This window comes from Streptomyces phaeofaciens (assembly GCF_014648915.1).
Lineage (GTDB): Bacteria > Actinomycetota > Actinomycetes > Streptomycetales > Streptomycetaceae > Streptomyces > Streptomyces phaeofaciens.
This window is the reverse complement of record NZ_BMSA01000009.1, coordinates 115344-171382: the sequence shown is the minus strand read 5'-3', so window position 1 is coordinate 171382 and position 56039 is coordinate 115344. Positions and strand designations below refer to the sequence as shown.

Genomic DNA, 56039 nt, shown 5'->3' with positions numbered 1-56039 from the left:
GCTGTGGCGGGGGGACATCACCACCCTCGCCGCGGACGCCGTCGTCAACGCCGCCAACAGCGCCCTGCTCGGCTGCTTCCGGCCGCTGCACGCCTGCATCGACAACGCCCTGCACACCGCCGCCGGGCCCCGTCTGCGGGACGACTGCCACACCGTCGTCACCCTCCAGGGTGCCGCCGAGCCGACCGGGACCGCCAAGATCACCCGGGGCTACCACCTCCCGGCCCGCCATGTCCTGCACACCGTCGGCCCCGTCGTCGACGGCCGGCCCGGCGACGGCGACGCGCGGGCGCTGGCCGCCTCCTACCGGGCCTGCCTCGATCTCGCCGCCGAGGTGGCGGCGATCCGCACCCTGGCCCTCTGCGCCGTGAGCACCGGTGTCTTCGGGTACCCGAAGGAGGCGGCCGCCCCCGTCGCCCTGCGCACCGTGGCCGACTGGCTCGACGCGCACCCCGGCCGGTTCGACCGGATCGTGTTCACCGTGTTCGGGGCCGAGGACGAGGCCGCGTACGCGCGCGCCCTCGGCGCGTGAACGGCTCCCGCCGCCCCCTGCCGCTCCCCGCGCCCTACTCCCCGCGCCCGCGGACCGCGTCGCGGAACCCGATCGGGGACTGCCCGGTCCGGTGCGTGAAGTACTTGCCGAACTGGGAGGGACGGGCGAAGCCGAGCTGCTCGGCGATCCCGGCGGCGGTCCGGTCGCTGTGCGCCAGCAGCCGCTTGGCCTCCAGGACGACCCGGCGGTCCACGAACTCCTTGGCGCCGACCCCGGCGCGGGCCAGCGTGGCCCGGGCGAGCGTGCGCGGGGAGTAGCCGAGCATCCGGGCGTAGTCCTCCACCCGGTGGGTGCGGGTGAAGTGCCGTTCGACGGCGTCACGGAACCGCGTGTACGTCTCGTCGTGCTCCGGCGCGCCGGCGCCCGCCGGAGCGGTGAGGTGCGCCAGCCGCAGCACGAGCACCGCCAGCAGATGGCGGACGGCGGCGAGGTGCACCTCCAGCGGCAGCCGGCCGGGGGCACCGGACTCCCGGCTCAGGTGCTCGGCGGCCAGGTCCAGGGCGGCGGCCTCGTCGGCGGCGGGGGTGCTGACGGCCGGGGCGTGCGGGTCGTCCAGTCGGGCGGTCGTCGCGGTGGCCGCGTCCAGGACGTCCTGCCGGAAAAGGATCAGCGTGCCCTCGGCCCCCGTGAGGTCGCCCCACTGATGCACCTGCCCGGGGCGGACCCACAGCCAGGAGCCCGGCCGCAGGGTGTGCTCGGTGAAGTCGACGGTGTGCCGCGCCACGCCCGACGTGAGCGTGAGCAGGTGATGGAAGTCCGGCCGCTGCGGCCGGGCGAGGGTCCGCGCCGGGACGCGCCTGAGCAGCTCGGCCGGTGACATCACCTCGACGCCTGCGGGCGTGCCGACGGGAGCGGCGAAGGGGACCTCGGCGATCTCGTGTCGCTTTTTGGCCATCATCGGCAGGAAGTGTATCCGCAGGAGGCCGGGCGGCGCCGCGCGAGCAGGGACGCCATGAACATGCCGAATCCGGTTCCGCCCGAAACGATCACCGGCTAGGCTCCCCCGCGCGCGTCGAGGCGCCCGAGGCACAGCGGGGGATGGCACACATGGTCGACGAGGTCGTCGAGCCCGAGAAGGGCATGAGCACGGGGGCCCAGGTGGTCGCGGCGGTGGTGATGGTCGCCGGCGTGGCGGGGCTGATGTGGGCCCTCGCGGGCGCGCTCCCGCAGAACACCGCCGACGACCGGCCTCCCGCCACCTGCTCGTCCACGGCGAGCGCGAGCCCGCCGGCCCGGCACGTCTCCGGTGCGCAGCTGTGCACCGCGCTGAACCGTGCGGACCTGTCGTCGCTGCTCGGGACCCCGCAGGAGCGCGCCCGGACCGCCACCGGCCACGACATGCCGTTCGAGGCGCCCGACGGCTCCCGGCACTCGAATCCCGAGGCGACCGTCACCTTCGACACGTACTCCGTGCGCATCTCGGCCCTCTACGACAACCTCCCGGTCGCCGACATGGCCCGCCTGCTGGACAGTGCCGCGCAATCGAGAACGGTCCTGGGACACCCGGCGGCCCTCTACTCGGACCGGACCGTCGCCCTGACCCTCGATCTCGGCAGCGGAAAGGCGGACACCGGCCCCGGAGGCATCGCCCGCAGCATGCTGGTCGCCCAGGACGCGAAGGACGGCGGCGACTCCTACGAGATCGTCATCTGGCGCCAGGACGAGGTGGTCCCGGACGACGCGGCCCTGCTCCGCGTCGTCGAGACCGTCCTGCCGGACCTCCCGGGCTGGACCACCGCCTGACGCCCCACGGCTCCTTCGACCGACTCCCCGCGCGGCTCCCGCGCACCCGCGGTCCGGCTCAGCAGATCCGCGGCAGTTGCTCTCCGATCGGCAGGTCGACCACCCGCGTCCCGCCCAGTCCCGTCCGGGCGACCACCATGCCGGGATGGGTGTCGACGGCCTCGCCGATGACGACGGCGTCGGCGCCCAGCGGGTGGGCGCGCATCGCGTCGAGGACGGCGTCGGCGTGTTCCCGCGGGACGAAGGCCACCAGCTTGCCCTCGTTGGCGACGTACAGGGGGTCCAGGCCGAGGATCGCGCAGGCGTTGGCGACGGCCGGCGGGACCGGCACGTCGCGCTCGCGGACGACGACGCCGGTGCCGGAGGCCTGCGCGATCTCGTTGAGCGCGGCGGCCAGGCCGCCCCGGGTGGGATCGCGCAGGACGTGCAGGTCCGGGGTGACCGCGAGCATCGCCTCGACCAGGCCGCCGAGGGCGGCGCAGTCGCTCTCGATCTCCACCCCGAACTCCAGGCCCTCCCGCACACTCATGATCGCCACCCCGTGGACGCCGACGGCGCCGCTGACGATGACGACGTCCCCGGGCACGACGCGCTGCGGGCGCAGGTCGACGCCCGCCGGCACCAGACCGATGCCGGCCGTGTTGATGAAGATCCCGTCGCCGTGGCCGGACTCCACCACCTTGGTGTCACCGGTGGCCACCTCCACGCCGGCGGCGCGCGCGGCCGCGCCGAGCGCCTCGGCGACCCGGGTGACCACCTCCAGCTCGACGCCCTCCTCCAGGATGAACCCGCAGGAGAGGTACGCGGCGCGGGCGCCGCTCATGGCGAGGTCGTTGACGGTGCCGTTGACCGCCAGGTCGCCGATGCTGCCGCCGGGGAAGAACAGCGGCCGCACCACGAAGGAGTCGGTGGAGAAGGCCAGCCGGGCCCCGCCCAGCGAGAGGACGGCGGCGTCGCCGAGTTGGGCGAGGGCCTGGCCGCCGTAGGCGGGGGCGAAGATCTGCTGGACGAGTTCGGCGGAGAGGACTCCGCCGCCGCCGTGGCCCATGACGACCCGGGGCCGGTCGCGCAGCGGTGCGGGGCAGGTCCATGCCGTGAGGTCGAGGTCAGACAACGGGGCTCGCCTCCCGCCCGGCCTTGGCGGGCACGTCCAGCCGCCGGTACAGGTAGTAGGCGGCGCAGGCGCCCTCGCTGGAGACCATGGTGGCGCCCAGCGGGGTGCGCGGGGTGCACAGGGTGCCGAAGGCCTCGCACTCGTGCGGTTTGAGCAGACCCTGGAGGACCTCGCCGCTGCGGCACTCGGCGGGTTCCCTGGTCTGGATGCCCTCGACGGAGAAGCGGTGTTCGGCGTCGTGGTCGCGGTACTTCGGCGACAGCCGCCAGCCGCTGCCGGGGATCACCCCGATGCCGCGCCAGGCGCGGTCGGTGACCTCGAAGACGTCCTCCAGCATGGCCCGGGCGGCCGGGTTGCCCTCCGGGCGGACGGCCCGGGCGTAGGCGTTGTCGACGGTGTGCTCGCCGCGTTCGAGCTGACGGACGGTCCGGCGCACTCCCTCGAGGATGTCCAGCGGCTCGAAGCCGGTCACGACGATCGGCACCCGGAAGCGTTCGGCCAGCTCCGGGTACTCCTCGACACCCATCACGCTGCACACGTGGCCGGCCGCGAGGAAGCCCTGGACCCGGCAGTGCGGCGACGACATGATCGCCTCGATGGCGGGGGGCACGCGGACGTGGGACACCAGCATGCTGAAGTTCCGGATGCCGTGTCTGCGGGCCTGATGGACCGTCATGGCGTTGGGGGGTGCGGTGGTTTCGAAGCCGATGCCGAAGAACACCACCTCGCGGTCCGGGTTCTGCCGGGCGATCCGCAGCGCGTCGAGCGGCGAGTAGACGACGCGGACGTCACCGCCCTCGCCGCGCACCTGGAACAGGTCCCGGCCGGTGCCCGGCACCCGGAGCATGTCGCCGAAGGAACAGAAGATCACCCCGGGGCGGGAGGCGATCTCCAGGGCCTTGTCGATGACCTCCAGCGGGGTCACGCACACCGGGCAACCCGGCCCGTGGATCAACTCGATCTCGTCCGGGAGGAGTTGGTCGATGCCGTGGCGGATGATGCTGTGCGTCTGTCCGCCGCAGACCTCCATCAGCGCCCAGGGCCGGGTGACCGTGGCGTGGATGTCGTCGAGGAGCCGGCGCGCCAGCTCCGGGTCCTGGAACTCGTCGATGTACTTCACCGCTCGCGCACCTCTTCCGCGCCGTCCGCGCCGGCCTCCGCCGCCGCCATCTCCCAGGCGTCTCCGAACTCCTCCTGGAGCATGCCGAGTTCGGCGAAGAGTTCGAGCGTCCGCTTCGCCGACTCCTCGTCCAGACGCTGGAGGGCGAATCCGACGTGGACGACGGCGTACTCGCCCACCTGAAGGTCGGGCAGATATTCCAGGCACACCTCCTTGACCACCCCGCCGAAGTCGACGGTGGCCATCCGGGTGCCGTCGCGTTCCTCGATGTCCAGCACTCTGCCGGGTACCGCCAGGCACATGGGCCTTCTCCTCGTTAGGGGGTCGCGTGTCGCTCAGTCGGTCGTTCTCACCCGGGCGGCCACCATCAGCTGGCCCAGCGCCAGGCCGCCGTCGCCCGGCGGCACCAGGCGGTGCCGCAGCACGGTGAAGCCGTCCTCGCGCAGGACGGCGGCACAGGCCGAGGAGAGCAGCGTGTTGGCGAACACCCCGCCCGTCAGGGCGACCGTGTCCAGCCCGTGCCGCTCCCGGGCCAGTCCGCAGACGCGGTGCACCAGGCCGGTCACGGCCCGGTGGAAGCGCGCCGCGACCACCTCCCGCGGGACGCCGGCCCGCAGGTCGTCGACGATCGCCGCGAGGACGGGCCCGGCGTCGGCCCGTACGACGGCCTCCGCCTCGTGCAGCGCGAAGGCGTACGTGCCCAGGTCGTCGTCGGGTGCCCGCAGCGCGGCGCTCTCCAGCTCGACGGCCGCCTGCGCCTCGTATCCCGACCGGTGGCAGACACCGGTGAGCGAGGACACGGCGTCGAAGAGCCGGCCCATGCTGGAGGTGGGCACACAGTGGAGATCACGCTCCAACTGCCTTTCCAGCACCTGGAGTTCGTCGGCGGGGCAGGCGGCCGTGCAGGCGAGGTCGGCCGACCGGGAAAGGCCGGCCGCGCGCAGGTGGGACAGCGCCATGCGGTAGGGCCGGCGCACCGCGGCGTCGCCGCCGGGCAGCGGGACGTAGGCCAGATGCGCGAACCGGGTGAAGCCGTCGTAGTCGGCGAGCAGGAACTCGCCGCCCCATACGGCGCCGTCGTCGCCGTGTCCGGTGCCGTCGAAGGCGACCCCGATCACCGGCCGGGTGCCGTCCAGCCCGTGTTCGGCCATCGCGGCGGCGACATGGGCGTGGTGGTGCTGGACGCGTACGACGGGCCGTCCGGCCGCGTTCCGGTCCGCCCACCGGGCGGACCGGTAGCCGGGGTGCCGGTCGGCCGCCAGGCTCTGCGGCCGTACGCCCGTGATGGACTCCAGTTGACCCACCGCGTGGGCGAAGGCGCGCTGGGTGCCGAGGTCGTCCATGTCGCCGATGTGCGCCGACAGCCAGGCCCGGCGGTCCGTGCCGAGGCAGAAGGCGTTCTTCAGGTCCCCGCCGACGGCGAGCGCGGGGCGCACGGGCAGCGGCAGGGTGACCGGCAGCGGCGCGTACCCGCGGGAGCGGCGGAGCACCAGCGGCTCGCCGTCGCAGACGCGCACCACGGAGTCGTCGCAGGGGACATGGATCGCCCGGTCGTGGGTGAGCCAGGCGTCGGCCAGGTGCGCGAGCCGCTCCCGTGCCTCGGTGTCGTCGGTGACGATCGGCTCACCGGAGACGTTCCCGCTGGTCATGACGAGCAGCCGGGGCCCCTCGGCATCGCCGGGCAGACCGAGCAGGAGGTGGTGCAGAGGGGTGTAGGGCAGCATCACGCCGAGGTCCGGACCGCCGGGGGCGACGGCCTCGGCGAGCGCGCTGCCGGGCCGGCGCCGCAGCAGCACGATGGGCCGGGCGGCGCTTTCGAGCAGGCTCCGCTCCTCGGGTCCCAGCCGGACGAGGTGCCCGATGCCGTCCGCGCTCGCGGCCATGACGGCGAACGGCTTGTCGCCGCGTGCCTTGCGGCGGCGCAGCAGTGCGACGGCGGCGGCGTCGGTGGCGTCGCAGGCCAGGTGGTAGCCGCCCAGGCCCTTCACGGCGAGGATCGCGCCGCGCGCCAGCAGGGCGCGGGCCCCCGCGACCGGGTCCGGGTCACCGGTGTCGTCGCCTTCGGGGGCGATCAGGCGCAGCCGCGGCCCGCACCGGGGGCAGGCGACGGGCTGGGCGTGGAAGCGGCGGTCGGCAGGATCGGCGTACTCACGGGCGCAGTCGGCGCACAGGGCGAATCCGGCCATGGTGGTGTGCGCGCGGTCGTAGGGCAGACCGGTGACGATGGTGAAGCGCGGCCCGCAGTGGGTGCAGTTCACGAACGGGTGGCGGTGGCGCCGGTCCGCCGGGTCGGCGAGTTCGGCGAGGCAGTCGGCGCAGGTCGCCGTGTCCGGGGAGACCAGGGTGCGGGCGGGGCCGCCGGCGCGGGAGGCGAGGATGGTGAAGGCCTCACCGCCCCTGACCGGCACCTCCTGGTGGTGCACGGACTCCACCCGGGCCAGCGGTGGTGCCTGGGCCGCGATCCGGTCGCAGAACCGGGCCACGGCCGCGGCGGCGCCCTCGACCTCGGCGACGACACCCTCCGGTGTGTTGGTCACATGGCCGACCAGGGCGAGTTCGGTGGCGAGGCCGTACAGGTACGGCCGGAAGCCCACGCCCTGCACCACGCCCCGGACGACGATCCGCCGGCGCAGCGGCGGGTCCCCGGTGACGACGGCCGGCGCGGTGCTCACGAGCGGGCGGGGGCCGGTGCGGCGCGGTGGGCCGCGCCCGGGTCCGGGTGGCGGTGCCCGTGGTCATGGCCGTGCTCGTGCCCGTGCTCAGGACGGTGATCGTGGCCGTGGTGGGCGTCCGGCCGGCGGGCCATGACCGGGGTGTGCAGGGGCGCGCCCTCCGCGGCGGCCGTCGCGCGGTCGAGCAGCGTGCCGACGCCCTGGCCCCGGCGGGCCGAGGTCAGCACCACCTCGACGCCCGGGTTGACCCGTTCCACGTTCGCGCGGAACGCGGCCTCGTCGAACTCGACGGCCTCGGCGATGTCGGTCTTGGTGATCACGACCAGCTGGGCGAGACCGAAGGCGGTGGGGTACTTGAGCGGCTTGTCCTCGCCCTCCGTCACGGAGGCGAGGACCACCCTGAGGGTCTCCCCCAGGTCGTAGGAGGCCGGGCAGACCAGGTTGCCGACGTTCTCCACGAACAGCATCCGGGTGTCGTCGGGCAGCCAGCCCAGCAGGTGCCCGGCGAGCATGCCCGCCTCCAGATGACACAGTCCGTCGGTGAGCACCTGCTTGACCGGGACGCCGGAACGCGCCAGTCGGGTGGCGTCGTTCTCGGTGGCGAGGTCGGCGGTGAGCGCCGCCGCGGGGATGGACCGCTCGCGGGCCAGCAGCAGCTCGCGTTCCAGCAGCGCGGTCTTGCCGCTGCCCGGGCTGGACAGCAGGTTGACGACCGTGGTGTCACGCGCCGCGAGGTGGGCGCGCAGGGTCTGCGCGGTCGCGTCGTTCTTCGCGAGCACGGCCTGCTGGAGGTCGACGGCACGGCACATGGTTCAGCACTCCTCGGAGATCGGTTCGCGGGCCGGGGTCCGCGCGGGACCGCCGTCCTCCCACCGCACGCCGGCGATCCGCAGCTCCCGGCCCGAGAGCAGCTCGACGCTCACCCCGCCGCACGCGGGGCAGATCAGGCTCGGCGGCATGCCGACGGCCCACTCGTCGGCGCAAGGTGTGCAGCGGGCCCGCCCCGGGACCGCCTCGGTGAGGAGTTCGGCTCCCTCCAGCAGGGTTCCGGCGCAGGCCAGTTCGAAGCAGAAGGCGAGGGAGTCGGGGACGACCCCGGCCAGTTCGCCCACCTCGAGCCGTACCGAGCGCACCGCCGTGACGTCGCCCGCCTCGGCGGCGGCGGTCTCCACCTGCTCGATCACGGCGAGCGCCACGGACATCTCGTGCATCGGTCTCCAGTCCTCGCGGGGCCGGGCTTCATTAGAGGCGAGGCGGCGGGGCCGCCCGGCCCGGCACGCCGTCGCCGGGCGGACAGGTACGCCGTTCGCCGCAAGGACGCGGCGAACGGCGCGACGGGCGCGCCGCCCGGTTCACATGCGCCGGATGCGCAGGTAGCGCCTGATGTCGGGGAACACCTCGGCGACCACGGCGGCCACCACGAGGACGGCGCTGCCGACGATGACTTTCTTCATTGCGTTCTCCTCAGGTGGGTGCCTCGGCGGTGGAGGCCTGCGCCACGGACGGCTCGTCGCCCCGCAGCAGCTCTTCGATCAGCCGCACGGCCCGCGGCACGGCGTCGGACACCGGCGCGCTGAGCCCGATGCCCTCCTCGACGCAGGCCGGTTCGCAGCCGACGATCAGGACGCGGCGCGGCGGTTGCCCGTCGGTGCCGGCACAGAGGGTGTCCAGCAGCGCGAGGACCGCGTCGGGGGTCATCCGGTGACCGTCGATCGCCGGGACCGCGCCGGGCTCGCCGGCGGGGCCGTCGTACTCGATGGTGTACAGCGTGCCCGGGGGCCCGCCGCGGGCCGTGGCGTCGACGAGCACGAGGGTGTCGTAGCCGTCCAGGAGCTGGTAGGCGAGGTGGACGCCGCGTACTCCGATGTCGACGACCTCGACGTGCTCCGGCAGTCGCCGTTCGGCCAGCCGGCGCGCGGTCTCCACGCCGAAGCCGTCGTCGCCGAGGAAGATGTTGCCGATGCCGGCCACCAGGGTCCGGGTCATCACGCGTCCTCCAGGGGGAGGACTTCGTCCGGCTGGAAGTACAGGTAACGGCCCTGTTCGCGGCGGATGTCGGCGCCCGGGTCGCCCTCGACGGTCACCGCCAGGTGCACCGCGCCGTCGACGTCGTGCAGGACCGCCTCGACGGTCGCGGCGCGGCCCTGGAGGAACAGGTCCTGGGCGTCGGTGTGTCTGAGGCCGGGGCGCAGTTCGACGCGGCTGCCCCGGCCCACGGACCGGCCGTCGACGACGATCCGGTCCTGTTCCGGGTCGAAGCCGGCGTCGCTCGCCGGGTCCCACCAGGGGGTGTCGGGGCGCTGCACCCCGTGCTCGTCGGGGAAGCCGGCGTCACCGGTGATCTCCCGCAGACCGCGCACCGCCCCGTGCAGGCGTTCCAGCACCTCCGCCGGCATCGAGTCCGCGAGGTCGATCACGGCGGCCGCCCGTGCGTCGGTGCCCCGGGCCTCGCGTTTCTCCTCGTCGGTGAGGGCCGCGGTGCGCAGGGCGAGGATCTCGTCGATCTCGGTGGCGTCGTAGAGCGCGCCCGGGCTCTCCGGGGCGATGGCGGGGTGGTCCTCCAGGATGATCGGGGAGGACAGCACGAGGTCCGCGCGGCCGGGTTCGCCGGCGAGGACGGGCCAGGTGTGCAGGTTGCGGCAGGCGGCGACCGCGCCCTTCGCCCACTCGGGGGGATCGGTCATCGACAGGAAGGAGCCGGTGTCGAGGGCCATGAGCAGGTGGGTGGCCACCAGGGAGTGCGGCAGGACCGCGTCCCGGTCGGCGGTGCGGCCGGCCGGGGGCGACGGAGGCATCCATGGGGTGGTGTTCTCGACTACGGCGGTCAGTCTCGACACCCGGTAGGGGCCGTCGAGTTCGCGGGCGGACAGCCGTACCGTCCCGGTGATCTCCGCGCAGCGCCGGACCAGTCGGCCCACGGCCTTGCCGGTCTCGTCCAGGACGGGCTCGGTCTCCTCCCGGGCGGGGCGCCGGAAGGGGAACGTGACGCCGTCGCCGAGCAGTTCCGCGACCGGCGCGACGACCTCGACGCGTTCTTCCGCGCCCTCGTCCCAGGGCACCAGCACCCGGTCGTCGAGGCGGAGTTCGTCCACGGTCTCGAAGCCGCCGTCCTGCCGGACCCGCTGGACGGTGCGCCGCCGCGCGTGCAGGAAGCGGACCTCGACGGAGAGGGTCGCGCCCTGCCTCGGCTCCATCAGGCATTCGGTGTGCTGGAAGTCGTACTCCTCGCAGTCGGCGCCCCAGGCGGGCGGGACGAGCACGCCGAACTGCCAGCGCAGCCGGTTCTTGGCCGCCGAGGCGCGGTACGGGTAGAGCACATAGCCCTCGAAGAGCACGGCGTCGGCCACCTGCCGGGCGAGGACGAACCGTTCCTCCGTCTGCGGGGCGAAGGCGGTCACGGTCACGGATCGGTCCTTCCGGTCGTGGCGGTGAGCGCGCGCAGCGGGTCGCTCTTCGGTGGGGCGGCCGGGGCCGTGTCGTCGAGCAGGGCCGCCACGGTCGCCTCCCACGAGGGCAGCGCGTGCCGGGAGCGGTAGGCGAGGAGGGCGTCCATGGTGTCGCGCGGCAGCCGGATCCAGCCGCAGCCGGGGAAGTGCTGCTCGACCATCTCGCGCCAGGCGGCGACCGGCATCCGGAAGACGGCCTCCCGGTCCCAGGGGACCGGCTCGACGTGGAAGCCGCCGGCGCCGGTGAACGCCGTACCGGAGAAGAGCATCAGCAGCGGCACCTCGCCGTCGGCGAGGGCGTCGAGGTAGCGGGTCGCGGCGATGTCCATGTCGTAGGTGCAGGGGACGACGAGGTCGGCCTCGGTCTCCCCGGTGAAGCCGGAGACCATCAGCGGGACCTGGGCGAACTGCACCGGCTGGAGCGTGCTGCCCCAGCGGGAGCGCTCGCCGAAGAGGTCCGCGAGACCGTCGGCCTCGGCGGACGCGTAGCCGCGGCGGGCGGGTTCGATGCGGATCTGGCAGCGCAGCGCGAGGGCGTGCACGGGGGTGTCGCCGGTGGCGGTGACGCGCAGCCGGAAGACGAGGGTGGGGCCGGCGGCGTAGCGGTCGGCGCGGACGCCGGTGCAGGAGAAGGAGAACTCGGTCACGGGCGCACCGCCTGCGGCACGGGCCGGGCGCGGCGCCGGACGTCCGCGAAGAAGGCGTCCAGCGCGGTGCGGGCCTCGGCCCCGCCGTCGAAGCCCTGCCACAGCAGGCGCATCCGGCCGACGAGTTCGTAGCAGATGTCGATGGGGACGAGATGGCACTCGACCCGGCCGTCGGCGCGGCGCAGCAGCAGTGCCTCGACGTCGGCCTCCAGGAGGTCCGCGAGGCGGGTGCCGCCGAGGACCTCGTTCCAGGTGTCCGGTTCGAGTTCGCTCTCGGTGGCGCCGGCCGGGCTCGGGTAGAGGGCGACCAGCCGGTCGAGCGCCGCGTTGCGGAAGAAGAAGGCGACCCCGACCGGGATCTGGAGCGTGTCCCAGGCGCGGTCGTCGAGGTGGTGGGCGGGGTCGCTGAGGTAGCGGTCGGGGACCGCGCGGAAGCGGCCCGCGGCGGCGCCCGGCGCCTCCATCAGCAGGGCGCAGGGGGCGCAGGCGCAGGCCAGGCTGCGCCGCTCGGTGTCGACCAGGTGGCGGTGCTCCTCGGGCAGCGCCACCGCGCACAGTTCGCACCGCTCGGGCTGCGGCGGACGCTCGGTGAGGAACCTCCGCAGGCCGACGGGGGAGGCGCTCACCGGGTTCCCGTCGGCGCCGGAGCGGATCCGATCTGGAGCAGCGCGGGCGCCGATTCCATGACGACGTCCCGGACTTCCGGGGCGAAACAGGCGAGGGCCGCCCGTGCCGCCTCCTGGGCGCCCGCGCCGGAGCCGCAGCCGCAGCCGCCGCTCGCCCGGGAGCGCAGCCGCAGGGTGCCGCTCTCCTCGTCGAAGGTCACGACCTCCAGGTCGTGCTCGCGCAGGCCGGCGACGGCTCGCACGATCCGGGTGTCGCGGTCCTCGGGGTGCAGGTCGTGCAGGACGAGCAGGCTCGCCACCAGTTCGTCGCCGAGCAGCCGGGCCGCCGGGTCGCCGGGGGCGGCGGACAGCAGGTGGAGGACGCGGGCCAGGCCGGAGCCGTAGAAGTCCATGAGGGACCGCACGAGTTCCTCGGCCGCGGCCGCGGCGGCCTGGTCGCCGCTCGCGGCCAGCCGGTCGAGGACCTCCTCGACGCGGCGCCCGGTCTGCTCGGCGTTCACCGGCCGAGCCGTGGTCGTGGGCGTCGTCGCGGACGTCGCCGCGGACGTCGTCGCGGGCGCGCTCATCCGCCGAGTCCGCTCAGGCCGGTGGGGACGTGCATGGTCTTCACGGTCTTGCCGCCGCCGACGTACATGTGGACGCCGCAGGGCAGACAGGGGTCGAAGCTGCGGACGGCCCGCATGATGTCGATGCCCTTGAAGTTCTGCGGCGGGTTCTCCTCGAAGATCGGGGTGTTCTGCACGGCGTCCTCGTACGGGCCCGGGGTGCCGTAGGAGTCGCGGACGCTGGCGTTCCAGGGGGTCGGCGGGTACGGGTGGTAGTTGGCGATCTTGCCGTCGCGGATCACCATGTGGTGGGAGAGGACGCCGCGGACGGCCTCGGTGAAGCCGACGCCGATGCTCTCCTCGGGGACCTCGAACTTCTCCCAGGTCTGGGTGCGTCCGGCGCGTACCTCCTCCAGGCCCTTCTCCGCGCAGTGCAGGGCGACGGCGGCGGCGTAGGCCTGGAAGTAGGTGCGCGCGCGGTTGCGTTCCAGCGCGTTGGACCACTTCGGGATCTTCCACTCGAAGGTGGTCTCCGGCTTGGTCATGGTGCGCGGCAGGTTGATGACCACGCTGTGGCCGGTGGCCTTGACGTAGCCGATGTCGACGAGTCCGGACAGGGCGGTGGACCACAGGCGGGCGATGGGGCCGCCGCCGGTGTCCAGGGCGAGGTGGTCCTTGCCGTCGAACCAGCGGGGCGACATGACCCAGCTGTACTTGTCGTCGAAGTCCCGCTTCTGCGGGGCGGGGATGGTGTGCTGGTTCCAGGGGTGGCGCGGGTCGACCGGGTTGCCGAGCGGGTCGTGGGTGACGAACTGCTCCTGGCCCTGCCAGTCCTCGTAGTAGGAGCTGCCCAGAAGGATGCGGATGCCGAGGTTGATCTCGGTGAGGTCGTTGGTGACCAGCTTGCCGTCCACGACGACGCCGGGCGTGACGAACATCCGCCGGCCCCACTCGCTCATGTTGGCGTAGGTGAAGTCGCAGTACTCGGGGTCGTTGAGCGCGCCCCAGCAGCCGAGCAGGACGCGGCGGCGGCCGACCTCCTCGTACCCGGGCAGTGCCTCGTAGAAGAAGTCGAACAGGTCGTCGTGCAGCGGCACGACACGCTTCATGAACTCCACGTACCGCATGAGGCGGCTGAGGTAGTCCGTGAAGAGCTGCACGGAGGCGACCGTGCCGACACCGCCCGGGTAGAGCGTGGAGGGGTGCACATGGCGGCCCTCCATGAGGCAGAACATCTCGCGCGTGTACCGGCTGACCTGGAGGGCCTCGCGGTAGAACTCGCCCTCCAGGGGGTTCAGCGAGCGCATGATGTCGGCGATCGTGCGGTAGCCGTGCTCGGCGGCGTGCGGGGCCTCGGTGCGCTCGGCGAGTTCGAGGACGCCGGGGTTGGTCTCCTTGACCATCTTCTCGCAGTAGTCGACCCCGACCAGGTTCTCCTGGAAGATGTTGTGGTCGAACATGTACTCCGCGGACTCGCCCAGGTTGATGATCCACTCACCGAGGTGCGGGGGCTTGACGCCGTACGCCATGTTCTGCGCGTACACCGAGCAGGTGGCGTGGTTGTCGCCGCAGATCCCGCAGATCCGGCTGGTGATGAAGTGCGCGTCGCGGGGGTCCTTGCCGCGCATGAAGACGCTGTAGCCGCGGAAGACCGACGAGGTGCTGTAGCACTCCGCGACCCGCTTCTGCTTGAAGTCGATCTTCGTGTGGATGCCCAGGGAGCCCACGATCCGGGTGATCGGGTCCCAGGCCATCTCCACCAGGCCGCTGCCGTCGCCGGCCGCCTTCGTCCTCGCTGCCATCGTCTGTGCCGTGCCCTTCGTTGCGGGAGTGGATCCGGGTGGGGGTGTGCGCGAAACCAGAGGGGCGGTCAGTGGCGACGGGCCGTCACCACGGCGGCCGGTAGCCGGTGGTGATCTTCTCGCCGGTACGGCGCCACTTGGGCTCCTTGTCCACGGTCTTCGCCGTGATGTTCCTCAGCCGGCGGATCACCGCGCCGTACGCGCCGCTGGCCGTGCTGGAGACCTTGGCCCCGGGGGGTTCGTCCATGAACGGCATGAACTTGTCGGGGAAACCGGGCATGGTGCAGGCGATGCAGATGCCGCCGACGTTCGGGCAGCCGCCGATGCCGTTCATCCAGCCGCGCTTGGGCACGTTGCACTTGACGACCGGGCCCCAGCAGCCGATCTTGACCAGGCACTTCGGAGAGTCGTACGTCTCCGCGAACTCGCCCTGCTCGTAGTAGCCGGCGCGGTCGCAGCCCTCGTGGACGGTCGCCCCGAACAGCCAGGTCGGGCGGAGTTTGTCGTCCAGCGGGATCATCGGGGCGGCGCCGGTCGCCTGGTAGAGCAGGTAGGTGAGCGTCTCGGAGAAGTTGTCCGGCTGGATCGGACAGCCCGGGACGCAGACGATCGGGATGCCCGCCTTGGACTTCCAGTCCCAGCCGAGGTAGTCGGGCACACCCATCGCGCCGGTCGGGTTGCCCGCCATCGCGTGGATGCCGCCGTACGTGGCGCAGGTGCCGATGGCGACGACCGCGAGGGCCTTGGGCGCGAGGCGGTCGATCCACTCGCTGGTGGTGATCGGCTGGCCGGTCTCCGGGTTGTCGCCGAAGCCGCACCAGTAGCCCTCCGGCTTGATCGCCTCGTTGGGCACGGATCCCTCGACGACCAGCACGAACGGGTCGATCTCGCCCCGCTCGCCCTTGAAGAACCACTCGATGAACGTGTCCGCGCCCCCGACCGGACCGCACTCGAAGTCGATCAGCGGCCAGTGCACCGCGATCTTCGGCAGGCCTGGCAGCACGCCGAGGACGATCTCCTCGATGCTCGGCTGCATGGCCGCCGTCAGCGCGACCGAGTCGCCGTCGCAGCTCAGCCCCGCGTTGATCCAGAGGATATGGATCGTGGGTGTCTCGTCGGCGGGCGCGCCTGTGGAGTCCGCAGCGCCCACCGTCTTCGGCGTCGCCTCAGTCATGGGGACCGCCTCCTGGGGAGGTATGGGGATGAAAGCCTGTATTTCGACCCGCAGTGTTCTCGGTTCTCGCAATTCTTGGTACCAGCGGTCCGGGCTCGGCGGGATGCCGTAGGGGGCCGTTCCGGTGAATCCGACGGCAGCGGGGTGCGCACGGGTTTACGACGACGAGAACGGGGCAGCGGCGCCCTTCGCGGCCGGGAACCGCGCGAGGTGCGGCGGGGTCCCGCCGGCGCGCTTCTTGGTGACGAAGGCGTGACGCAGGGTGTGGTACGGGGCGGTCGGGTCGTCGAAGGCGCGGCGCATCCGGGACAGCTCCCGGTCCCGGACGGCGGCCAGCGGGGTCTCGGCCTCCCGGCGCTCCTGTTCCGCCTTCTTCGCCGTGATCCGGGCCGCCGTCGCCGGCCGGGCCGCCAGCCGGGCCGCCAGGGCCCCGGTCTCCGTCGCGAACGCACCGGGGGCGCAGTCCAGGACCCGGTCGACGAGACCGAGGCGCAGGGCGCTCGCCGCGCTCACCGGCAGCGCATCCGCCATGAGCCGCTCGGCCGCCGCCGGGCCCACCCGGCGGGGCAGGGTGTGGGTCCAGTACTCCGAGCCGTAGAGCCCCATCAGGCGGTAGTGGGGGTTGAGCACGGCTCCCGAGCGGCACCACACCTCGTCGGCGGCCAGGGCGAGCATCACCCCGCCCGCGGCGGCGTTGCCCCCGACCGCCGCGACGACCAGCCGGTCCGTGGTGGTCAGGACCGCCTCGACCAGGTCGTCGATGGCGTTGATGTTCGCCCAGGACTCGGCGGCCGGGTCGGCGGCGGCCTCGATGACGTTGAGGTGGATCCCGTTGGAGAAGAAGTCCCGCTCGCCGCCCAGCACCAGCACCGACGTGGGGCGCGTACAGGCTTCCCGGTAGGCGGCCAGCAGGCGCCGGCACCGGTCGGTGCTCATGGCGCCGCCCGGGAAGGACCAGCCGAGGAAGCCCACGGCCCCGTCCTCCCGGTAGCGGATGTCCGTCCAGGTGTCCGCCCGGGCGGGGTCGCCCGCGTCGGGCAGCACGGGCGGGGCGTGCTCGGGCAGCGGCGGCAGCAGGTCACCGAGGGCGAGCACGGCGGGCAGCTTGAAGGTGGGCGGCCCCTCGGGCAGCCGCCGGGCCCGTAGCTCGGGGATCCAGACCGCGCCGTCACGGGTGGCCCGGCAGACCGCGCCGGCCCGGGTGGCCAGCAGTTCGCCGGGGCGTCCGCGCAGCAGCCCCTCGGGGTGGCCGCCGTGCAGGTACCACTCGCCGCCGAGCAGCTCGTCCAGGACGCCGGGCTGCGAGTCCGCCGCCCGCAGCCTGCGCAGGACGGTCCGGGTGGAGTCCTCGGTCCAGTCGATCCGCCGGACGCCCTGGTCGAGGTACGGCCGGACCCGCGCCGTCGGGCCCTGCCGGCGCGGCACGTAGGACCCGTCGGCGAACCGCTCCACGGCGAGCAGGACGGCCGCGAGGGCGGCGTCGGCGATCTCGCCCCGGTACAGGTCGCTCTTGGCCACCGGCGGGACCCGGCACGGCATCGCGGCCCACACGTCGCCGGCGTCCATCTCGGCGTCGGCCCGCAGGACGGTGACGCCCCACTCCTCGGCGCCCTCGTGGATCGCCCAGTCCAGCGAGGACGGCCCTCGGTCGCCCACCGGTCCCGGGTGGACGACCAGACAGGTGTACGCCGACCACACCTCCTCGGGGATCGCCGTCCGCAGCATCGGGGCGACGACGAGCTGAGGGGCGTGCCGGCGCACGGCTTCCGTCAACGAGCCGTCCGGCAGGGCGAGTTCCAGTGCCACCAGGTGGCCGCGGTCGCGCAGCTCGGCGTGCACACGCTGGGTGAGGCTGTTGAACGCGCTGGCGACGAGCAGGATGCGCACGGCTGCCTCCGGGCGGACGAAGGGCGCGCCGGGACTCCCCGGCCGCCTGCGATCCTGGGCCGCGCCGCCGCGCCGTCCCCGGAGACAGACGGTGGGGTCATCCGAAAGCGGGCGTCGCTCCGCCGTCCGGCCTCACCGCGGAGGCCGTCGGCCGCGAGCGGGCCCGCCGCGGCGCCGGACCTCGTCGGCCTTCGCCCCTGTTCAGCGGGGCGGGCGCAGGCCGCTGATCACTCGCTCCCAGCGGGAACGGGTGGCGCCGAAGTGCGTCTCGTGCGTCCAGGTGTGGGTGCAGGACGGGCACTGGAGGTGGAGCAGGCTGCCGGTGTTGGACAGCAGGTAGCGCCAGTGCGCGGAGCAGCTGCGCCCCTCGGCGCACGGGTCGCAGCCCTGCCGGTCGTCGCAGTTGGGGCAGGCCACCCAGGCGCGGCGGCCGACGTCGGCCTGCGGGTCAAGGGGCAGCATGGCCGCCCCCTCGCCCGGGGAGCACCCCCGCCGCCACCAGCTCGTCGTGGACGCGCTGCTGCTCCGCGTCGAGGCCGGAGTACAGCAGGGCGTACGCCTCCTCCTCGCCGCGCAGGGCCGCGCCGGGGTCCCAGTCGGGGCCGAGGGCGTCCAGGACATGAGCCCGCCGGAGCATCTCGTGCGCGCTCAGATCCACGTCGAAGGCGACCGGGGCGGGCGTACCGGACCGGTCCGGTACGCCGGGAAAGGTGGGGCCATGGGAGGACATGCGGACGAACGTAGGTAAGCCTTACCCGCTCGGGCAAGAGCAGGTGGGGGAAGTCACAGCCGGCCCGGACGGCCCCCTGCCGCACCGGCGGCGCCCCCGCCGCCGGCCCTCGGCCCGAACCGGCCCGCCTCTCACGGGAGATGGCGTCGGACCCGGTGACGATCCCCGCTCTGCCCGGCCCGCGCGGCGGAGCCGGCCGCGACGGCCGGCCTGCCCGGACGCCGTGGCGTGCGGCCGGCGGTTCAGGCGGCGGTGTAGCCGAGCTGCCGCCTCATGTACGGGGTCATCAGGGTCTTCGCCTTGGCGAGGACGGAGGTGCGGCCGCCGAGGACGGCGGTGTCGCCGCCCGGCACGGGCAGCACGGTCAGTCCGTCGGCCGGGCCGAAGGGCACGATGATCGGCGTGCGCTCGACCGGCCGGTAGAGGCGCGGCTCCCTGCGGTGCCGGCCCGAACCGCGCAGATGGGCGCGGATGTTGTGGGCGGCGAGGTCGGCCTGGGCGAGCGCGGCCGGGGTGATCTTGAGTTCGGTGGCGTCGTTGACGTCGCCGACCGCGTACACGTCCGGCCGGCCGTCGACCCGGAGCGTCCGGTCGACCTTGACCTGCCCGGCCGGGTTCAGCCAGTCGCCGTGGCCGGCCAGCCGCAGCCAGAGCGTGTTGGGGGTGGTGCCCGTCGCCCAGAAGGAGAGGTCCGCGTCGACGAGGCCGCCGTGCGCGTCACGGTAGGTGCCGAAGTCGTTGCCGGGGGACATGAACGAGTCGAGCCGGACGTCCACGTCGTGGGACTCCAGCCAGGTCCGGGCCCGGCGCCCGGCCCGCTCGCTGCCAGTGGAGTCGAGCAGCGCCGGCCCGGCGTGGGCGAGGGTGACCCGGGCGTCCGGCCGGGCCAGGCGTATCTCGGCGCTCAGTTCGACGCCGGAGGGCCCGCCGCCGACGACGAGGACGTGCTCGGCCGCGGCGATCTTGCGCTGGTGGAAGGCGAACGCCTTCCTCGCCTCCTCGGTGGTGGTGCCGGTGAAGCGGGCCGGCTCGGGGTAGTCGGCGCCGGTGGCGATCACCACCACGTCGTACGGCAGCCGCTCCCCCGAGGCCAGGACGACCTGGCGCTGCCCGGTGTCGATCCGGACCGCCTTGCCCACGACGACACGGCCGCTGCGCAGCAGCCGGTCGTACGGGATGAAGGGGGTCGCCGACCACTCGGGGCGCACCCCGGCACGCAGGGACGCGATGCGGTGGAAGAAGACGTCCTTGCGGTCCACCAGGGTGACCCGCGCCGTCGCGTCCAGTCGCCGGGCGAGCCGGACGCCGCCGTAACCGCCGCCGATCACCACTACGTCGCCGTCGTGCACGCGCGTCTCCTGTGCCTGGTGGGGGGGATGCGAGCGGCACGGCGTGTGGGCGTCCTCGGCCACTCGGTACGGCGACGAGCGTAGCGCTTGAAACTTAAAGTGTGCCGGGGGTCGTGTGCGGGTTCTGTGAAGTGCCGCCGGCGGTGGCGGGCCGCCGGCGCTCCCCTCGGAGGGGAGGGAACATCTCCTGACCCTCGCGGACCCGTGAGCCGGCCGCCCCTTCCCGGACGGCGTCGCCCTCAGGACGCGGCGCCGCCCACACCGCAGACCCACACCCGCGGGGGCAGTTCCTCCGGTCCGGCGTCGGCCAGGAAGCCCTGGACGATCGGCGCCAGTTCGCGCGAGGGCACATAGGCCGCGCCGAAGGGCAGTTCCCGCGGACTCACCGATCCGACCGAGCACCGCAGTTGGCCGGCCTGCTCGTCGTGCCACACGTAGAAGGTCGCCACCCCCGTGAAGCCCAGCGCCCGGATCCGGACCCGCAGGGCCGCCGCCGCCCCTTCGAAGGCGGACACCACCTCGGCGACCGACAGCGACCGCCGCTCCTCGTCGTCCACCCCGAGCAACCAGGTGTTGGCCTCCCGCTCCAGCCGCCGGTCGGCCGGCTCGAGCACCAGGGTTTCCTCGGCCACCTCGGCGATCCACGTCAACAGCACGCCAGCAGTGTGGCAGCCGGGGGTGCCGGAGCCCGGACGCCCCCCCTCGCTTGCCTGCCGACTACTCGGCGGGCAGGGCCTGTTCGGCCCAGATGGTCTTGCCGGTGCGGGTGTGCCGGCTGCCCCAGCGCTGGGTGAGCTGGGCCACGAGGAGGAGGCCTCGGCCGCCCTCGTCGAAGGTGCGGGCGCGGCGCATGTGGGGGGCGGTGCCGCTGGAGTCCGAGACCTCGCAGATGAGGGCGGTGTCACGGATCAGCCGCAGCTGGATCGGGGCTCCGCCGTAGCGGATGGCGTTGGTGACCAGTTCGCTGACGACGAGTTCGGTGACGAAGGAGGCGTCCTCCAGCCGCCAGGCGGCCAGTTGGTCGCGGGCCAGGGTGCGGGCGCGGGCGACGGACGTCGGGTCGGCCGGGACGTCCCAGGTGGCGACCTGTCCGGCGTCCAACGCGCGGGTACGGGCCAGGAGCAGGGCGATGTCGTCGGCGGGGCGCTCCGGCAGCAGACTGCCCAGGACCTTCTCGCAGGTCTCCTCCAGCGGACCGCCGGCCCCGAGAAGGGCCTGGCGGAGCAGGCCGAGTCCGTCGTCCAGGTCGCGGTCGGAGGCCTGGACGAGGCCGTCCGTGTAGAGGGCGAGCACACTGCCCTCGGGAAGTTCGAACTCCGCGGTCTCGAAGGGCAGTCCGCCGACACCCAACGGCGGCCCCGCGGACACGTCGAGGAACCGGGGCGCCCCGTCCGGGGTGACGACGGCCGGCGGCGGATGGCCGGCCCGGGCGGCGGAGAGGCAGCGCGAGACGGGGTCGTAGACCGCGTACAGGCAGGTCGCGCCGATCTCGCCGGGGCTCTCCGCGCTCTGCGCGTCGTCGGACTCGGCGTCCAGGCGCAGCACGATGTCGTCGAGCCGGGTGAGCAGTTCGTCCGGGGCGAGGTCCACGTCGGCGAGCGTCCGCACGGCCGTGCGCAGCCGGCCCATGGTGGCCGAGGCCCGCACCCCGTGGCCGACGACATCGCCGACCACCAGCGCCACCCGGGCTCCGGACAGCCGGATGACGTCGAACCAGTCCCCGCCGATCCCGGCGCGGGAACTGGCCGGCCGGTAGCGGGAGGCGACCTCGACGGCCGCCTGCCGGGGCGCGCCGTCGCGCAGGAGGCTGCGCTGGAGCCCGAGTGCGACGGCGCGTTCGCGGGTGTAGCGGCGGGCGTTGTCGACACACAGCGCGGCGCGGGCCGCCAGCTCCTCGGCGAGCAGCAGGTCGTCCTCGTCGAAGGGCTGGGGGGTGCGGTGGCGGACGAGGATCGACAGGCCCAGGGTGACACCGCGGGCGCGCAGCGGGACCGCCATCAGGGAGTGCATGCCGTAGGCCTCGATACGCCGGGCCCGTAGGGGCGAGCCCGCTGCCCATTTCGCCCGGACCAGGTCCTCGCCCGCGTGCAGCAGCGCCCGCCCGGTGTGCAGTGCGCGGCCCGGCGGCGAGGCCTCGTCGTAGGTGTGCCGGGTGCCGACCGGGATCACGGCTTCGGGGCAGCCGTCCAGCACGGACCGCTGGGCGGCGCGGCGAAAGACCGGAAGCCCGGGTCCGGGCGGGACGGCCGTCTCCTCGTCGGCCAGGACCGACTCCAGCAGGTCCACGATGACGAAGTCGGCGAAGTGGTCCGTGCACACCTCCGCGAGTTCCTCGGCGGTGCGGGAGACGTCCAGGGTGGAGCCGATCCGGAAACCGGACTCGTTGATCATGCTCAGCCGGCGGCGGGCGAGGAACTGCTCGGTGCTGTCCATCGCGGCCAGGCACATGCCCCGCACTTCGCCGGTGTCGTCACGCAGGGGGCTGAGGGAGATCAGCCAGGCGTGTTCACGGGGCTCGCCGGGCGCGTGCAGCCATGCCTCGTACGGCAGGGTCTCGCCCGTCCGCAGGACACGGTCCACGGCTTCGCCGAGGCCCTCGAAGCCCTTGAGCCGGCGCGATCCGTCGGCCGACTCGCCCACGCGGCGGCCGACGAGATCGTGCTCCATCCGGCCCATGACGCCTTCCATGGCGGCGTTGGTGGACACCGCGAACCCGCTCTGGTCGAAGAGCGCGACCGGTACGGGGAACTGCTCCAGCGCCCAGCGCCGCAGCTGCGTCGCGAGCTCCGGGACGGTGGCGGTCAGGAACCACTGGACCTCGTCCGCGGCGTCGCGCAGGGGGTGCGCGTCCAGTTGCAGTTCCAGCCGGTGACCGTCGCGGTGCCGCACGTGCACCCGGCCGCGCCAGTGGTCCGGCTCGACCAGGCGGCGGTGGGCGGACGGCGGAAGGGGATCGGCCAGCAGGTCGGCGGCCGGGCGGCCGAGCACCTCCGCGGACTCGTGTCCGAGCAGACGGCGTGCGTCGGCACTCCATGCGAGGACCCGGCCCCGGGCGTCCACCGCTGCCGAGGCGACACCGTGCTCGCCCATCGCGCCTTCTCTCCGTACGGCCGAGGCCGCCGGCGGTGGGCGGTCCGGCCGCCTGCGCGGCACTGCCTTCCTTCATTGTGCGCCACCGCCCGCGCACGCGGCGGCCGCGCGCAGGTCACCCGGCGTCGTCCGGCGTCACCGAGGCGGTCTCGAACCAGGCGGGTTCGTCGGACAGGGCCTGCTTGATGCGGAACAGCTGCCGTTCCCGCATCGGCGGCAGGGCGTCCAGGGCGAACCAGCCGACCTCGACGGACTCGTCGTCGTTGACGCGCGCCTCACCGCCGATCGCCCGGCAGCGGAGGGTGACGTCCATGAACTGGCACTGATCGCCGTTGGGGTATTCGATGCGCTTCCCGGAGCGGATCAGGGCGATGCGCTCGGGGACGCACCGCACGCCCGTCTCCTCGTACACCTCGCGCACGGCGCAGTCCGCGGGCTGCTCGCCCGGGTCGGGGATGCCCGAGATCACGCACCACTCGTGGTTGTCCGCCCGCTTGCCCAGGAGCACCCGCCCGTCGTCGTCGACGACGACGGCGCTGACGCCGGGGAGCCAGAGCAGCTGGTGACCGGCAAAGGCCCGGATATCGGTGATGAACTCAGGAGTAGGCATGGACCGACCCTAGCCGGGCCGGTCCCCCTCCCCCGGAGGCGCGCACGGGGCGTACGTCGACGCGGGACGGCGCGCCGGGCGGCCGCGAGCCCTGCCCCCGGCAGCCGACGCCATTGTCGCGAGCCCCGCCCCCGGGCAGCCGACGCTACTGTGCGGACACCTGGCCGGCCTCGGCCCGCCGCCCGCGGATCCCGGCGCCGATCGCCCAGCCCAGGCCGCCCGCGGCGACGAGCAGCAGGGCGATCTCCGGAAGGATGCCGAGCCGGGTCGCGGGGGTCTCCGAGGAGCGCAGGGGCACCTTCTGCACCAGGGAGTCCGCGACGAACATGCCGGTCTTCTGGGTGATCCGCCCGTCCGGCATGATGATCGCACTGACGCCGCTGGTGACGGGCACGGTGACGGTGCGGCTGTGCTCGACGGCGCGCACCCGGGACATGGCGAGCTGCTGGTAGGTCATCTCGCTGCGGTCGAAGGTGGCGTTGTTGCTGGGCACGGAGATCAGCTGGGCGCCGTCGGTGACCTCGGAGCGCACGGCCCAGTCGAAGGCGGCCTCGTAGCACGTGACCAGGCCCACCTTGGCACCGTCCATGCTGAACACGCCCGGCTCGGTGCCCCGGCTGAAGTCCTGGCGGACCATCGACGTCCACTCGCTGTTGATCGCCCCGATGAGCGAGCGCAGCGGCAGGTACTCGCCGAACGGCTGGATCTGCCGCTTGTCGTACGTCTGGGTGGGGCCCTTCTCCGGGTCCCAGAGGATCTGCTCGTTGTAGAGCTTGCCGTCCCGCTCGACGACTCCGCCGACCGAGATGGGGGCACCGATCGCCTTGGCCGCCTTGTCGATGACGGCGGCCGCGTCGGCGTAGGCGAAGGGGTCGATGTCGGAGGAGTTCTCCGGCCACAGCACGAAGTCGGGCCGGGCCACCTTCCCGGCCTCGACCTCGGCGGCCAGCCGCTCGGTCTCACGCGCGTGGTAGTCGAGGACGGCCCGGCGCTGGGAGTTGAAGTCCAGACCGAGCCGGGGGACGTTGCCCTGGATGACGGCGACGGTCGCGGTGCCGTCCTCCGCCTTGTCGCTCACCAGCGTGCGCGCGGCGAAGGCGCCCACGAAGGGGACGGCCAGGCTGAGCAGGGCCAGGTTGGCGGCCAGCCACCGCACCTCGCCGGTGCGCCGCCGCTCCACGCCGAGGCGGACCAGTTCGCACAGGCCGAAGCCGCTGAGGACCACCGCGAAGCCCAGGACGGGGGTGCCGCCCACCGCCGCGAGCGGCAGGAACACGCCGTCCGCCTGGCCGAACGCGACCTTGCCCCAGGGGAAGCCGTTGAACGGGGCACGCGCGCGTGCCGCCTCGCCGGCGATCCAGAGCGCGGCCGCCCACAGCGGCCAGCCCGGCAGTTTGGACACCGCGGCGACGCCCACGCCGACCAGGGCGACGAAGACCGCCTCGATGACCACCAGGGCGAGCCAGGGTCCGGGGCCGACCTCGACGCCCGTCCACACCAGGAGCGGCAGCAGGAAGCCGAGGCCGAAGAGGTAGCCGAGGCCGAGGGCCGACTTCCAGCTTCGGCCGCGCAGCACCCAGCCGAAGCCCGCGAAGGCCGGCAGGGCCAGCCACCACACGGTGCGCGGCGGGAAACTGACGTAGAGCAGCACTCCGGAGAGTGCCGCTGCGGCGGCCGGGAGGAGGCGGCGCAGGAGCCGGGCGCCGCGCGACAGCGGCGCGGCCTGGGGCTCCAGCCGGTCCGGCCGGTCCACGGAAGTTGCGGTGACGGTCACTCCGGGAGTGTACGGCGGGTCACCATTTGGCCGACAGCACGGTCCGTCCGGTGGCCGGTCACCACGGGACCCGTGCTTCCTGGGCAACCCGGCGCAAGTCATCCACAAACCGCCCATCAGCCGTTACGGTGTGCCTGAGCCCCCGTCGCACACCTGTCCGGGGTTCGTGCTTCAGGTCGGGGCGACCGGTTCGGGGGGACGGTGGGGTCCACGGGTTCCACAGGGACGGCGTCGGCGGCCGGCGCGGGCGCCGACGGGGAAAGACGCAACGTCGCCGACGCGACGGGCGTCCTGGTGCTCGGCACCTGTGCCGTCTGGTCGCTGGTCACCGCGGCCGTGCACGGCGGACGCCCCGAGGGCGTGCTGCTCGCGGTGCTGGCCGTGGCCGCCGGGTACGCCACCGGACGGATCTCCGGCGTCCTGCTGCCCGTGGCCGCGCCCGCCGCGGCCGCGCTGGCCGGGGTGACCCTGACCCTGGCCGGGCCGCGGCTCGCCCCGGGGCCCGAAGTCGCCTCGCCGCTGGGACACGCGGGCGCCGCGGCCGCCGTGCTGACGCTGTCCGCCGGAGCCGCGTGCTGCGCCGCCTGGGCCACGCCCGTCCCCGCGCTGCGGCTCGCCCTGCGCGTCCTGGCCGTGGGGGTCGTGGCCGCCGGTGCCGTCCTGGGCGCGACCACGGCGGTCGTCCTGTGCTGTGCCGTGCTGCTGTGCTCGCTGGCCGCCGGACAGGTCCGGCGCCGGGGACCGGCCCTCGCGGGGCTGGCCCTGCCGGCGGGCCTGGTGGCGGCCCTGACCTGGGCGGTCGCCGGGAACGCGCTGCCGTCCGGGCTCTCCGGGGCGCTGGCGGACGAGCTGACGCCCCGCCGGGTCGACCTGTGGCACGACGCGCTGGTCCTGGCGCACGGGGACGCCGTCGTCGGCGTGGGCCCCGGCCGCTTCGGGGAGCTGAGCGCGACGGCGGCGCGGTCCGCGCTGTCCGACGGCAAGCCGCACTCGGCGCCGCTCCAGCTGGCGGCGGAGCAGGGTGTCGTCGGGGTGCTGCTGCTGGCGGCGGCCTTCTGCTGGGTGCTGTTCGCCCTGTGGCGGGCGCCTTGTCCCACGCCGGTCGTCCTCACCGCGGGTGCCACGCTGACGGCCCTCGCGGCGCTCGCCTCGGTCGGCAACGCGCTGAGCTTCACCACGGTGTCGGCCGGCGCGGGTCTCCTGGCGGGCCTGGCGACGGCCCGCCCGCTCACCGCCGAGACGCCGGCGTCGGCCGCCCCGTCGGGTGTGCGCCGGCCCGACGCCCGCCACGGGGACCGCCCGGCGGCCTGAGGTGCGCGGATCCCGCCGGGCCGCGGGGCCCGGCACCGGATCAGAGCGGCGCGCCCGGCGTCCCTGTCCGCAGCCGGGCCTTGATCGCGCGTACGGCCCCTTCCGCGTCGTCCACGGTGATCGTGAACGTATGGCCGTCCCAGAGGCTCAGGACCACGCCCTCGCCACGGCGTACGACGACGGCGGTGCCCTTGTCCGGGCGCCAGCGGTAGCCCCAGCCGCCCCAGTGGCGCGGGGTGACGTGCGGTTCGACCTCGGCGCCGGAGACATGGGACAGCGGGATGCGGCGGCGCGGCACACCGATGTGGCCGCAGCGCACCTCCAGGGACTCCTTGTCGAGCTTCAGGTCGACGTGGACGAAGGCGAGGGTGCCGAAGAGAACGAGCAGTCCGGCGGCGATGCAGCCGACGACGGACATGACGAGCGGGGCGGTGCCGGACGTCCAGGCGGAGTCGACGGCCAGCTCGATACCGAGTGCCATACAGGCGGCACCGACCAGCGCGAGCGCCCACTGGAACCGGTTGGTGGCGCGACCGGTCCAGACGTCGGGGTGGGGGGTGTCCTCGCCGTGGGGGTGGTCCCTCATGCCTATGAGATTACTCAGGATTCGCTGCGCGAACAGCGCGTTGCGCAGGGTTGCTCCGGCCGGGCTGGGGCGGACGGAGTGAACGCGTCCGCCAAGCGGCCCAAGGGCCCCGGTGGGAGCCCGGGGTGTCGCCGGGGTGACCCTCGGTCACCGGGCGGGGCTGACCGCCTGGAGCAGCCGGCCTTCCGCGTACGCGAGCGCGGGTGCCGGGAGGCCGGACTCCCGGCCGTTGAGCAGAACCGTCACCGCGCCGACGGCGGGCGCCCCGGGCTCGGGGTGGGAGCCGATGCGGCGCAGGGCCTGCGCGGCCACGGCACCGGCCGAGCCGTGCAGGACGAGCGGCGGCCGGCCGGGGCGCTGGAGCGCCGAGCGGATCAGGTCGGCGACGAGTTCGTAGTGGGTGCAGCCCAGGACGACGGTCGTCACCTCGTCCGGGGTCAGGGCGGCGGCCGCGGCGACGGCGCTGGTGATCGCCGCCTCGTCCGCGTGCTCGACCGCCTCGGCCAGTCCCCAGCAGGGCACCTCGGTGACGGCGACACCGCCGGCGAAGTCCTCGATGAGGCCGCGCTGATAGGGGCTGCCGGTGGTGGCCGGGGTGGCCCAGATGGCGACCGGGCCGCCGCCGGCCGCGGCCGGCTTGATCGCGGGGACGGTACCGATGACCGGAACACCGGGTTCGAGGCGGGCGCGCAGGGCGGGCAGCGCGTGCACGGTCGCCGTGTTGCAGCCGACGATGAGGGCGTCCGGGCCGTGCGCGGCGGCGGCCTCGGCGACGGCCAGCGCGCGCCCGGTGAGATCCTCGGTGGTGCGCGGGCCCCAGGGCATGCCCTCGGGGTCGAGGGAGAGCACGAGATCTGCGTCGGGTCGCAGACGCCGTACCGCGACGGTGGCCGCCAGCAGCCCGATTCCCGAGTCCATGAGCGCGATCTTCACCCGGCCACGATAGACGATGTGCTCCACCCACCCGGCCGGGTGGGGCAGACTGCGCGGGTGAGCGCCCTTGTGTGGATCGCCGCCGTGTCCCTCGCCGCCTGGCTGTGGCTGTTGCTCTGCCAGGGCTTCTTCTGGCGCACCGACGTGCGGCTGCCGCCCCGGCGGGAGCCGCGGGAGTGGCCGTCGGTCGCTGTCGTCGTCCCCGCGCGCGACGAGGCGCAGGTGCTGCCCGCGAGCCTGCCGTCGCTGCTCGCGCAGGACTATCCGGGGCGGGCGGAGATCTTCCTGGTCGACGACGGCAGCTCGGACGGCACCGGAGAACTGGCGCGCGGTCTCGCGCGGCGGCACGGCGGGCTGCCGCTGACCGTGGACTCGCCGGGCGAGCCGCCCGCGGGCTGGACCGGCAAGCTGTGGGCGGTGCGTCACGGCATCGCGCTGGCACGCGCGCGTGAGCCCGAGTTCCTCCTGCTGACCGACGCGGACATCGCGCACGCCCCGGACAGCCTGCGCGCGCTGGTGGCGGCGGCCCGCACCGGGGGCTTCGACGTCGTCTCCCAGATGGCGCGGCTGCGGATCGAGAGCCGGTGGGAGCGGCTGGTCGTGCCGGCCTTCGTCTACTTCTTCGCGCAGCTGTACCCGTTCCGCCGGATCGGGCGGCGCGGGGCGCGCACGGCGGCCGCGGCGGGCGGCTGTGTCCTGCTGCGCGCCGAGGCGGCGGAGCGGGCGCGGATCCCGGACGCGATCCGGCACGCCGTCATCGACGACGTGGCGCTCGCGCGGGCGGTGAAGGGGAGCGGCGGGCACATCTGGCTGGGGCTGGCCGACCGGGTGGACAGCGTGCGCCCCTACCCCCGGCTGCACGACCTGTGGCGGATGGTCTCGCGCAGCGCCTACGCCCAGCTGCGGCACAGCCCGCCGCTGCTGGCCGGCACGGTGCTCGGCCTCGCCCTGGTGTACCTGGTCCCGCCGGCCGCCCTGTTCGCCGGAGTCGCCCTCGGCGGTACGGCGACGGCGGTGCTCGGGGGGCTGGCGTGGCTGGTGATGACCGGGACGTACGCGCCGATGCTCCGTTACCACCGGCAGCCGCTGTGGCTCGCCCCGCTGCTGCCGTTCACCGCGTTCCTCTATCTCCTGATGACGGTGGACTCCGCGGTGCAGCACTACCGGGGGCGGGGTGCGGCCTGGAAGGGCCGCACCTACGCGCGTCCGGACGCCCTCACCGACGAGGGCTGACGACCCGGCCTATTTGCGGCCCGGTGTCCAGTTCATGCCCCATCCGTAGGCGTAGTCGACGGTCCGCTGGGGGCTCACGCCGCGTTCCGGCACCAGATAGCGGGCTTCGCGCTGGACGATCAGGTCGCCGCCGGTGTGGGTGATCAGTGCCAGCGCGCACACGGTGGAGGGCACGGTGCACTCGTCGAGGGAGAAGTCGATCGGGGCGCCGAACTGGGGGTGGAGGGTGACCGTGGCGTGCAGGTCGGCGAAGGAGCGGGCGCCCTCGTAGACGGTCACGAAGACGAGGATGCGCCGGAAGTCGTTCTTGTGGTCGAGGTTGATGGTGAGGTTCTCGCCGTTCGCCACGGCCCCGCTGCGGTCGTCGCCGTCGAGGTGGATGTACGGCGGCTGGTGCAGGGCGCCGAAGGCGTTGCCGAGGGCCTGGACGACCCCCTTGCGGCCGTCGGCCAGCTCGAACAGGGCGCACAGGTCGAGGTCGAGGTCGTTGTGCAGCGCGACCGCCCGGCCGCGCTTGCTGCCCCACCCCGAGAACTGCTTGCGCACCTCCCAGTTGAGGTTCACGCGCATGGCGCCCGAGGTGCCGCCCTGCTTGGTGAGGGACACCGAGGGGGCGGACTTGGTGAGGGTGACCTTGGTCAGGCGCACCGGCGCGGCGGGCGGCGCCTGGGGCGGGGGCGGCGGGGCGTGGCGCACGGGCGGGGGCACGGTGACCGGCAGAGCGGGCATGGTGGGCTGCTGCGGCACAGGCGTGGAAGCGCCGGTCTGCGGCCTCGGCGGCGCCGGGGGCATCGAGGAGGGCTGGGGCGGCGGCGCGTGCTGCGGTTCGTCCACCGTGATCCCGAAGTCCTTCGCGAGACCCTCCAGGCCGCTGCCGTAGCCCTGTCCGACCGCCCGGAACTTCCAGGCGCCCTGGCGGCGGTAGAACTCCCCGAGGACGAAAGCGGTCTCCACCGTGGCCCCGGTGCTGTCGAACCGGGCGACGACGGCCCCCTGGGCCGCGTCGCGCACCTCGATGGCGAGGTCCGGCACCTGCGCGAAGGTGCCGCCGTCGGCGGACGCGGCGAGGACGATCGTCTCGACCGCGGGCTCCACGCGCGCGAGGTCGACGAACAGGGTGTCGGTCACCCGGCCGCCGGCGTCCCGCTTGCCCTCGTGGCGGACCGCGCCGGAGGAGTGCGCCGGCTGGTTGTAGAAGACGAAGTCGGCGTCCGAGCGAACTTTTCCGGCCACCAGCAGCAGCGCCGAGGCGTCCACATCGGGCACCCCCGGTCCGGCGCGCCTGGCAAGGTCCACCCGCAGCGCCGTCGTCGGCACCGGAACGTTGGACCCCTTCGGCATTGACATGTCCGCCCCCTCGCGTGTCCGTGCACCGGGCCACCCGTCCCGGCACCTCTCGGGTTGTCTACCCGTTCAACCTATTCCGAGGGACGTCACAGGCCCATCCGGAGCACAGGATCGCACCCCGCCGATCCGTGGGTAACCCGCTCGGAACTCGGCTTTTACACGATCAGCACGGAGATTGCCGCCCCTTTTCCCCATGTTCGCTCGCATTGGGGATCCGAGGTCACTGCGGACACGGAAAACAACCCTCTTATCGGTCTCCCCAACCAGCACATCGTGGGCTTAACTTATGTGCCATGACCTCCCCCCGCTCCACTTATGGCGGCTACTACTCCGCCTTCCCGGACACTCCGATCTACGACTCGCTCGTGGCCGAGCGGGGCACCCCGCAGATCGCTCCGATCCGGGTCCCCGCCGCCTACGACACGGGCATGGTCGGCAGCAACCTGCCCGCGTTGCCGTCGGCACTGCCCGCCCTCCCGGCGGCCCCGTCCCAGCCGATGTACGGCTACCCGCAGGCGCAGCAGCCCTCGCCGCTCCAGCAGGCCCCCGCGGCGTACATCCCGCCGCAGGCGACCGCGCCGCGCGGCTACCCGGGCCCGCAGATGCAGCAGCCGCGCCCGGCGGCCCCGATGGGCTACGAGGCGATGCGCCCCGCGGCTCCCCGGCCCGCCGCGCCGCAGTACCAGGACCCGTACAACAACCAGCAGCAGTACCGCGGCTACTGAGCCGACCGGGGGACATCCTGTCACCTGGCAGGATGACTCCATGGGGAACGCGGAACTGCTGTCGATTCACATCCATCCGGTCAAGGCGTTCCGGGGCCAGTCGCCCCGGGAGGCCGTCGTGGAGCCCTGGGGGCTGGCCGGAGACCGACGCTGGGCGCTGATCGACGACGGGGGAAAGGTCGTCACACAACGCCAGCAGCCGCGCCTCGCGCTGGCCGCCGCCGAGCTTCTGCCCGGCGGCGGCCTCCGGCTGTCCGCGCCCGGTCTGGAGCCGCTGACCGTGGCGGTGCCCGAGCCGGGGGACACGGTGTCGATGGAGATCTTCCGGGACAAGGTGGAGGGGGTCCCGGCCGACGCCGCGGCACACGCCTGGTGCAGCGCCCACCTCGGTGCCGAGGTGCGGCTGGTCCACATGGACGATCCCGCGACGCGCCGTCCGGTGGACCCGGAGTACGCGCTGCCCGGGGAGACGGTCACGTTCGCCGACGGATACCCGCTGCTGGTCACCTCGGTCGCGTCGCTGGACGCCCTCAACACGCTGATCGCGCGGGGCGATCACGCCGGTGAGGGGCCGCTGCCGATGAACCGGTTCCGGCCGAACGTGGTCGTGGCGGGCACCGGCCCCTGGGCCGAGGACGGCTGGTCGCGCGTCCGGATCGGCGAGGTCGCCTTCCGGGTCGCCAAGATGTGCGGGCGGTGTGTCGTGACCACCACCGACCAGACCACCGCGGGACGCGGCAAGGAGCCTCTGTACTCCCTGGCCAGGCACCGCCGGATCGACGGCAAGCTGGTCTTCGGCCAGAACCTGGTGCCGCTGTCCCGGGGCACGATCCGGATCGGCGACCCGGTCCACGTCACCGGGTAGCGCCGGCCGGGACGCGGCGCCCGGGCCGGGGCCGGTGTCCGGCGCACCGGCGATCCGGCCGGAACCCGGCCCCGACACCTCCATCACCCCTGCCACCCCTGCCACCCTCGTCACCGAGTGGATCCGGCCGGTGTTCCGGGCGACGCGCCCGGCGAGGGAACCGCCGCCGGGTGCCGGAGCGTTGGGCCGTTCGTGAGGCGTTCGTGAGGGGTCCCGGGCACAGGTGATTTCGCTCTCTCTTTGACGGGACGCGCGCGTGAACGGCTCCACGGGGGGTTATCACGGAGCGGGAAGGGGGTGCGGGACGGTGCGAGCGATCGGCGGTATCTGGCGCTGGCGGCACAACCCGCTGCGCCGAACGACGGATCTGGTCGAGGCGTGGGTGGCGCTGACCGCGTTGCTCCTGATCCTCCTCGTCGCCCCCGTGGTGGGCTCGGTGGTCGGCGCGGTCGCGCAGGACGCCCTCCAGCGGTCGGTCCACGAGCAGCACCGCTCCCGCCATGTGGTCACGGCCACCGTGGTGCGGAAGGTGGACGGTTCACCGCTGGAGGCGGACCCGGAGGCGACCTCCGGCCGGGACGCCCGCAGCCGGGTCGTCGCCGGCTGGACCGCCCCGGACGGCACCACACGGCAGGGCAGGGTCCTGGCGAGCCTCAAAACCCCCCACCGGGGCGACCGGTTCGAGATATGGACGGACGCCCACGGCACCCTGGTGGCCCGCCCCCTGGACTCCGCGACGGCGACGACACACGCCGTACTCGCCGGATTCGGCGCCGCGCTGCTGACCGCGGGTACGGTCGAGGGCAGCCGGCGGGTGATCGTCTGGCGCATGGTCCGCCGCCGGTACGCCCGTTGGGACCAGGCATGGGACCGCGCGGGTCCGGACTGGGGCCGTACCGGTACGGGCAGCTGACAGCCTTATGTCTCTGGTCAACCCAGCGCCCGTGCGCACGCTACGGTGGTCCGGCCGAACGATGAGGCATCAACCCGCGTACGACGAGGTGGGGGCACAGCAACGCCATGGCACAGGGCACGGTCCAGGTGACGCACACCGGCACATCGAGGTGGCGCCGCCGCACGGGTGAGTACGCATCGCTCGCCGCCGCCCTGGAGGCCGCGGCCGAGGGCGACGTCCTCACCATCGCTCCCGGCACCTACCGGGAGAACCTCGTCGTACAGCGGTCGGTGACCCTGCGCGGCCCCGAGGGCTCCCCCGGCTCCGTGCGGATCGCGCCCGCGGACGGAGTGCCGCTGACCGTCCGCGCCTCGGCCGTGGTCCAGGACCTGTACGTGGAGGGCCAGGACGCGGCCGCGCCCGCGGTGCTGGTCGAGGAGGGCACGCCGGAGCTGCTGGACGTACGGATCGTCACCCGCTCGGCGGCCGGCATCGAGGTGCGCGGCAGCGCGCGGCCGACCGTCCGCCGGTGCACCGTGGACAACCCCGCGGGCATCGGCATCGCCGTGGCCGACGGGGGCGGCGGGGTCTTCGAGGAGTGCGAGGTCGTCGCCGCCGGGCAGGCGGGGGTGACGGTGAGCGGGGGCGCGCACCCCCGGCTGGAGCGCTGCCGGGTGCACCACGCCTCGGGCCCCGGTCTGAGCGCCACCGGGGAGAACTCCCAGCTGGAAGCCGTGGGATGCGAGGTCTACGAGGTCCGGGGCAGCGGGGTGCAGATCACCGCCCGGGCCAGCGCGCACCTCACGGACTGCGATGTGCACCGCACCGCGGCCGACGGCGTCACACTCGACACGGACGCCGTGCTCACCCTGGCTGACTGCCGCATCCACGACATCCCGGAGAACGCGGTCGACCTGCGCTCCCGCTCGGTCCTGACGCTGACCCGCACGACGGTGCGTCAGTTCGGGCGCAACGGCCTGTCGGTGTGGGACCCGGGCACCCGGGTGGACGCCAACCAGTGCGAGATCTTCGACAGCACCGGCGACTACCCGGCCGTCTGGGTCAGCGACGGCGCGACCGCCGTCCTCGACTCCTGCCGGGTGCACGACGTGCCGGACGCCCTGTTCGTCCTGGACCGGGGCTCGCGCGCCGACGTGGTCGACAGCGACCTGTCCCAGGTGCGCAACACGGCCGTGTCGGTGAGCGACGGCGCGACCGCCCAGCTCGACGACTGCCGGATCCGGGACGCGGCGACCGGCGCGTGGTTCCGTGACCACGGCAGCGGCGGCACCCTCAACAACTGCACGGTGGACGGCACACAGACCGGAGTCATCGTCACCAAGGGCGCCGACCCCACCGTGGAGCGCTGCACGGTCGACTCCCCCGCCGAGGCCGGCTTCTATGTGTCGGCGGGCGGCCGGGGCACCTTCCTGAACTGCCGGGTGACCAACAGCGGCGGCTACGGCTTCCACGTGATAGACGGTTGCCGTACGACCCTGCGCCGATGCCGTACGGAACGCTGCGCGCGCGGGGGATACGAGTTCGCGGAGGGCGCGGACGCGCCGCCCGGTTCGGGGTCCGTGGTCGAGGACTGCGCGAGCGACGAGAGCGCCGGGGTGCGGGAGACGGCCGCGCAGAGCACCGCGCCCTCGACGGGGCTGGTCTTCGGTGCCCTGCCCGAGCAGCGGCTGACCGCGCCCGAGCCCGTGCCGGCCACCGCGGCCGGGGCGGACGAGTCGGCGCGGACCTCCAAGGACGTGCTGGGCGAACTCGACGCGCTGGTGGGCCTGGAGAGCGTCAAGCGCGAGGTGCGGGCGCTGACCGACATGATCGAGGTGGGCCGGCGCCGGCAGCGGGCGGGCCTGAAGGCGGCCTCGGTCAAGCGGCATCTGGTCTTCACCGGCTCCCCCGGCACCGGCAAGACCACGGTCGCCCGTCTCTACGGCGAGATCCTCGCCTCGCTGGGCGTGCTGGAGAAGGGGCATCTCGTCGAGGTGTCCCGGGTCGACCTGGTCGGCGAGCACATCGGGTCCACGGCGATCCGCACCCAGGAGGCGTTCCAGCGGGCGCACGGCGGAGTGCTGTTCATCGACGAGGCGTACGCGCTGTCGCCGGAGGACGCGGGGCGGGACTTCGGCAAGGAGGCCATCGACACGCTCGTGAAGCTGATGGAGGACCACCGTGACTCGGTGGTGGTGATCGTCGCGGGCTACACGGCGGAGATGGAGCGCTTCCTGACGGTCAACCCCGGAGTGGCGTCCCGTTTCTCGCGGACCATCACCTTCGGGGACTACGGCCCCGAGGAACTGCTGCGGATCGTGGAGCAGCAGGCCGAGGAGCACGAGTACCGGCTGGCGCCGGGCACCACCGACGCCCTGCTGAAGTACTTCGGCGAGTTCCCCAAGGGCCCCGCCTTCGGCAACGGCCGTACCGCGCGCCAGACCTTCGAGGCGATGGTGGAACGTCACGCGGGCCGTGTCGCCCAGGTCGCGGAACCCAGCACGGACGACCTGACCCTGCTGTTCCCGGAGGACCTGCCCGAGCTGCCCTAGCTCTCCGCACCCGTGCGCGCCGCGGGGACCTCCGGGCGCAGGCGGGCCAGCAGGCGCTCGCGTTCGTCGGCGAAGGCGGGGTCCGCCTGGTAGTCGGAGTGGCCGAGGAGGGGGCCGGGCAGGGGGTGGGCCTCCGTGCGGCCGTAGGCCAGGGGGTCCGCGAGCGGCGGGTGATCGACCACGGGGCCGCAGTCGTCGCCGGACAGCCGTACCGGACCGCCGATGGGGTCGGTGAGCCGGTACAGGTTGCGCCAGCAGTCGATGTCCCGGTGCAGGGCGGCGAGCGCGGCGGGTCCGAAGTGGGCCGGGAACCAGCGGCCGTAGAGGCGCTCGATCGGGGAGCCGTAGGTGAGCAGGGCGACGCGGGCGCGGTCGGAGGGCTTCAGCTGCCAGGCCGCGGCGGCGGCGAGGACGCTGCCCTGGGAGTGGCCGGAGATCACCAGGCGTCCGCGGGTGGCCCGGGTCCAGGTGGCCATCCGCCAGGTGAGGTCGGGCACCGCGCGCTCGGCGTAGCAGGGCGGGGCGAAGGGGTGGGCGGCGCGCGGCCAGAACGTGCCGACGTCCCAGAGGATGCCGATGGTCCGCCGGGCGGCGGCGTCCTTGTAGGCGCGCCGGCCCCAGGTGACGAACAGTATGAAGCCGAGGCCGATCAGCCAGGAGCCGAGCGCCTGCGCGGTCTGGGCGGCGCCCTGGACGAAGGCCGGGGCGCCCTCCGTGGCGCGGACCGGTGTCCGGCCCGTGCCGAAGGCGCCGGCGAGCGCGCCGGCGCCCAGCAGCAGGGTCGCGGCGGAGGTGACGCCGACGACGAGCGGGCCGCGGTCGGTGAGCGTGGCCATGGCACGGGCCCGGGCGATACGGCCGGTGCGGGCCGGGTCGCCGGGATCGGCGTCGTACTCGCGGGCGACCGCCTCGCGCTCGGCGCGGGTCAGCCGCCAGGTGCTCCGGCCGAGCAGGGCGCACAGGATCAGCAGGACGGCGAGCAGGACGGGAATCACCGAGGCCTGCCAGGTCAGCAGGACCGGTGGCCCGTCGAGGAAGGTTCCGGTGCCGTCCAGCCAGTCCGACACCCGCTGGGACACGCCGCCGGACATCACCCCGCCGAGGGCGCACGCCAGCATGGCGACCGCGGGCCCGCCGAGCCCGCGCAGCGCGGAACGCCCGCCCGAGGCTCCGGGGACGGGGCCGTCGCCCCCGGCACGGTGCAGCGTGTGGGCGACCGCCGCGAGAGCGAGCACGACCACGCCCTGGGCGAGAGCGATCGTGCCGAACGTCGTGTCTCCCGGGAGGCGTCCCCCCGACTGCCAGCCCGGTCGGGCCCAGCCGGCGTACCCGAGGGTGAGGGCGAGGAGGACGAGGGTGGCGAGCGGGAGGCGCCGGACGAGGTGGGCGTCCAGCCGGCGGTCCAGGCGGCGCTCGCTGCGGCCGCGGCGGCACACCACCCAGATCACGGCCAGCGCGCCGCAGGCCAGCGCTCCTTCCAGGGACCGGCCGAGCAGGTCGAGGAGCACCGGGCCGCCCGGCCGGCGGTCCTCGCGTGCCGCCGCCGTACCGACCGCCGCGGCCACCGTCAGCAGGCCCGCCGCGGTGTGCGCCGCCCGCAGCCGGGCGACCAGGCGGCGGCCGTACCAGAAGCCGGGGCGGCTCAGGGCGGTGTGGCCGGGGCCGTTCTCCGGTTCGGGCGTGCGGTCGAGGGGTTCCTGGGACTCGTACGCCCGCCAGGTGCGGTGGGACAGGTACCAGAGGAGGCCGGTCAGCGCGGTCGGGACCAGGGCGGCGAGGGCGAGGCGGCGTCCGGGCGCGCTCCACCAGCCGCCGTCCGAGACGTCGGGCGAGAGGAAGCCCAGCCAGGAGTGGCGCTCGGCGCACGCGCGTGTGCCCGCGCACTGCCAGGCCGTGAGGTCGAGGGCGACCTCGCAGGCCGCGGCGACCAGCAGCACCGTCAGGCTCAGCCCGGCCAGGCGCACGAGCAGTCCGTACAGACGGACCGCGCGGGTGCCCTCCCGGGCCGCCGGGCGCATCCAGTGGGCCAGGTTGACCACCATGAACGGCAGCAGCAACAGCCACAGCGCCCGGGTGCCGTTCCCGGAGGTGAGGTTGGACCAGACGTAGGCCTCGGGGACGGGCCGGTCGTGGTGAGCGGCCGCGCCGTCCGGCCCGGCGTCGTCGACGCGCCGGTACACCGCCGCCGTGTCGTCGCCGGTGATCCGCACCGTGCGCGGATCGTTCAGCATCTTCTCGGGCGTGGCCCCGCCCACGCCGTGGACCAGCAGTTCCAGGGCCTCTCCGCCCTGAGAGGATCGTTCCACCGTTCGCACTTCCCCCGTGACACGCCGTCGACATGTGTCCGTGCGGGCACAGGATCTCCGCTCCGGGGGCGACTTACACCTCTCGTCACCGAATCTCCGCCTGTCCGTGTGACGGGAGGTGACCGAACCGTGGGACGGAAGCCGATCACCCCTCGGAATGGCATGCACGCGTCGGGGCGGTGGGACGGCTCGGGCGCTCCCGTGCAAGGATGGGACGCCCGCGCACCGTGGCCAGGGAGAACATCCTCGTCGCAGCAGGTGGGCGGGCCTGTTGAACGTGTGAGGAAAGGACCGGAGCGTACGTGAGCGAGAATCAGAACCTCCTCGCGGAGCAGCGCCGCGCCCTGATCCTGGACGAGGTCCGGCGCCGTGGGGGCGTCCGTGTCAACGAGCTGACCCGCAAGCTCGGCGTGTCGGACATGACGGTGCGCCGCGATCTCGACGCGCTGGCCCGTCAGGGTGTTCTGGAGAAGGTGCACGGAGGTGCGGTACCGATCGTGGAGGCCAGCACCCACGAGCCGGGCTTCGAGGCGAAGTCAGGCCTGGAGCTGACCGCCAAGGAGGACATCGCGCGGGCCGCCGCCGAGCTGGTCGCGCCGGGCAGCGCGATCGCCCTGTCGGGCGGTACGACGACGTACGCGCTGGCGCACCAGCTGGTGGACGTGCCGGACCTGACCGTCGTGACCAACTCGGTGCGGGTGGCGGACGTCTTCCATGTCGCGCAGCGCACCTCGGGCCCGCGTCAGGGCGCGGCCACGGTGGTCCTGACCGGCGGGGTGCGCACCCCGTCCGACTCGCTGGTGGGGCCGGTCGCCGACCAGGCGATCAAGGCGCTCCACTTCGATCTGCTGTTCCTCGGTGTGCACGGGATATCCGCCGAGGCGGGCCTGTCGACGCCGAACCTGGCGGAGGCCGAGACCAACCGCCGGCTGGTGCAGTCGGCGCGCCGGGTCGTGGTCGTCGCCGACCACACCAAGTGGGGTGTGGTGGGCCTGAGTTCGTTCGCCGAGCTGGAGCAGGTCGACACGCTGGTGACGGACGCCGGCCTGCCGGGCGCGGCCCGCGCGGAGATCGCCGAGCATCTGCGTCGGCTGGTGGTGGCGGGCGAGCCCGATGAGGGTGCAGACATCTGACGGACCGGCCGTTAGGGTGACGCACCCGTTTTCCTCGCCGCGAGGAGGTTGCGCGTATGGCCCGCCGACTGCGCCCCGAAGGGCTCGACTTCGTCGGAACCGCTCCCGTACGGCTGGTCTTCGCCCGTGAGGTGGTCGCTTCCCCGGAGCGGGTCTTCGAGGCGCTCGCGCGGGACGTGCCCGGCTGGGCCGAGTGGTTCCCCGCGGTGACCTCCGCCCAGCCGCTGGACGGCGGCTCGGCCCGGGACGTGCGGCTGCGGGGCGGTACGCGCTTCCGCGAGACGGTGCTCGCGGCCGAGGCGGCCGGAGCGGCCTGCGTGTACGCCTATCGGGTGGACGTCACCAACGTCCCGGCCGTCCGGGCCCTGGTCGAGGAGTGGCGGCTCACTCCGGCGGGCGCCGGGACCCGGGTGCAGTGGACGTTCGCGGCGGACGGCCCGGCCGTGTTCCGGGCCGGGCTGCGGCTGGCCCGGCCCGGACTGGGGCGGTCCTTCCGGGGCGCGGTGACGGCACTGGACCGGCGGCTCAGGACAGCGGGGTAGCACCGAGGCCGGGCATCGTCCCGCCGGCACCGGCCTCCGCTCGCTCCCGGCCCGGCCGCCCGGCTCATTCCGGCCAGACGCCCGTCGCCAGCAGGGAGTCGATCGCCGCGGTGTACGGGGCGATGTCCAGGCCCTGTTCGGCCAGCCAGGTGTCGGAGTAGTACTTGTCGAGATAGCGGTCCCCCGGGTCGCACAGCAGGGTGACCACGCTGCCGCGGCGCCCCTGCGCGACCATCTCGGCGACGATCTTGAGCGCGCTCCACAGCCCGGTGCCGGTCGAACCGCCCGCCTTGCGGCCGATGGCCTGTTCCAGCGCGCGGACGGCGGCGACACTGGCCGCGTCGGGGACCTTCATCATCCGGTCGATGGCGCCGGGCACGAAGCTGGGCTCCATCCGGGGCCGGCCGATGCCCTCGATACGGGAGCCGCAGTCGCAGGTGACGTCGGGATCGCCGCTGGTCCAGCCCTCGAAGAAACAGGAGTTGTCCGGGTCGGCGACACAGATGCGGGTGTCGCGCTGGGTGTAGTGGACGTAGCGGGCGAGGGTCGCCGAGGTGCCGCCGGTGCCGGCCGTGGCCACGATCCACGCGGGCTCCGGGAACCGCTCCAACTCCAGCTGCCGGAAGATGGATTCGGCGATGTTGTTGTTGCCGCGCCAGTCCGTGGCCCGTTCGGCGTAGGTGAACTGGTCCATGTAGTGGCCGCCGGTGTCCGCCGCGAGACGGGCGGACTCCTCGTACATCGTGCGGGAGTCGTCGACGAAGTGGCAGCTCCCGCCGTGGAACTCGATGAGGCGGATCTTCTCGGCGCTGGTGGTGCGCGGCATGACGGCGATGAAGGGCACGCCGATCAGCTTGGCGAAGTACGCCTCGGAGACGGCCGTGGAGCCGCTGGACGCCTCGATCACCGGGCGGCCCGGCCGGATCCAGCCGTTGCAGAGGCCGTAGAGGAAGAGGGAGCGGGCCAGGCGGTGCTTGAGGCTGCCGGTCGGGTGGGTCGACTCGTCCTTGAGGTACAGGTCGATGCCCCAGCGGTCCGGGAGGGGGAAGCGCAGCAGATGGGTGTCGGCCGAACGGTTGGCGTCGGCCTGGACCCGGCGGACGGCTTCTTTCAGCCAGCCGCGGTAGGCGGCGTCGCTGTGGTCGACGTCGAGGGTGGCACCGGTCCGGGTCTGCTGAGGGGTGGTCACGGCGGGGCTCCTTCGCACTTCGCGCAAACGGCGTGTCGCGCGGCCGACACACCGATCATAGGCACCTTCCGTACCGCTTCTCACCTGCATAAACACACCTTTGAGGGCCTCAAAGGCGACGCTGGGGGGCGGGCGTGGACAGCCGGGGGGCGCATTCGCGCGAATGCTCCCCCGGCGCGGACCGGCCCGGCGTGCGTACTGGTGCTCGACGCCCGGCGCGGGCAGACTGCACCGGGCGGGGCGAAACTCCCGGACCGGGCGAAAGCCCCTGGGCGGGAGCGGGTCCCGCACGGGGGCGCACACGGAATCACGGACACGAGTTCGATCGGCGGAGGACGACCGCGAGGGGGCGGAGAGGCATGGCGGAGCCGGAGTTCACGGCGACGGGCGTGCGGATCGGGAAGCGGCTGCGCTCGCTCACCCGGGCCGGGCAGGTGCGGATCAGCGGCGGCAGGCTGGAGCTGCTCACCAGCTACGGCAGCGAGATCGACAGTGCGCCGGTGCAGGCGGTCCGCGCCTCCCGGCCCTGGTTCGCCCCGGAGGACCGGGCGCTGGCCGACCTGAACGGCAACCGGTACCTGCTGACCCTCGGCGACCACGACCCGGCCCCCGGCGAGCCCGGCCCGCCCGCGGCCCGCCGGTTCATCGAAGCCGTGCGGAAGGCCGCGGGCCGGCGCCGCTGACGCGGCGCGAGTTGCGCAGTCGTATCCCCTGAGTCACGCTGTTCTCACGTCACTCTGGGTTTACCGGCGATAACGCTGCGAACCAGCCCCGCCGGCCACGACAGCAGGCGGCCGCCTTGCGCAGCAGCTCTGCTCGATCGATCCGAACTCCGTGTTCTTCCGGACCTCAGTCGGGGAGTCGCAGCCGTGATCAGCAACCCAAGCAGGCACTGCACGGTGGAGCTCCAAGCCCTGCCGTCGCGGATCGGCCAGGTCCGCAGAATCGTATCGGCGCAGTTGCGCTACTGGCATCTGGATCCCTTGATAGACCGGGCCGCGCTCGGTGTGACGGAGCTGTTGACCAACGTCCACCGGCACGCCGAGCCCGACAAGTTGTGCGTCGTGGAGATGGAGGTGCTGCTCGACCGGCTCACCGTCTCCGTCCGGGACCACGATCCGCGGCTTCCGGTGGTCGGGGCCGTCGACGAGGAGGCGCTCGCCACCTGCGGGCGCGGGCTCGCGATGGTGGCCGCGGTGAGCGAGAGCTGGGGCGCGCGGCCGGACGGCGAGTCCGGCAAGGTCGTCTGGTTCACGCTGCCCGCGGCGGTCTCCCCGCCGGAGCGGGTGGCCCGTCCGCCGCGCCGTACGCCCCGGGAACAGGTCGCGCCGCGGTTCGCGGAGGTCGTCTCCGTGGACGCGCACCGGCCCGCGCATGCTCCCGCCCGGTCCGCCGTCGTCGGCTGACCGGGCGGTGACCTGGCCTGAGGGTGCGGGTCGTGCCACGGTGCGGCCCGCCCTTCGGGGGCCGGTCACCACGCGGCACGACCGGTGCGCCCGGGTGCCGGTCATTCCGTGGCGATGGCCCGCAGGACGTCCAGCCGGGCGGCCCGCCGGGCCGGGCGCAGGCCCGCGAGGGCGCCCGCCGCGAGGCCCACCAGGGCCACCACGGCGAGCTGGGCGGGCGGCACGGCGAAGGCGAAGGAGCTGTCGCTCGCCCCGTCGGAGGCGCGGACCAGGACCCAGCCCAGGAAGGCGCCGAGCACCAGTCCGCCCGCCGTGCCGAACGCGGCGACCAGCACCGACTCCCAGCGGACCATGGCCCGCAGCTGGGACCGGGTCTGGCCGACGGCCCGCAGCAGCCCCAGTTCGCGGGTGCGCTCGTGGACGGCCAGAGTCAGCGTGTTGGCGATGCCGAGCAGCGCGATGAGGACGGCGAGGGCGAGCAGGGCGTAGACGAGCGTGAGCATCATGTCGATGCCGCCCGCCGAGGACGCGGCGTACTCGTCGCGGGTCTGGACCTCGGGGTTGCCGTACCGCTCGGCGACCTTTTCGACCGCCGCCTCGCCGGCGCTCGTGGCCACACCGTCCTTGAAGGAGACGGCGACCAGCGTGTCCGCGTCCTGGGTGCGGTGCGGGGCCCAGGCGGCGCGGGTGACGACGTAGTCGCCGGCGAGCTCGGAACGGCCGTAGACCGCGCGGACGGTGAAGGTCCGCCGTTCGCCGTCGGTGAAGGTGAGGCGGGCCGTGTCGCCGAGGTGGAGGCCCCGCCGGTCGGCCTCCTGCCCGGTGAGGGCGAGGCCGTCGGTGCCGAGGTCGCGCAGGGAGCCCCGCACCTCGCCGAGGTCGAAGGTCCGTTCCAGTGCCACCGGGTCGGTGACGGTCAGCGCCCGTCCCGCGCCGTCCACCTCGGCGACCCCGCGCCCGAGTCCGACGGCGGTGTCGACCTCCGGGAGGGCGGCGATCGCGGGGGCCAGTTTCGGGCTGAGGCCGCTGCCGCCGGCGCCGAAGGACGGGGTGCTGACGGCGACGTCGCCCGCGAAGGAGCGGGAGACGGTCTGGTCCATGGTCGCCTTGAGCGAGGCCCCGAACACGGTGAACAGGGCGACCACGGCCACGCCGATCATCAGCGCGCTCGCGGTGGCGGCGGTCCGCCCGGGGCTGCGCAGGGCGTTGCGCCGGGCGAGCCCGCCGGTGACACCCCGGAGCCGTTCGAGGGGGGCGCCGAGCACCCGCACGGCCGTACCGGAGGCGACCGGGCCGAGGACGACGAAGGCGGCCAGGGCCAGGACGGCGCCGACGCCGGCCGGCCAGACGGACGGGGAGACCAGCACGCCGGTGAGGGTCATCGCGAGGGCGAGGGCGAGCAGGCCGGCTCCGGTGACCGCGCGCGGGCGGGAGGCGCCGGAGGTGTCGACGGCGGTCTCGCGCAGCGCGGCCAGCGGGGCGGTGCGCCCGGCGCGTACGGCGGGCAGGAGCGCGGAGCCGACGCAGACCAGGACGCCGACCGCCAGCGGCAGGGTGAGCGACAGGATGCCGATCACCAGGTCCCCCTCGGGGAACGGGAATCCGATGGCCGGGAACAGGGCCTGGAGGCCGGCCGCGATGCCGATGCCGCCCGCGAGTCCGGCCGCGGAGGCGATCACGGCGACCGCGCCCGCCTCGACGAGGGTCGCGGCGGTGACCTGACGCCGGGAGGCGCCGAGCGCGCGCAGCAGGGCGTTGTCCCGGGTGCGCTGGGCGACGACGATCGCGAAGGTGTTGTGGATGGAGAAGGTCGCGACGAGCAGGGCGACCCCGGAGAACACCAGCAGGAACGTGGTGAAGATCGTCAAAAACTGGCTGGCGATCATGTCGGTGTTCTCCTGCGCGGCCTGTCGGCCGGTGATGGCCTCGACTCCGTGTGGCAGTACGGGAGTCAGCCGGTCGACGAGCTGCGACCCGCTCACGCCGGGTTCGGCCCGCACCACGATGCTCGCGGCCAGGCCGGGCCGGGCGGTGAGGTACTTCTCGGCGTCGGCGCGGGTCAGCCCGGTGAACGTCACCTGGGCCATGCCGTCCTCGCCGCCGAAGGTCGCGAGGCCGACGATCGTCACCCGCACCGGGTCCGGCGTCCTGAGGGTGGTGGTGTCGCCGATCCCCAGGCCGCCCTTGTCGGCGGCGCCGCGGTTGACGACGACCTCGCCGGAGCGGGCGGGGGCACGGCCCTCGGCGAGCCGGTAGGGATTGAGCTTCGGATCGGTGATCCAGTTGCCGGCGAGGGTGGGCGGGCCCTGGCCGCCGATCGGCTCGCCGTCGCGGCCGACGAGCTGGCCCGCGCCCTGGATGTCCGGGGCGGCGGCCGCCACGCCGGGGACCGCCTCGACGGCCGTGACCAGGGAGGTGGGCACGGGGGCTCGCACGCCCTGGCTCTCGCCGGGGGTGGTGACGGCGTCGGCGCCCCGGACCACCGCGTCCGTGCCGGCGGTCGCGCTGCCGAACATCGAGTCGAAGCTCGCGCGCAGGGTGTCGCCCATGACGAGGGTGCCGGCCAGGAAGGCCACGCCGAGGAAGACGGCGAGGAAGGTCCCGGCGAAGCGGCGCCGGTGGGCGCGGAGCGAGGACAGGCTGAGGCGGACGGCGGTCCTCATGACGGCACCTCGAAGGCTTTCATGCGGTCCAGGACGCGGTCGGCGGTCGGGGACTCCATCCGGTCGACGAGGCGTCCGTCGGCAAGGAAGACGACCTCGTCGGCGTGGGCGGCGGCCACCGGGTCGTGGGTGACCATGACGACCGTGCGGCCGGTCTCGCGCACGGTCCGGGCGAGCAGCCCGAGCACCTCTCCGCCGGAGCGGGAGTCGAGGTTGCCGGTGGGCTCGTCGGCGAAGACGACATCGGGGCGGCCGGCGAACGCCCGGGCCACGGCGACCCGCTGCTGCTGGCCGCCGGAGAGTTCCGAGGGCCGGTGGCGGAGCCGGTCGCGCAGTCCGACGACGTCGATCAGGGCGTCGATCCGCTCCCGCTCGCCCCGCTCGCCCGCGAGGTCCAGCGGCAGCCGGATGTTCTCCTCGACGGTGAGGGTGGGCACCAGGTTGAACGCCTGGAAGACGAAGCCGACCCGGTCGCGGCGCAGCAGTGTCAGACGGCGGTCGTCGAGGGTGCCCAGCTCGGTGTCGCCGATGTGGGCGGTGCCGGAGGTGAGCGTGTCCAGGCCGGCTGCGCAGTGCATCAGGGTGGACTTGCCGGAGCCCGACGGGCCCATGATCGCGGTGAAGCGTCCGGCCGGAAAGGCCACGCTCACCCCGTCCAGGGCCCGTACGGCGGTGTCGCCGACGCCGTAGACCTTCACGGCGTCGACGACCCGGGCGGCAGTCCGGGTGGCGGTCGCGGTCGTCATGCCGCACCACCCTTGCGGTCGAACCGGTCGAACCGGCCGAACTGCTCGTCCAGGACGGACAGCCGGCGCCAGTACTCGTCCTCGTCGATCTCGCCGGAGGCGAAGCGCCGGCCGAGGACCGCCAGGGGCGAGTCGCCGGTGGGGCGCGCGTCCACCGTGTTCCACGGGCCGCGGCGGCCGCGCCACACCGTGCGGCGCAGGAACGTGACGACGCCGACGACGACGGCCGCCCAGATCAACGGGAGGAACAGGATCCACGGGCCGGGGCCGCCGTCCCAGTTCGCCAGGGTGTTCATCTCGGTCATCTCCTCGGTGAGGTCTTCCGTCTTCCGTTACGCCTCGACCGTCCCGCGCGCAGGGGGTCCGGGTCGTCGTACGGCCAGCGGCAGTGCGGATACCTCCCGGGGAGTAGACGGGAGCGTGCGGCATGCTCCCGTGCTCCCTCTCGTGCCCTCTCTCGCGCCCTCCCGTTTCTGTAACTACTAGTATGTACAGTGGCTTCATGACGACGTCGGAGCGACTGATCGAGTCCACCCGGGAACTGCTCTGGGAACGCGGGTACGTGGGCACCAGCCCCAAGGCGATCCTGGAGCGGGCGGGCGCCGGGCAGGGCAGCATGTACCACCACTTCAAGGGCAAGCCCGATCTCGCGCTGGCCGCGATCCGGCGGACCGCCGAGGAGTTGCGCGCCGGTGCCGCGGGAGTGCTCCACGGGCCGGGCACCCCGTACGAGCGCATCGAGGCGTACCTGACGCGCGAGCGCGAGGTGCTGCGCGGCTGCCCGATCGGGCGGCTGACGATGGATCCGGACGTCGTCGCGAGCGAGGAGTTGCGCGAGCCGGTCGACGAGACCCTCGACTGGCTCCGTGAACAGCTCGCCGGGATCGTCGAAGAGGGCAAGGAGCAGGGGCAGTTCGGCCCCGAGCTGGACGGGGAGGCGATCGCCGCGACCGTCGTCGCCACCGTGCAGGGCGGCTATGTCCTGGCCCGCGCCTCCGGCTCGCCCGCCGACTTCGACGCGGGCGTCCGGGGCCTGCTCGGCCTGCTCGCACCCCGCTCCGCCGTCTAGGAGGCCCGACATGCATGCCATGCAGTACGAGTTGACGCTGCCCGCCGACTACGACATGGGCGTCGTCCGCGCGCGCGTGGCCCGTGTCGGGCATCTGCTGGACGACTGGGAGGGCCTCGGGATCAAGGCGTACCTGGTGCGTGAGCGCGGGGTGCACGGCTCGCCGGTGAACCAGTACGCGCCGTTCTACCTGTGGAACACCGTGGAGGGCATGAACGCCTTCCTCTGGGGAGGCCCGTTCCAGGGGCTGAGCGACGACTTCGGGCGCCCGGTGGTCCGGCAGTGGACCGGGCTGGCCCACCACGAGGGCGTGGCCACGGGTGCGCCCGCCCGGTTCGCCGTACGGCGGCGCCGGCCGGTGCCGGACGGGGTGGTGCTGTCCGAGGTGGCGCGGGAGGCGGTGGCGGAGGCCGGGCGGCTGGCGCGGGAGGACGGCGCGGTGCTCGCCGCGGCGGCCGTGGACACCAGCCGCTGGGAGACCGTGCACTTCTCGCTGTGGGAGCACGCCACGCCGAAGGCGGACGGCGACCTGTTCCAGGTCCTGCACCTGTCCGCGCCGGGGCGGGGCGCCCTCCCCGGGGGCCCTCAGGGGTGACGGCCGTGCGGACCGCGCTCGGGGACGTACCGGCCTGGGGTCGTGTCCGATCGGGCGCCCCGGCCCCCCGGCCGGGGGTGGCCCGATCGTGTCGGGTTCTGTCCCGGCGCGGCACTGCCGTGCGAGCGGGGCGCGCCGAGGATGGGACGCGTCAGGTCACCCCACGCACGAGGAGCTGGACGCGATGGCCCTGGAGATGCGCGACCGCTGCGAGCGCTGCACGACCGCCGCGCTGCCGCCCGGGGCACCGGCCCTAATCTGCTCCTACGAGTGCACGTTCTGCGTGCCGTGCGGCGCGCAGATGCGGGGCGTCTGCCCCAACTGCGGGGGCGAGCTGGTCGCCAGGCCGCGCCGCGCCGTCCCGGACTGACGGCGCGGCCACCCGGCCGACCGGCCGGTGCGCGTCAGGCCTTCTCGTCGAAGCTGGCGAAGTAGGCGGCGGCCATGTCCTCGTCGCCGTGGCCCTGCGCGGCGGCGCGCTCCATACGGTCGGCGGTCGCGGCCGCCACATCGAGGCGGACGCCGTTCGCCCGGCCGGCCTCGACGATGAGCCGGGCGTCCTTGGCCGCCGTCGTCACGGCGAACTGAGCGGGCGACAACCGCTCGTCGAGCACCAGGCCCGTCTTGGCGCGCAGATAGCCCATGTCGAGCGGGCCGCCGGCGATCAGCCCGAAGAACGCCTCCGGGTCGACGCCCAGGGCCTGCGACAGGGCGAGCACCTCACCGGCCGCGGCGGTGGCCGCGAGGACCCAGCTGTTGGCCACCAGCTTCAGCCGGGTCGCGCTGCCCGCGCCGCCGTCCTCGCCGGTCCACACCGTGCGGGCGCCCACCGCGTCGAAGACGGGCGCCACCGCGTCCCGGTGCGCGGCCGGGCCGGCCGCCAGGACCGTCAGCTGACCGGCCTCGGCGGGCTGGCGGGTGCCCAGCACGGGCGCGTCGAAGAACACCAGGCCGTGCTCGCCCGCGAAGGCGGCCAGGCCGGTGATCGCCTCGATCCCGGCGGTCGTGGACTGCGCCCAGACGGCACCCCGGCGCAGGGCGGGTGCGGCCTCGCGCATGACCTCCAGTGCGGCGGGGCCGTCGTGGAGCATGGTCAGGACCACGTCCGCGTCCCGCACGGCCTCGGCGGGCGTGCCGACGACCTCGATGCCGTCGGCCGTCAGCGGCTCGGCCTTGGCGCGGGTGCGGTTCCAGGCGCGGACGGTGTGTCCGGCGCGGGCGAGGCTGCGGGCCATCGCCGCGCCCATGATGCCGGTTCCCAGGACACTCACAGTGGTCTTGTCGGTCATGATGTCAACCTACTGCGCCGCGGCGCGCACGAGGCCGTCCAGCCAGGCCTGGTGGCCGTTGAGCATGGGGTTCGGACGCTCGGCGGCCAGTGCGGCGGCAGGCTGCCCGATCTGTGTCTCCTGGGTCAGGATGCGGACCCGGCCGCCGGGCAGGTCCTCGACCAGCCAGGCGTGCAGCACGTCGAGGCGCTCCTCGGGGGTGCCGTCCTGCCGCGCGGTCCAGGACAGCCGGCCGGGGACGCCCTCGGCGGGGGCCTGGAAGCGGACGACGCGCGCGTCCAGGGGCGGGAAGCCGAACGTGCCGAAGCTGAACACCAGGCCGTCCTTCAGCTCGGGTCCGCCGCCCTGCGGGAAGGAGATGTCGGCGACGTTGTCGTAGTAGCCCTCCCACTCGGAGGTGTCGGTCAGGTGGTGCCAGACGGCGGCCGCGGTCGGGCCCTGGACGATCACCTCGTTGGAGACGAAGTTGTCGCCGGTGCCGGGCAGGTACTTCTCGGGCCATTCGATCGCGTTCTGCGTGGTCATCGGGGTGCCTTTCGGAGGGAGCGGTCCGTGCGGCGGGGCCGTGGACGTCTTCGACCGTACGCGCGGCTTTCATCGGGAAACCAATAGTTGGGGCAATGCCTGCCATCGGGACTCCGATGGGGCGGGCGTCTACGCTGGTGGGCATGAAGAACCGGACCCCGGAGCTCGCCGCACTTCTGGCCGACCCCGGCCGGCAGCTCCCGGCCCGCGCCGACCTCAACCTGCTGCGCACCTTCCTGGCCGTGTACCGCTCGGGCTCCTTCACGGCGGCCGCCCCGCAGCTGGGGCTGTCGCAGCCCACGGTGACGGCACAGATCCGCACCCTGGAGCAGCAGACCGGGCGCGAGCTGTTCACCCGGCTGCCCCGGGGCGTGGAGCCCACCCCGCCCGCGCACGAGCTCGCGGGCCAGGTCGCCGGGCCCCTCGACGCGCTGGCCGCGCTGGAGGGCGGCGGTCCGCTGTCCGGGCAGACCGCGCCGGTGCATCTGGCGGGGCCGTCGGAGCTGCTGTGCGTGCGGGTGCTGCCCGCGCTGGCCCCGCTGGTCGCCGAGGGGCTGGAGCTGCGGGTCACCCAGGGGCTGACCGAGCCGCTCCTGGAGGAGCTGCGGGGCGGGCGGCACGACCTGGTGATCGCCACCCGGCGGCCGCGCGGCCGTGCCCTGGAGTCGGCGCCGCTGGCCGACGAGGAGTACGTCCTGGTCGCCTCCCCCGCCTGGGCACGACGGGTGGCCGCGCATCCGGAGGCCGGTGACCTGTGCGCCGCGCTGCGGGACGTCCCGCTGGTCACCTACGCCGAGGACCTGCCGATCGCCCGCCGCTACTGGCGCAACGTCTTCGGCAAACAGCTCACCGCGCGGGCCGCGGTCACCGTGCCGAACCTCTACGCGGTGCTGTCCGCCGTCAACGCGGGCGCCGGCTACAGCGTCCTGCCGCACTCGCTGTGCCAGGAGTACCTGGACACGGGCCGGCTCGCCCGGCTGCACGCGCCCGAGGAGCCGCCGCTCAACACCCTGTTCCTCGTCCAGCGCCCGGGCGCCGACGCCAATCCCGATGTGCTGAGGGTCCGCGAGCGGCTGTCGGCGGCGGCACGCGGCTGGTAGTCGGAGGGGGCAAGGGTCCGGGGAGAGGTTCTGTCGCGGGGGTGGACCATGCGGATCCGGTACGCGGCGGTGGTCGGTGCCGGTACGGCCGTGCCGACGGCCTCGCCGACCGGCCGCACGGTGCCGATCGCGGTCAGCGCGGGCGTCACGGTCAGCGCGGGCGGACAGCCGGTCGGTGGGCCGGGCCGGGTTCCCCCCCCCAGTGCCCTCAGACCTGACCGAGCGCCGCCAGCGGATCGTCCAGCACCGGCTGCCAGGCCACCTCGGCCGCGCCGACCAGGCTGTTGTGGTCGAGGGAGCAGGCCAGGATCGGAACCCCACCGCTGCGGCCCCACAGGCTGCGGTCGGCGACGACGGCGCGCAGCCGGTCGGGGTCGGCGTCCAGGAGGGTGCGGTGCAGACCGCCGAGGATGATCCGGTCGGGGTTGAGGATGTTCACCAGGCCGGCCAGACCCAGTCCGAGCCGGTCGATCAGGGCCTCGGCGGCCGTGCGGACGACGGGGTCGGCGTACTCCTCGCGGATCAGTTCGTTGGCCTGCTGAAGCAGGGAGCCCTCGGGGCCGGGGTCGCGTCCGGCCGTGGTGAGGAGGGCGAGCGGGTCGGCCTCGACGTCGAGGCAGCCGCGGCTGCCGCAGTGGCAGGGGCGGCCCTCGGGGTTGACGGTGAGATGGCCGACTTCGAGGGCGAGGCCCGAACTGCCGGTGTGCAGCCGGCCGTCGAGGACGAGCGCGCCGCCGACGCCCCGGTGGCCGGTGGCCACGCACAGCAGATCGCGGGCGCCGCGTCCGGCGCCGTGCCGGTGTTCGGCGAGGGCGGCGAGGTTGACGTCGTTGCCCGCGAAGGCGGGCCCGGTGATCCCGGCGTCCCGGACGCAGCCGGCGAAGGTTTCCCGCACCCGCGCGCCCACCGGCCAGGCCAGGTGGAGCGGGTTCAGTGCCAGACCCTCGGGTTCGGCCACGGCGGACGGCACGGCGAGTCCGGCGCCCACGCACCGGCGCCCGGTCCGCCGCAACAGCTCCGCGCCGGCGTCGACGGCCGCGCCGAGCACCTTCGCCGGGTCTTCGTCCACGGTCTCGCAGCTCGGGGTGGTGGCGACGATCCGCCCGCCGAGCCCGACCAGCGCGGCCCGGAACCCGTCGGCGTGCACCTGGGCGGCCAGCGCGACCGGCCCGTCCTCGGCGACGTCCAGCCGGTGCGAGGGGCGGCCCTGGGAGCCGGCGGCGGCGCCGGGCCGGGCGTCGACCCGGATCAGGCCCAGTGCCTCCAGCTCGGCGGCGACCGCGCCGGCCGTCGCCCGGGTGACACCGAGTTCGGCGGTGAGCACCGCCCGGGTGGGCGCCCGCCCGGTGTGCACCAGCTCCAGCGCGGGCCCGAGCGCACCACGCCCCCGGTCCAGCCGCGCTCTCGAGGTGATCCCTTCCCCCGCCGGCCGGGGGTCCGCCTTGCCGCTCATGAGGGGGAGTCTCCCATGATCCGTTCCTCAGCCGGCGTCGGGGAAGCCACTGACCCGCAAGGTGACGTTCAGCCGTCCCGTGAGGCCCAGCGCGGCGGGGGCCGTTCCGGGCAGCACCCTGGGCACTCCGTGGTAGGCCCGGCGGGACGGCCCGCCGAAGACGAACAGGTCGCCGCTGCGCAGTTCCACATCGGTCCAGGGCCGGGTGCGGGTCTCGGTGTTGCCGAAGCGGAAGACGCAGGTGTCGCCGAGGCTGAGGGAGACCACCGGCGCGTCGGAGCGCTCGTCGGCGTCGCGGTGCATACCCATCCGCGCGTCCCCGTCATAGAAATTGATCAACGCGATGTCGTACGCCTGCGTCTCCTGCATCTCCATCTGCGCCTGCGCTTCCGCCTGCGCTTCCGGGCCGAGCGCGTCGGCGACCGCCCGCCGCCCCAGTTCGCCCAGCGACTTCGGGAAGGGCTTCACCGGCGCGCCGTCCCCGTCCGCGACCGTGCGGGCGTAGGCGTACGGGTACCAGTGCCAGCCCAGGCAGACCTGGCGGGCGGTCATCGTGCCGCCGCCGGGGGTGCGGACCGTGCGCAGTCCGGCCGGCGGGAGCGCCCACTGCCGGCAGGAGCGGAGCAGCTCGCGCTGGTCCGCCGGGTCCAGCCAGTCGGGCAGGTGCACCGCGCCCGGCGCGACCTGGAGGCGTTCCCTGGGAAACAGTTCGCCGTCCATGGGACCATCCTGCCCCACCGGGTCTGAGCTGCGGCTCGGCTAGCCTTGACCCACGATGAACGACCGTATGACGACGCCGTGGGGCGAGGTCTCGCTGGCCCGCCACCCCGAGGATCCACGTGACCGGCTGCGCGCCTGGGACGCCTCCGACTCCTACCTGCTCAGACACCTGGCGGCGCAGGACGTCCCGCTGACCGGCACGGTCGTGGTGCTCGGCGACCGCTGGGGGGCGCTGGTCACGGCGCTCGCGGCGTACCGCCCGACGCAGATCACCGACTCCTGGCTGGGGCAGGAGGCGACCCGGGCCAACCTCGCGCGGGCCGGCGTCGAGCCCGGCTCGGTCCGGCTGCTCACCACCCAGGACCCGGTGCCCGAGCGGATCGACGTGCTCCTGGTGCGGGTGCCGAAGAGCCTCGCCCTGCTGGAGGACCAGCTGCTGCGGCTGGCGCCGGCCGTGCACCCGGGCACGGTCGTGGTCGGCACCGGGATGGTGAAGGAGATCCACACCTCGACGCTGCGGCTGTTCGAGCGGATCATCGGCCCGACCCGGACCTCGCTCGCCGAGCAGAAGGCCCGGCTGATCCACTGCACCCCGGACCCGTCGCGGCCGCGCCACGCCAGCCCGTGGCCGTACGCCTACGACCTGCCCGGCGACCTCGGCCGCGCCCTCTCGGGACGTCCGGTCGTCAACCACGCGGGGGTGTTCTGCGCCGACCGTCTCGACATCGGCACCCGGTTCTTCCTCCAGCACCTGCCGACGACCAGCGGCACCCGCCGGGTCGTCGACCTGGGCTGCGGCAACGGGATCGTCGGTACGGCGGTGGCGCTGGCCAACCCGGCGGCCGAGGTGCTGTTCACGGACGAGTCGTTCCAGGCGGTGGCCTCGGCGGAGGCGACGTACAAGGCCAACGGGGTGCCGGGGCACGCCGAGTTCCGGGTCGGTGACGGGCTGGACGGGGTACCGGACGACAGTGTGGACGTCGTGCTGAACAACCCGCCGTTCCACTCGCACCAGGCGACGACGGACGCGACGGCGTGGCGGATGTTCAGCGGGGCGCGGCGGGTGCTGCGGCCGGGCGGCGAGCTGTGGGTGGTGGGCAACCGTCACCTCGGCTACCACGTGAAGCTGAAGCGGCTGTTCGGGAACGGCGAACTGGTCTCCGGGGACCGGAAGTTCGTGGTCCTGCGGGCTGTCAGGAAGGACTGAGCAGCCGGGTGATCCGCTCCACGGTCCGCGCCATCGCCTCCCGGGCCGCGCTCAGATAGGTGCGGGAGTCGACCGCTTCCGGGTGGTTGGTGAGGTGTTCCCGGATCGCGCCGGTCATGGCCTGGTTCAGGGCGGTACCGACGTTGACCTTGGTGATGCCGCCCGTGACGGCGGCGGTCAGCTCGTCGTCCGGGACTCCGGAGGAGCCGTGCAGGACGAGCGGCACGTCGAGGGCCGCGGCGAGACGTCCGAGCAGCGCGTGGTCGAGGGTCGCGGTGCGGGTGGTCATCGCGTGGACGCTGCCGATGGCCACGGCCAGCGCGTCCACACCCGAGTCCGCGACGAACGCGCAGGCCTCGGCGGGGTCGGTGCGGGCGCCGGGCGCATGGGCGCCCTTGCCCCCGATCTCCCCCAACTCCGCCTCGGTCCACAGTCCTTGGGCGTGAGCCCGGTCGACGGCGGCCCGGATCGCCGCGAGATTTCCGTCGTACGGCAGCCGGGAGGCGTCGTACATCACAGAGCTGAATCCGGCGTCCACGGCCTGGTCGAGCAGGGCCGCGCTGTGGATGTGGTCGAGGTGCAACGCGACGGGCACGGCGGCGTGTTCGGCGGCGACGGCGGCGGCGCGGGCCAGCGGCAGCAGCCGGCCGCCGCGGAACGCGACGGCGTTCTCGCTGACTTGGAGGACGACGGGCGCGCGGGCGGCCTCGGCACCGGCGACGACCGCCTCGATGTGTTCCAGGGTGATGATGTTGAAGGCGGCGACGGCGGTGCGGGCCGCGCGGGCCCGGGCGACCAGTTCGCCGGTGGTGGTGAGGGGCACGGCAGCTCCTGGTGGACCGGTCAGAGGATCACCGAGCGGGTGAGGTGGCGGGGCCGGTCCGGGTCGAGGCCGCGGGCGGCGGCGAGGGCCACGGCCAGCCGCTGGGCGCGGACCAGTTCGGCGAGCGGGTCCAGCGTGCCGGGGATCCACCACGCGCCGGTGGCCCGCACCTGCGCGGCCAGGCCGTCGGGAGCCTCGCCGAACATCCAGGTGGCCGTGCCGGCGGTGCTGATGCTGAGGGGGCCGTGCCGGTACTCCATCGCGGGGTACGCCTCGGTCCAGGCCAGGGCGGCCTCGCGCATCTTCAGCGCGGCCTCGTTGGCCAGACCGGTGCTCCAGCCGTGTCCCAGGAAGGTGAACTGCCCGCAGTCCACGAGCCCTTCGGGCAGCGGCTCGGTGAGCGCGGTGCGGGCGTCGGTGACGACGGCGTCCGTGTGCAGGCCGACGTGGGCGCGGAACAGGGTGAGCGCCGTGGTCGCGAACCTCGTCTGCACGACGGAGCGTTCGTCGGCGTAGGCGAGGACCACGACCTGGTCGGCGGCCCGCACGACCGGGGTGTGCGGGTCGGCGGTGATCGCGGTCGTACGGGTGCGTCCGCGCAGCCGGGAGAGCAGGTCGAGCACCTCGGTGGTGGTGCCCGAGCGGGTGAGGGCGACGACCCGGTCGTAGGCGCGTCCATGGGGGAAGGCGGAGGCGGCGAAGGCGTCGGTCTCGCCGTGGCCCGCGTCCTCGCGCAGGGCGGCGGCGGCCTGGGCCATGAAGAGGGAGGTGCCGCAGCCGACGACCGCGACCCGCTCGCCCGGCGACGGCAACTCCCCCTTGTACCGGTCGGCTTCGGCCGCGGCCCGGGTCCAGCACTCGGGCTGGCCGGCCAGCTCGTCCTCGACGTACGTCATGCCTCACCCCTCACAGCGATGACTGTTACTGCAAGATTGAGGCATTCTTCGAGCAACTTCAAGCATGCGAACAGTCATGGCGGCACCCGGGTCCGAGGAGGCCGCGGGCCGGGCGCCAGGCCGTGTCCGCAAAGTCCCGTCCGGCTCGCGGCGTCCGGTGCGTGTGATCCCGACAACGCGGCGAGCGTGCGGGCCTAAGGACCTGTCCGGCCGATCATGCCGCAGACGCGGGGTCTGGCACGCACTCCCCCAGAGGGGGGACCCCCAGCGGCGTTGTCGTCGGTTGCCGACGCCCCCCAGCCTCCGGCCGGGGGTGCCCCCACCGCGTCGACGCCCTCCTCCGCCTTGCAGCTGCACGCTCCCCCACTCTCGGCTTCGCTCGAGCGGGAGGGGCCCCCACGACCCCGCTCGGCCGTGCTGCAAGGTGCCGTCGCTTTCCTGCGACTTGATCGACCGGACAGGTCCTAGTCGCCGGTGTGGGCGAGTTCGATGTCGTGGGCGTCCCGGTCGGCGCCGCCGAGGGTGATCCCGGTCGCGCGGGGCGGGTAGCCGGTGGCGATGACCGTGTACTCACCGTCGTCCAGGTCGGAGAAGGCGTACGCCCCGTCGCTCCCGGTCGTGGCGGTGGCGAGGACGTTGCCGGCGGCGTCCGTCAGCGTGACCCGCGCGTCGGCCAGCGGGGCGCCCGCGCCGCGCACCGTGCCCCGCACCTGCGCGCCGGGGCGCAGGGCGACGTCGACCCGGGTGATCCCGGTGGCGCCGATCTCGACGGGAAGGGCCAGCGGCCGGTGCCGGGGCGAGCCGACCGCCAGGGTCACCGCCCCGGGCACCAGTTCGGCGAGGGAGAACTCGCCCGAGCCGTCCGTCCGCGCGGTGGCCAGCACATCGCCGCGGACGTCGGTGACGACGATCACCGCCCCGGCGACCGGCGCCCCGCCGTCCGCGGACCGCACCGCGCCGGCCAGCCCGCTGGTGCCGCTGAGCAGTACGTCGTACGTCACCGGCGCGGCCCCGACGACCACGGTGGCGGCCTGCGGCTGATGACCGT

Annotated in this window: 54 protein-coding genes and 1 pseudogene (2 of these 55 cut by a window edge); 17 read left to right on the top strand and 38 right to left on the bottom strand. The window is 74.0% G+C overall.

Annotated features, from left to right (window positions below; translation table 11 throughout):
* Positions 1-532: the 3' portion of a macro domain-containing protein gene (locus tag IE275_RS17395; protein WP_189712226.1), read on the top strand. It extends 398 nt beyond the left edge of the window; the window shows 532 of its 930 coding nt (coding positions 399-930); its start codon lies beyond the left edge, outside the window; its stop codon occupies positions 530-532.
* A gap of 34 nt (positions 533-566) precedes the next feature.
* Here IE275_RS17395 and IE275_RS17390 read toward each other — a convergent pair whose 3' ends face one another.
* The gene (locus IE275_RS17390) at positions 567-1451 is read right to left on the bottom strand and encodes a helix-turn-helix domain-containing protein (RefSeq protein ID WP_189712225.1); all 885 of its coding nucleotides are present in this window, start codon (positions 1449-1451) and stop codon (positions 567-569) included.
* 140 nt (positions 1452-1591) lie between these two features.
* Here IE275_RS17390 and IE275_RS17385 point away from each other — a divergent pair, with 140 nt between their 5' ends.
* Entirely contained in the window at positions 1592-2296 is a 705-nt protein-coding gene (locus IE275_RS17385) for a DUF6215 domain-containing protein (protein ID WP_229870310.1), read from the top strand.
* 58 nt (positions 2297-2354) lie between these two features.
* Here the strand turns inward: IE275_RS17385 and hypE are convergent, their stop codons facing one another.
* The 22 genes from hypE to lnt all read right to left on the bottom strand — a co-directional run bounded on the left by hypE (position 2355) and on the right by lnt (position 24882).
* Entirely contained in the window at positions 2355-3410 is a 1056-nt protein-coding gene (gene hypE / locus IE275_RS17380) for a hydrogenase expression/formation protein HypE (protein ID WP_189712223.1), read from the bottom strand.
* Positions 3403-4530 (bottom strand): hydrogenase formation protein HypD, encoded by a 1128-nt coding sequence (gene hypD, locus IE275_RS17375; RefSeq protein WP_189712222.1) that lies wholly within the window; start codon positions 4528-4530, stop codon positions 3403-3405. Before hypD ends, hypE begins: the two co-directional genes overlap by 8 nt.
* Positions 4527-4832 carry a HypC/HybG/HupF family hydrogenase formation chaperone gene (locus IE275_RS17370; protein ID WP_189712221.1) on the bottom strand — a complete coding sequence of 102 codons (306 nt, stop codon included), beginning with the start codon at positions 4830-4832 and terminating at the stop codon, positions 4527-4529. Before IE275_RS17370 ends, hypD begins: the two co-directional genes overlap by 4 nt.
* 33 nt (positions 4833-4865) lie before the next feature.
* A complete protein-coding gene (gene hypF, locus IE275_RS17365; RefSeq protein WP_229870309.1) occupies positions 4866-7202 on the bottom strand; it encodes a carbamoyltransferase HypF in 2337 nt (778 codons plus the stop codon).
* Positions 7199-8011, bottom strand: coding sequence for a hydrogenase nickel incorporation protein HypB (hypB, locus tag IE275_RS17360; RefSeq protein WP_189712220.1), 813 nt, complete (start codon positions 8009-8011; stop codon positions 7199-7201). The genes hypF and hypB overlap by 4 nt, the downstream gene beginning before the upstream one ends.
* A 3-nt stretch (positions 8012-8014) precedes the next feature.
* Positions 8015-8413 carry a hydrogenase maturation nickel metallochaperone HypA/HybF gene (locus tag IE275_RS17355; RefSeq protein WP_189712219.1) on the bottom strand — a complete coding sequence of 133 codons (399 nt, stop codon included), beginning with the start codon at positions 8411-8413 and terminating at the stop codon, positions 8015-8017.
* Positions 8414-8554: 141 nt separating this feature from the next.
* Complete coding sequence (locus IE275_RS47235; protein WP_373299240.1) at positions 8555-8656, bottom strand: DUF6893 family small protein; 102 nt, start codon at positions 8654-8656, stop codon at positions 8555-8557.
* Between the two features lie 10 nt (positions 8657-8666).
* Entirely contained in the window at positions 8667-9188 is a 522-nt protein-coding gene (locus IE275_RS17350; protein ID WP_189712218.1) for a hydrogenase maturation protease, read from the bottom strand.
* Complete coding sequence (locus IE275_RS17345; protein ID WP_189712217.1) at positions 9188-10606, bottom strand: hypothetical protein; 1419 nt, start codon at positions 10604-10606, stop codon at positions 9188-9190. The genes IE275_RS17350 and IE275_RS17345 overlap by 1 nt, the downstream gene beginning before the upstream one ends.
* Entirely contained in the window at positions 10603-11295 is a 693-nt protein-coding gene (locus tag IE275_RS17340) for a DUF6084 family protein (protein WP_189712216.1), read from the bottom strand. The genes IE275_RS17345 and IE275_RS17340 overlap by 4 nt, the downstream gene beginning before the upstream one ends.
* A complete protein-coding gene (locus IE275_RS17335; protein WP_189712215.1) occupies positions 11292-11921 on the bottom strand; it encodes a DUF5947 family protein in 630 nt (209 codons plus the stop codon). The genes IE275_RS17340 and IE275_RS17335 overlap by 4 nt, the downstream gene beginning before the upstream one ends.
* Positions 11918-12487 (bottom strand): NifU-related iron-sulfur-binding protein, encoded by a 570-nt coding sequence (locus IE275_RS17330; RefSeq protein ID WP_189712214.1) that lies wholly within the window; start codon positions 12485-12487, stop codon positions 11918-11920. The genes IE275_RS17335 and IE275_RS17330 overlap by 4 nt, the downstream gene beginning before the upstream one ends.
* Positions 12484-14268: a nickel-dependent hydrogenase large subunit gene (locus tag IE275_RS17325; protein ID WP_189712213.1), complete on the bottom strand. Its 1785-nt coding sequence runs from the start codon at positions 14266-14268 to the stop codon at positions 12484-12486. Before IE275_RS17325 ends, IE275_RS17330 begins: the two co-directional genes overlap by 4 nt.
* An 85-nt stretch (positions 14269-14353) precedes the next feature.
* The gene (locus IE275_RS17320) at positions 14354-15442 is read right to left on the bottom strand and encodes an NADH-quinone oxidoreductase subunit B family protein (RefSeq protein ID WP_189712212.1); all 1089 of its coding nucleotides are present in this window, start codon (positions 15440-15442) and stop codon (positions 14354-14356) included.
* Between the two features lie 156 nt (positions 15443-15598).
* The gene (locus tag IE275_RS17315; RefSeq protein WP_189712211.1) at positions 15599-17329 is read right to left on the bottom strand and encodes a hydrogenase maturation protein; all 1731 of its coding nucleotides are present in this window, start codon (positions 17327-17329) and stop codon (positions 15599-15601) included.
* Positions 17330-17530: 201 nt separating this feature from the next.
* Positions 17531-17791 (bottom strand): hypothetical protein, encoded by a 261-nt coding sequence (locus IE275_RS17310; protein ID WP_189712210.1) that lies wholly within the window; start codon positions 17789-17791, stop codon positions 17531-17533.
* On the bottom strand, positions 17778-18059 hold the full coding sequence (locus IE275_RS17305; RefSeq protein ID WP_189712209.1) for a DUF6400 family protein: 282 nt from the start codon (positions 18057-18059) through the stop codon (positions 17778-17780). The genes IE275_RS17310 and IE275_RS17305 overlap by 14 nt, the downstream gene beginning before the upstream one ends.
* 242 nt (positions 18060-18301) lie before the next feature.
* The gene (locus tag IE275_RS17300; RefSeq protein WP_189712208.1) at positions 18302-19408 is read right to left on the bottom strand and encodes an NAD(P)/FAD-dependent oxidoreductase; all 1107 of its coding nucleotides are present in this window, start codon (positions 19406-19408) and stop codon (positions 18302-18304) included.
* A gap of 239 nt (positions 19409-19647) precedes the next feature.
* Positions 19648-20064: a hypothetical protein gene (locus IE275_RS17295; RefSeq protein WP_189712207.1), complete on the bottom strand. Its 417-nt coding sequence runs from the start codon at positions 20062-20064 to the stop codon at positions 19648-19650.
* A gap of 61 nt (positions 20065-20125) precedes the next feature.
* On the bottom strand, positions 20126-22498 hold the full coding sequence (locus IE275_RS17290) for a SpoIIE family protein phosphatase (RefSeq protein WP_189712206.1): 2373 nt from the start codon (positions 22496-22498) through the stop codon (positions 20126-20128).
* Between the two features lie 115 nt (positions 22499-22613).
* Complete coding sequence (locus IE275_RS17285) at positions 22614-23108, bottom strand: NUDIX hydrolase (RefSeq protein WP_189712205.1); 495 nt, start codon at positions 23106-23108, stop codon at positions 22614-22616.
* A 145-nt stretch (positions 23109-23253) separates the two neighbouring features.
* Entirely contained in the window at positions 23254-24882 is a 1629-nt protein-coding gene (gene lnt / locus IE275_RS17280; protein WP_189712204.1) for an apolipoprotein N-acyltransferase, read from the bottom strand.
* 201 nt (positions 24883-25083) lie between these two features.
* On the opposite strand from lnt, the gene IE275_RS17275 reads away from it, so the two are divergent.
* On the top strand, positions 25084-26193 hold the full coding sequence (locus tag IE275_RS17275; RefSeq protein ID WP_229870308.1) for an O-antigen ligase family protein: 1110 nt from the start codon (positions 25084-25086) through the stop codon (positions 26191-26193).
* A gap of 40 nt (positions 26194-26233) precedes the next feature.
* On the opposite strand, the gene IE275_RS17270 is transcribed toward IE275_RS17275, so the two are convergent.
* Both IE275_RS17270 and IE275_RS17265 read right to left on the bottom strand, forming a co-directional pair.
* Positions 26234-26779 (bottom strand): hypothetical protein, encoded by a 546-nt coding sequence (locus IE275_RS17270; RefSeq protein ID WP_189712203.1) that lies wholly within the window; start codon positions 26777-26779, stop codon positions 26234-26236.
* Between the two features lie 147 nt (positions 26780-26926).
* Positions 26927-27712, bottom strand: a complete 786-nt coding sequence (locus IE275_RS17265) for a glutamate racemase (protein ID WP_189712202.1) — start codon at positions 27710-27712, stop codon at positions 26927-26929.
* A 57-nt stretch (positions 27713-27769) separates the two neighbouring features.
* On the opposite strand from IE275_RS17265, the gene IE275_RS17260 reads away from it, so the two are divergent.
* The gene (locus tag IE275_RS17260) at positions 27770-28945 is read left to right on the top strand and encodes a glycosyltransferase (protein ID WP_229870307.1); all 1176 of its coding nucleotides are present in this window, start codon (positions 27770-27772) and stop codon (positions 28943-28945) included.
* A gap of 9 nt (positions 28946-28954) precedes the next feature.
* Here the strand turns inward: IE275_RS17260 and IE275_RS17255 are convergent, their stop codons facing one another.
* Positions 28955-30286, bottom strand: coding sequence for a TerD family protein (locus tag IE275_RS17255; protein ID WP_460116271.1), 1332 nt, complete (start codon positions 30284-30286; stop codon positions 28955-28957).
* Positions 30287-30585: 299 nt separating this feature from the next.
* On the opposite strand from IE275_RS17255, the gene IE275_RS17250 reads away from it, so the two are divergent.
* From IE275_RS17250 to IE275_RS17235, 4 genes are all read left to right on the top strand, one after another.
* Complete coding sequence (locus IE275_RS17250) at positions 30586-31017, top strand: DUF6643 family protein (protein WP_189712200.1); 432 nt, start codon at positions 30586-30588, stop codon at positions 31015-31017.
* A gap of 40 nt (positions 31018-31057) precedes the next feature.
* Entirely contained in the window at positions 31058-31882 is an 825-nt protein-coding gene (locus IE275_RS17245) for an MOSC domain-containing protein (RefSeq protein WP_189712199.1), read from the top strand.
* Between the two features lie 307 nt (positions 31883-32189).
* Positions 32190-32795 (top strand): Rv1733c family protein, encoded by a 606-nt coding sequence (locus IE275_RS17240; RefSeq protein ID WP_189712198.1) that lies wholly within the window; start codon positions 32190-32192, stop codon positions 32793-32795.
* Positions 32796-32902: 107 nt separating this feature from the next.
* Complete coding sequence (locus IE275_RS17235) at positions 32903-35329, top strand: right-handed parallel beta-helix repeat-containing protein (protein WP_189712197.1); 2427 nt, start codon at positions 32903-32905, stop codon at positions 35327-35329.
* Here the strand turns inward: IE275_RS17235 and IE275_RS17230 are convergent.
* Positions 35326-37635: a hypothetical protein gene (locus IE275_RS17230; RefSeq protein ID WP_189712196.1), complete on the bottom strand. Its 2310-nt coding sequence runs from the start codon at positions 37633-37635 to the stop codon at positions 35326-35328. The genes IE275_RS17235 and IE275_RS17230 overlap by 4 nt on opposite strands.
* A 302-nt stretch (positions 37636-37937) precedes the next feature.
* Between IE275_RS17230 and IE275_RS17225 the strand changes: the two genes are divergently transcribed.
* On the top strand, positions 37938-38768 hold the full coding sequence (locus IE275_RS17225; protein WP_189712195.1) for a DeoR/GlpR family DNA-binding transcription regulator: 831 nt from the start codon (positions 37938-37940) through the stop codon (positions 38766-38768).
* A gap of 56 nt (positions 38769-38824) precedes the next feature.
* The gene (locus tag IE275_RS17220) at positions 38825-39310 is read left to right on the top strand and encodes an SRPBCC family protein (RefSeq protein WP_189712194.1); all 486 of its coding nucleotides are present in this window, start codon (positions 38825-38827) and stop codon (positions 39308-39310) included.
* A 64-nt stretch (positions 39311-39374) separates the two neighbouring features.
* Here the strand turns inward: IE275_RS17220 and cds1 are convergent, their stop codons facing one another.
* Entirely contained in the window at positions 39375-40499 is a 1125-nt protein-coding gene (gene cds1 / locus IE275_RS17215; RefSeq protein WP_189712193.1) for an L-cysteine desulfhydrase Cds1, read from the bottom strand.
* A gap of 359 nt (positions 40500-40858) precedes the next feature.
* Between cds1 and IE275_RS17210 the strand changes: the two genes are divergently transcribed.
* Positions 40859-41182, top strand: a complete 324-nt coding sequence (locus IE275_RS17210) for a hypothetical protein (RefSeq protein ID WP_189712192.1) — start codon at positions 40859-40861, stop codon at positions 41180-41182.
* 186 nt (positions 41183-41368) lie between these two features.
* A complete protein-coding gene (locus tag IE275_RS17205) occupies positions 41369-41905 on the top strand; it encodes an ATP-binding protein (protein WP_189712191.1) in 537 nt (178 codons plus the stop codon).
* Between the two features lie 101 nt (positions 41906-42006).
* On the opposite strand, the gene IE275_RS17200 is transcribed toward IE275_RS17205, so the two are convergent.
* From IE275_RS17200 to IE275_RS17190, 3 genes are read right to left on the bottom strand one after another with little or no spacing between them, the layout of a single operon-like run.
* Positions 42007-44568 carry an ABC transporter permease gene (locus tag IE275_RS17200; RefSeq protein WP_189712190.1) on the bottom strand — a complete coding sequence of 854 codons (2562 nt, stop codon included), beginning with the start codon at positions 44566-44568 and terminating at the stop codon, positions 42007-42009.
* Positions 44565-45314, bottom strand: coding sequence for an ABC transporter ATP-binding protein (locus IE275_RS17195; RefSeq protein ID WP_189712189.1), 750 nt, complete (start codon positions 45312-45314; stop codon positions 44565-44567). The genes IE275_RS17200 and IE275_RS17195 overlap by 4 nt, the downstream gene beginning before the upstream one ends.
* On the bottom strand, positions 45311-45610 hold the full coding sequence (locus tag IE275_RS17190; RefSeq protein WP_189712322.1) for an SHOCT domain-containing protein: 300 nt from the start codon (positions 45608-45610) through the stop codon (positions 45311-45313). Before IE275_RS17190 ends, IE275_RS17195 begins: the two co-directional genes overlap by 4 nt.
* A 206-nt stretch (positions 45611-45816) precedes the next feature.
* Between IE275_RS17190 and IE275_RS17185 the strand changes: the two genes are divergently transcribed.
* The 3 genes from IE275_RS17185 (at position 45817) to IE275_RS17175 (ending at position 47348) form a co-directional block, all read left to right on the top strand.
* A complete protein-coding gene (locus tag IE275_RS17185; protein ID WP_229870304.1) occupies positions 45817-46383 on the top strand; it encodes a TetR/AcrR family transcriptional regulator in 567 nt (188 codons plus the stop codon).
* Positions 46384-46393: 10 nt separating this feature from the next.
* Positions 46394-46978, top strand: a complete 585-nt coding sequence (locus tag IE275_RS17180; RefSeq protein ID WP_189712187.1) for a DUF4865 family protein — start codon at positions 46394-46396, stop codon at positions 46976-46978.
* A 184-nt stretch (positions 46979-47162) separates the two neighbouring features.
* Positions 47163-47348, top strand: a complete 186-nt coding sequence (locus IE275_RS17175) for a DUF1272 domain-containing protein (protein ID WP_189712186.1) — start codon at positions 47163-47165, stop codon at positions 47346-47348.
* Positions 47349-47382: 34 nt separating this feature from the next.
* On the opposite strand, the gene IE275_RS17170 is transcribed toward IE275_RS17175, so the two are convergent.
* Both IE275_RS17170 and IE275_RS17165 read right to left on the bottom strand, forming a co-directional pair.
* Entirely contained in the window at positions 47383-48267 is an 885-nt protein-coding gene (locus tag IE275_RS17170) for an NAD(P)-dependent oxidoreductase (protein ID WP_189712185.1), read from the bottom strand.
* 9 nt (positions 48268-48276) lie between these two features.
* Positions 48277-48792: an SRPBCC family protein gene (locus IE275_RS17165; RefSeq protein ID WP_189712184.1), complete on the bottom strand. Its 516-nt coding sequence runs from the start codon at positions 48790-48792 to the stop codon at positions 48277-48279.
* A 143-nt stretch (positions 48793-48935) separates the two neighbouring features.
* On the opposite strand from IE275_RS17165, the gene IE275_RS17160 reads away from it, so the two are divergent.
* Positions 48936-49892 (top strand): LysR family transcriptional regulator, encoded by a 957-nt coding sequence (locus IE275_RS17160; RefSeq protein WP_189712183.1) that lies wholly within the window; start codon positions 48936-48938, stop codon positions 49890-49892.
* Positions 49893-50100: 208 nt separating this feature from the next.
* On the opposite strand, the gene IE275_RS17155 is transcribed toward IE275_RS17160, so the two are convergent.
* The gene (locus IE275_RS17155) at positions 50101-51345 is read right to left on the bottom strand and encodes an ROK family protein (RefSeq protein WP_189712182.1); all 1245 of its coding nucleotides are present in this window, start codon (positions 51343-51345) and stop codon (positions 50101-50103) included.
* Between the two features lie 27 nt (positions 51346-51372).
* Entirely contained in the window at positions 51373-52065 is a 693-nt protein-coding gene (locus tag IE275_RS17150; protein WP_189712181.1) for an alpha-ketoglutarate-dependent dioxygenase AlkB family protein, read from the bottom strand.
* Between the two features lie 67 nt (positions 52066-52132).
* On the opposite strand from IE275_RS17150, the gene IE275_RS17145 reads away from it, so the two are divergent.
* Entirely contained in the window at positions 52133-53272 is a 1140-nt protein-coding gene (locus IE275_RS17145; RefSeq protein WP_189712321.1) for a methyltransferase, read from the top strand.
* Here IE275_RS17145 and IE275_RS17140 read toward each other — a convergent pair.
* From IE275_RS17140 to IE275_RS47230, 3 genes and pseudogenes are all read right to left on the bottom strand, one after another.
* Positions 53259-54095 (bottom strand): class II fructose-bisphosphate aldolase, encoded by an 837-nt coding sequence (locus IE275_RS17140; RefSeq protein ID WP_189712180.1) that lies wholly within the window; start codon positions 54093-54095, stop codon positions 53259-53261. The two genes, IE275_RS17145 and IE275_RS17140, sit on opposite strands and share 14 nt — an antisense overlap.
* 20 nt (positions 54096-54115) lie before the next feature.
* Complete coding sequence (locus tag IE275_RS17135) at positions 54116-54991, bottom strand: SIS domain-containing protein (RefSeq protein WP_189712179.1); 876 nt, start codon at positions 54989-54991, stop codon at positions 54116-54118.
* Positions 54992-55455: 464 nt separating this feature from the next.
* A pseudogene (locus IE275_RS47230) lies at positions 55456-56039 on the bottom strand (MSCRAMM family protein); its annotated part runs 355 nt beyond the window's last position; the annotation flags it as partial.

Bases quoted from the DNA above. Each gene is read 5' to 3' on its own strand.
- IE275_RS17150 (WP_189712181.1), bottom strand. From the start codon at position 52,065: ATGGACGGCGAACTGTTTCCCAGGGAACGCCTCCAGGTCGCGCCGGGC.
- IE275_RS17285 (WP_189712205.1), bottom strand. From the start codon at position 23,108: ATGCCTACTCCTGAGTTCATCACCGATATCCGGGCCTTTGCCGGTCAC.
- IE275_RS17290 (WP_189712206.1), bottom strand. From the start codon at position 22,498: ATGGGCGAGCACGGTGTCGCCTCGGCAGCGGTGGACGCCCGGGGCCGG.
- IE275_RS17390 (WP_189712225.1), bottom strand. From the start codon at position 1,451: ATGATGGCCAAAAAGCGACACGAGATCGCCGAGGTCCCCTTCGCCGCT.
- IE275_RS17175 (WP_189712186.1), top strand. From the start codon at position 47,163: ATGGCCCTGGAGATGCGCGACCGCTGCGAGCGCTGCACGACCGCCGCG.
- IE275_RS17200 (WP_189712190.1), bottom strand. From the start codon at position 44,568: ATGAGGACCGCCGTCCGCCTCAGCCTGTCCTCGCTCCGCGCCCACCGG.
- IE275_RS17370 (WP_189712221.1), bottom strand. From the start codon at position 4,832: ATGTGCCTGGCGGTACCCGGCAGAGTGCTGGACATCGAGGAACGCGAC.
- IE275_RS17235 (WP_189712197.1), top strand. From the start codon at position 32,903: ATGGCACAGGGCACGGTCCAGGTGACGCACACCGGCACATCGAGGTGG.
- IE275_RS17185 (WP_229870304.1), top strand. From the start codon at position 45,817: ATGACGACGTCGGAGCGACTGATCGAGTCCACCCGGGAACTGCTCTGG.
- IE275_RS17385 (WP_229870310.1), top strand. From the start codon at position 1,592: ATGGCACACATGGTCGACGAGGTCGTCGAGCCCGAGAAGGGCATGAGC.
- IE275_RS17325 (WP_189712213.1), bottom strand. From the start codon at position 14,268: ATGGCAGCGAGGACGAAGGCGGCCGGCGACGGCAGCGGCCTGGTGGAG.
- IE275_RS17145 (WP_189712321.1), top strand. From the start codon at position 52,133: ATGACGACGCCGTGGGGCGAGGTCTCGCTGGCCCGCCACCCCGAGGAT.
- IE275_RS17160 (WP_189712183.1), top strand. From the start codon at position 48,936: ATGAAGAACCGGACCCCGGAGCTCGCCGCACTTCTGGCCGACCCCGGC.
- IE275_RS17245 (WP_189712199.1), top strand. From the start codon at position 31,058: ATGGGGAACGCGGAACTGCTGTCGATTCACATCCATCCGGTCAAGGCG.
- IE275_RS17210 (WP_189712192.1), top strand. From the start codon at position 40,859: ATGGCGGAGCCGGAGTTCACGGCGACGGGCGTGCGGATCGGGAAGCGG.
- IE275_RS17320 (WP_189712212.1), bottom strand. From the start codon at position 15,442: ATGACTGAGGCGACGCCGAAGACGGTGGGCGCTGCGGACTCCACAGGC.
- IE275_RS17135 (WP_189712179.1), bottom strand. From the start codon at position 54,991: ATGACGTACGTCGAGGACGAGCTGGCCGGCCAGCCCGAGTGCTGGACC.
- IE275_RS17305 (WP_189712209.1), bottom strand. From the start codon at position 18,059: ATGTCCTCCCATGGCCCCACCTTTCCCGGCGTACCGGACCGGTCCGGT.
- hypB (WP_189712220.1), bottom strand. From the start codon at position 8,011: ATGTGCCGTGCCGTCGACCTCCAGCAGGCCGTGCTCGCGAAGAACGAC.
- IE275_RS17165 (WP_189712184.1), bottom strand. From the start codon at position 48,792: ATGACCACGCAGAACGCGATCGAATGGCCCGAGAAGTACCTGCCCGGC.
- IE275_RS17190 (WP_189712322.1), bottom strand. From the start codon at position 45,610: ATGAACACCCTGGCGAACTGGGACGGCGGCCCCGGCCCGTGGATCCTG.
- IE275_RS17155 (WP_189712182.1), bottom strand. From the start codon at position 51,345: ATGAGCGGCAAGGCGGACCCCCGGCCGGCGGGGGAAGGGATCACCTCG.
- IE275_RS17310 (WP_189712210.1), bottom strand. From the start codon at position 17,791: ATGCTGCCCCTTGACCCGCAGGCCGACGTCGGCCGCCGCGCCTGGGTG.
- IE275_RS17220 (WP_189712194.1), top strand. From the start codon at position 38,825: ATGGCCCGCCGACTGCGCCCCGAAGGGCTCGACTTCGTCGGAACCGCT.
- IE275_RS17350 (WP_189712218.1), bottom strand. From the start codon at position 9,188: ATGACCCGGACCCTGGTGGCCGGCATCGGCAACATCTTCCTCGGCGAC.
- IE275_RS47235 (WP_373299240.1), bottom strand. From the start codon at position 8,656: ATGAAGAAAGTCATCGTCGGCAGCGCCGTCCTCGTGGTGGCCGCCGTG.
- IE275_RS17170 (WP_189712185.1), bottom strand. From the start codon at position 48,267: ATGACCGACAAGACCACTGTGAGTGTCCTGGGAACCGGCATCATGGGC.
- IE275_RS17330 (WP_189712214.1), bottom strand. From the start codon at position 12,487: ATGAGCGCGCCCGCGACGACGTCCGCGGCGACGTCCGCGACGACGCCC.
- IE275_RS17270 (WP_189712203.1), bottom strand. From the start codon at position 26,779: ATGAGGGACCACCCCCACGGCGAGGACACCCCCCACCCCGACGTCTGG.
- IE275_RS17180 (WP_189712187.1), top strand. From the start codon at position 46,394: ATGCATGCCATGCAGTACGAGTTGACGCTGCCCGCCGACTACGACATG.
- IE275_RS17355 (WP_189712219.1), bottom strand. From the start codon at position 8,413: ATGCACGAGATGTCCGTGGCGCTCGCCGTGATCGAGCAGGTGGAGACC.
- IE275_RS17195 (WP_189712189.1), bottom strand. From the start codon at position 45,314: ATGACGACCGCGACCGCCACCCGGACTGCCGCCCGGGTCGTCGACGCC.
- IE275_RS17255 (WP_460116271.1), bottom strand. From the start codon at position 30,286: ATGCCGAAGGGGTCCAACGTTCCGGTGCCGACGACGGCGCTGCGGGTG.
- IE275_RS17250 (WP_189712200.1), top strand. From the start codon at position 30,586: ATGACCTCCCCCCGCTCCACTTATGGCGGCTACTACTCCGCCTTCCCG.